Source organism: Enterococcus sp. AMC1086 (assembly GCF_058216575.1).
Genome location: NZ_CM177100.1, coordinates 749,728 through 807,398, shown reverse-complemented (window position 1 = coordinate 807,398; position 57,671 = coordinate 749,728). Strand labels below are relative to the sequence as shown.

Genomic DNA, 57,671 nt, shown 5'->3' with positions numbered 1-57,671 from the left:
GTTGCATTTTCATCAATGCATCTATTCTATCATTTCCATGAACGATTACTTTAGCGATCATCGAATCATAGTAAGGTGGGATCGTATAACCAGAATACATTGCACTGTCTACTCTTAAGCCCATACCACCTGCTGGAAGCAATAAATTCTTGATTTTTCCAGGAGAAGGTGCAAAATTAAAGGCAGGATTTTCAGCATTGATTCGGCATTCGATTGCATGACCTGTGATTGTAATATCTTCTTGTGCGTATGGTAATTCTTCACCTGAAGCAATTTTTAATTGTGACTTAACAAGATCAATCCCTGTAACCATTTCTGTAACCGGATGTTCTACTTGGATTCGAGTATTCATTTCCATAAAATAAAACTCACCTGATTTATCCATTAAAAATTCAATTGTTCCTGCATTCTCATAATGGACAGCTTTTGCTGCACGAACAGCTGTTTCACCTATTAACTGACGTTTCTCAGGAGAAATCGCGATTGATGGTGATTCTTCAAGTACTTTTTGATTATTTCTTTGTAAAGAACAATCACGTTCACCCAAATGAATCACATGACCGAACTGATCACCTAAAATTTGCACTTCGATATGACGAGCTGGATAAATAATTTTTTCTAAGTACATATCATCGTTGCCAAAAGCGGCTTTTGCTTCTTGCTGTGCTGAGGTAAAATGTTGAGGTAGTTCTTCTTTACTGAGCACCTTACGAATCCCTTTACCACCGCCTCCTGCTGCAGCTTTCAACATAACGGGATAACCAATATCATTAGCAATCGTTAGTGCCTCTTCAACAGAGCTTATCACACCTGTACTTCCAGGAATAACCGGAACATTCGCTTTTTGCATCAGCTCACGCGCATTAATTTTATTTCCCATAGCATCAATCGTTTCCGCTTTAGGTCCAATAAAGGTAATATTGCACTCTTCACACATTGCTGCGAATTGACTATTTTCTGATAAAAAACCAAAACCTGGATGAATCGCTTCAGCATTTGTTACAATGGCCGCACTTAATACACTTTGGACATTTAAATAAGAATCAGTCGCTTTAGCCGGACCAATACAAATCGCTTCATCTGCAAGTTGTGTGTGCAGCGCTTCTTTATCCGCTTCGGAATATACTGCAACAGTTTGTACACCTAATTCACGACATGCTCGAATGATCCGAACAGCGATTTCTCCTCTATTTGCAATTAAAACTTTTGAAAACATAGCTCACCTATCCAATCATAAAGGTCAATTCTGCTTCCGCTACTTTTTTTCCATTCACAGTCGCAGTTCCTTTGCCGATACCGGCTATTGATTTTACTTTCATAATTTCTACTTCTAACATCAACGTATCTCCTGGAACAACTTTTTGTCTAAACTTCGCTTTATCTATACCGCCAAAATAAGCTGTTTTACCTTTAAAATCAGGCATAGCCAATAATGCTACAGCACCCGCTTGGGCTAGTGCTTCAAGAATCAAAACACCCGGCATAACAGGTTCATCTGGAAAATGACCTTGAAAGAAAGGTTCATTGATCGTAACATTTTTCTTTGCAATCACTTTTTCGCCTACAATAATTTCTTCGACCGTATCCAACAATAAAAAAGGATAACGATGAGGAATAATTTCTTTGATTTCTTGAATATTCATCATTACACTCCTTTAGATACACGGAAAAGTGGTTGATTAAATTCAACAACATCTTCATTTTGTATCAAGACTTCCGTAATCACACCATCAACTGATGAAGTAATTTCATTCATAAGTTTCATCGCTTCAACAATACACACGACATCACCTTTTTTCACCAAATCACCAACTTGTTTGAAGTTTTCTTTATCAGGTGCCGGTTTTAAGTATACAATACCCACGATTGGTGAGATGATTTCTTCTGTATTTTCTGGTTTTGTTTCTGTTTTTACAGTTTCATTAATTGTTTCTTTTACTTCGATTGTTTGGCTCGTAATTTCTGTTTCGCCTTGGTTTGTATTCCCCTCAGTTACTTGATTTACTTCACCAGATGATGCTTTCTGTGTCACTTTATTTTTATTCATATAAAGACCAAACGATCCTTTTTTAAGATCAAATTCAGTTAGTGTCGATTCGTCAAACTGTGTTAATAATTCTTTCACTTCATTGATGTTCATCTTAATCCTCCCAACGTTTTAAACAAAGTACTGCATTATGACCACCAAAGCCAAAAGAGTTTGTCAATGCATAATCAAATTCATGTTTTTGACTTTCATTTGTGACAATATTTATTTCGATGGCTTCATCAAGTTGATCAATATTGATCGTTGGTGGAATAAATTGATACTGTAAAGCATTCAATGTTGCGATTGCCTCAATACCGCCTGTTGCGCCTAATGCATGGCCAGTCATACTTTTCGTACTGCTAACACGAACATCTTTAGATGCTTCTCCCAATGCAGTTTGAATGGCTTTCGTTTCTGCAACATCATTTGAAGGCGTGCTTGTTCCATGAGCATTGATATATCCGACTTTAGAAGAATCGATGGCTGCTTCGTCGATCGCTAATTTCATCGCTTTAGCCGCACCACTTCCGTCTGGTCTTGGTGAAGTCATATGATATGCATCACAGTTTGAACCGTAGCCCACGATCTCACCTAAAATCTTTGCTCCTCTTTGTTGCGCATGTTCTAAAGATTCCAGAACTAAAATCCCAGCTCCTTCACCCATCACAAATCCACTGCGGTCTTTATCAAAAGGAATCGATCCTCTATTTGGATTTTCCTCAGAAGTAACAGCTGTTAATGAAGCAAAACCTGCAATTCCGATCTCCGTAATTGAGGCTTCAGTTCCTCCTGCTAGTATCACGTCTGAATACCCATGTTTGATATTTCTAAACGCTTCACCGATCGAATTATTCGCAGTAGCACAAGCTGTGACCGTTGCCGTACATGTTCCTCTTGCCCCAACACGTAAAGCAATATTACCAGCAGCCATATTTCCAATTGCCATTGGTATAAATAAAGGCGCCACTCTTTTAGGACCTTTTTCACGCATTCGAATCACTTGATCTTGGATCGTCTGAAGTCCGCCGATACCAGAACCTACCATGACACCAAAACGATCAACATCTATTTGTTCGATATCTAGTTGACTCATTTCCATTGCTTCTAAAGCCGCATAAATACCAAATAGGGAAAATAAATCCATTCGTTTAGCATCTTTCTTTGCAAAATACTTATCAAAAGGAAAGTCATTTACTTCTGCTGCTAACGTAATACCCGTTTCAGTGGCATCAAATTTAGTAATCGGACCAATCCCGTTTTTTCCTGTTTGTAAACTTTCTAAAAAGGTTTCTGCGTCATTCCCGATTGGAGATGCTACGCCATAACCTGTAATAACTACACGATTCATTCAATCGCTCCTTTCAAGCTTGTTCATTAGCCATGCATGACTAATCCACCATCTACATTCAAAACTTGTCCTGTAATATATGGACTTTCTGCTAAAAAGATAGCTGCATTGGCAACATCTTCCACTTGACCAAATGATTGTAATGGAATTTGCTGATTCATTTGTTCTTTTACTTTATCAGATAAAATTTCTGTCATCTCTGTTTCAATAAAACCTGGAGCAATAGCATTACAGGTAATGCCACGTGCAGCAACTTCTCTAGCTACTGATTTAGTCAAACCAATGACTCCGGCTTTACTTGCCGCATAGTTAGCTTGACCAATGTTCCCCATTAATCCGACAACACTAGACATATTGATAATACTTCCACTACGTTGTTTCATCATTTTTTTAATAGCATGTTGCGTCATATTGAATGTTCCAGTTAGATTGATTTGAATACAACGAGTAAAATCTTCTTCTGACATTCTCAATAACAATTTATCATTCGTAATTCCAGCATTATTAACTAAAACATCAATTGATCCTAGGCCATCAACAACTGCTTGAATCATTTCTCCGGCAGAATTGAAATTAGCAATATCTCCAGAGACTCCAATACACTTAACATCAAAAGATTCTACTTCTGAAATCAGTTCAGCGCTAATTTCTCCACGCCCATTAAGTGCAATATTTGCTCCTGCTTTAGCAAAAGCCAACGCAACAGCTTTCCCGATTCCACGTGTGCTACCTGTAACAAACACATTTTTTCCTTTAAGTTCCATTCGTTACCTCCCGTTTAAAAGAGCTTCAGTTTCAGATAATGTTTTTTTATCTTCAACACGAGCTATTTCGATTTCTTTATCGATTTTCTTGATAAAACCAGTCAACGTTTTTCCTGGTCCAACTTCTATAATGGCATCAACATTCATTTTTTTTATTGTTTCAATACTGTCAGCAAAACGAACAGCAGACATTACTTGCTTTTCCAGTAACTCCTTAATATCCCCTTGTTCCATTACTTGTGCTGTCGTATTACTGATCACAGGAATCGTCATTTCTGCAAAATTGACTTTTTCTAATTCAATCGCTAATTTTTCAGAAGCAGGCTTTAGTAGTGCTGTGTGAAAAGGGCCACTGACTTTTAAAGGAATCATCCGCTTTACTCCAGCTTCTGTTAATAATTCTACTGCTCTATCAACTGCTGGTATTTCTCCACCGATCACGATTTGCTGAGGTGTGTTATAATTCGCGGGTGAAACGATGCCTAGTATACTTGCTTCTTGACAACATCTTTCAATCAATGAGCGTTCCGCATTCATCACTGCAACCATCTTACCAGTACCGGTCGGTGCAGCTTCCGCCATGAACTTCCCTCTCTTAGCAACTAATTGAACAGCTTCTTTAAATGAAATAGCACCACTAGAAACAAGCGCGCTATACTCTCCCAAGCTTAGTCCTGCAACAACATCTGGCTGATACCCTTTAGATTGCAGCAAACGATAAAAAGCAATACTAACCGTTAAAATCGCTGGTTGTGTATAAATGGTTTCATTAAGTTTGTCATTTTCAGTAAAACACAGCTCAGCCATATCATAACCTAGAACCTCACTTGCTTCTTGAAAAGTTTCTCGAACAATTTTCTCTTGATCAAATAACTCTTTACCCATACCACTATATTGAGCACCTTGACCACTAAATATAAAAGCTGTTTTCATTCCTTTACTCCTTTACGTTAAAAGCATAGTGCTTGTCCAATAAACCTATATATATTGATAAGTTATTACAACTAGATTTTCTATTTTAACCATCGGCGATATTCAGCCGACATAATTTCTTTTGTTTCACTGATATAAGATTCAATAATTTCTTTTGCTGTTTCTTCTTTTTTTATAAGTCCTGCAATTTGTCCAGCCATAATCGATCCATGATCTACATCACCATCAACAACTGCCTTGCGTAAAGCCCCTTGTCCTAATTCATCAAACTGTACAAGATTTGGTTCAGTTTTTTTCAATTCGATTTTTTCTAGTCGATCATATTCATTGGTCAACTTATTTTTGATTGCCCGCACTGGATGACCAAAATGTTGACAGGTAACTGTCGTATCCACATCTCGTGCTTTGATGATTCTGGTTTTATAATTTTCATGTACTGTACATTCTTTTGCTACTAGAAAGCGTGTGCCGACTTGAACAGCGTCTGCACCCAACATTAAAGCCGCTGCCATTCCACGACCATCACCAATCCCTCCGGCAGCGATCACAGGAATCGTTAGTGCATCTACAACTTGAGGTACAATACTCATTGTTGTTAGTTTACCAATATGTCCCCCAGCTTCCATTCCTTCGACAATTACGGCATCTGCGCCAATTTTCTCCATACGATTACCTAATGCAACAGAAGGAATCACTGGAATTACTTTAATATTATGTTCTTTAAAACGAGTCATATATTTGCTTGGATTTCCTGCACCAGTTGTAACGACAGGTACACTTTCTTCACAAACTAAATCCACGATATCTTGTGCAAATGGCGAAAGCAGCATGATATTTACACCAAATGGTTTATCAGTGATTTCTTTGATCTTTTTGATCTCAGCTTTAACAACTTCTTTTGGGGCATTACCACCTGCGATGATCCCTAGGCCTCCTGCTTTAGAAACTGCCCCAGCTAAGGAAGCATCTGCAATCCAAGCCATACCGCCTTGAAAAATAGGGTATTTAATTCCAATCAGTTCACATATCTTTGACTGCATAATTTACATCCTTCAAACTATAGAATAATTAATCAAAAAAGAGCTGGAACAAAACTCTATAAGTTCAGTACCAGCTATTCTAATTCCAACGAGCGGTGTGAAAAAGCCAGGCTCTTCAGCAATTGTTGAGAATCGCACAGAGCCTTGCTCATCCAACTTTTTAATTGACCTAATCGCTTTGATTATTATGCTTTTTGTTTTTCTACGTATGTTACTAAATCTTGAACAGTAGTGATACCATCTTCAGATTCAATTTTTATATCGAAAGCATCTTCGATTTCATTGATAATTTGGAATAGGTCTAAGCTATCCGCATCTAATTCTTCTTGAATGTTTGTTGTTAATTTTACTTCCTCAGGTTCTTTACCTAATTCTTCTACAATAATTGCTTGAATTTTTTCGAATACCATGTGTATATTCCTCCAATAATTTTCTTTTTTTAGTTTATATAGTCACAGTTTTACAGCGTCAAGAGGATAGAACCCCACGTTAAACCGCCGCCGTAACCTGTCAACACAATTTTTTGTTTGGAGCCTAGTTGAAGTAATCCTTTTTCCACTGATTCATCCAGTAATAACGGAATGCTTGCAGCCGAGGTGTTACCGTTATGTTCCATATTTGTGAGAAATTTTTCTCTTGGAACTTTGAGTTTTTTCGATATTTTTTCGATAATGCGTTTATTTGCTTGATGTAATAGTAAATAATCCACATCTTCTTCCATAATTTCACGAAGGTTGTTTGTTACATCATTCAATGAAAAATCATAAATATCTCTACCTACCATTTGCAGATAACCAGAACTTTCAGATACCCCAGTATAAAAGGGACTCTTATTTTCCAAATAACCAGAAGTTAATGATTTTGCTCTTTGACCATCAGCTTGTAGTTTTTCGTTTAGAAAATGTTCTTCATTACTTGTCTCCAATAATACACCCGCTGCTCCATCACCAAATAATACAGCCGAACTGCGATCGTTCCAATCAAGAACTTTAGATAACGTTTCACCACCGATGACCATACCTAATTTTTTCCCTGTACGAATCAATTTCTCACCCATACTTAATGCATAGACAAAACCAGTACAAGCAGCGCTGATATCAAAAGCAAAAGCCTGAGTAGCTGAAATGCTCCCTTGAACAAGACAAGCAACTGAAGGCGTACCATAATCTGGTGTCATTGTTGCAACAAGAATAAAATCTAAATCTTCTGCTTTTTTTCCAGATTTTTCTAATAGTTTTTCAGCTACTTTAATACATAAATTTGAAGTATTTTCATTCGTGACAATATTTCTTGAATGTATGCCTGTTCGACTAGAAATCCACTCATCAGAAGTATCCATCATCGTTGAAAGTTGATCGTTAGATACTGAATTTTCAGGAACATAGCGGCTGGTACAAGTTATTTTTGCATATTGGTTCATTTTAGTCCTCACTTTTACTTATATTCCTTTAGGAAATCATGAAGATTTTTCAATGCTTTTAATAAAGCTTGTTCTTCTACTTTGTCCATCCCATTCAAAATTTTCTTGACCATTTCTTTATGGAAGTGCTGATGAACACGAAAAAGTAGCTTTCCTTTTTTGGTCAAACCTAACTTGACTACTCGACGATCATCTTCACTTCGTATACGTTCAACATAACCTTTTTTTACAAGATTATTAATCGCTACGGTCAATGTTCCAACAGTGATCGACAATTCTTTTGCAACTTCTGAAGATGTTTTTTTCTTATACATTCCAATTGCTTCGATCGTGTGCATTTCAGTAATGGATAAGTCATTGAATTGCGATTTCTTCAATTCAGATTCTTCAATAGTCAAAATATCGTTAAAGACACTGACAAGATAATCGTTGACTGTTTCTAAATTAGGTTCCATTTGTGTGCACCATCCATATAGTTTGATTATCAAATCATTTGATGTTCAAACTATATCGTAAATAAAAAAGGATTGCAAGTAAAATATTCGATTTTTAATTTTTCTTAATCAAAAAATGCAAAAAATCAGCTATTAAGTATTGAAAAGATAATTTCAATTTAATTGTTTTTATTAATTTTAAATCATTAAATGGTCGTTATTACAGAATTCATTCATACTAAATTTGTTTTGGAAATCAAACTTTTTTATTCTTAATAAAATTAACACGATCACATCTTTGAAAATACTAGTAAAGAATTATTCTACTGCAAAAGTTCTAGGTTGAAATCATATCAGAAATTTGATTATCTATCAACTTATTAAATTTAGTTATATAAGGAATAATAAAATCACAGTACTTATTATTCCAAATAACAAATAAAATTTGAAAAAGAGGCTTAAAGAAAATCTTAGCATTTTTATTAATAGAAAACCAACACACAAGAGAGTTTTAATAGGTCTTACTTCACTTTATGATTACATAAAATCACTAAAAATTAAAATATCTATTAATTTTTGTTGATGCTAATGCACAAAAAATAGAAAGATTAAAATAAATTTTGATTTATTGTCAACTACACAAATAAAAAAATCCTGTGGCGTACAAAATTGTACGCCACAGAATTTTTGATTATTATCATTGATTTTGTTACCTACTCACTGAAATTTACTAATTATTGAATTAAATCATAAATTTCCATCGCAACAATATCAATATTATCAAATTGATAACTTTGTTGAGAATCAGTCTCTGTCAATTCAAATGTTTCAGTTGATTTATCATAGTTTACGATGCATTTTTCTGCACCTTCGCGTTCAAAACGACGTACTTGAATTTCATTGTCTGTTGCTTCAGTCATCGCTTCAAGTCGCTTGATAATCGCCACAAGTTGTGAATGTTTCATAAATGGGCCTCCCTTTAAAAACTAGTTCTGTATCATTGTATCAAAACATTGACTTTCTTGCATGACTTTTCGTCATTTTTTTTAATTTTTTTGCTGTTCTTTAATCTTTGACCACAGGCTTCTTTCCATCCGCCCACCAAAGTTTGATTAATGCTTGGGTTCCATCGTTCTCAAATCCTTTATTAGCAAGCTTTTCATACAATTCTGTAGCTAATTTCGTTGACGGCAGCTCAAGGTCCATTTTCTCAGCTTCATCTAAGGCGATCTTTAAATCTTTTATAAAATGTTTAACAAAAAAACCTGGAGAGTAGTTTTCTTTTAAAATTCTTACACTATAGTTGCTTAATGACCAGTTAGCAGCACTTCCACCGGATAACGTTTCGATGACCTTTTCTAAATTCAATCCAGCTTTATTTGCGTAAACCATCATCTCAGTCATACCCGTCATGGTTCCTGCAATCATAATTTGATTTGCCATTTTTGTATGTTGCCCTTTACCAGAAGTACCATGTAACGTAAAAGTTTTACCGAATGTTTTAAATATAGGCAACACTTTATCATAAGCCGATTGATCTCCACCCACCATGATTGTCAATGTACCATTTTTAGCACCCAGATCACCTCCTGATACAGGCGCATCTAATGCAACTCCGCCTAATTCATTCGCCTTTATAGCTATTTTTTTAGCCAATGTTGGTGTACTTGTCGTTAAATCAACAAGTATCTTATCTTTAATATCTTGTGAAAAAATACCATTTTTATCGAAATAGATTGTCTCAACATCTTTTGGGAAACCTACCATTGTAAAAATAATATCACTACTTGCAGTGATTGCTGCAGGAGTATTTTGCCAAGTCGCTCCTTCATTCACTAAATCATCTGTTTTACTTTTAGTTCGATTATAAACATTTACTTTCAATCCTTGTTTCATCATATTTCTGACAATTGCAGCACCCATGACTCCTGTTCCGATGAATCCAATTTCTGTCATACTCATAATCCCCCTATTGTTTGTAATAAAAAAACTTCTAGTCTTAGTATAAACCAAGACTAGAAGTTTTAACATTTATTTTCTTAACGACGTAAATTTGACTTTGATTCGTTCAATAGAAGCTGCAGCCTCTTTTTCTAAAGTAAGTTGCTCGTAATATTTAATCATGTCCTCATAAAATTCAAGCATTACGTTACCAAAATGAGTTGCTGATATTTCATAAAGCTTTTCTTTTAGAACAACGTCATTAGCTTTGATACCCGATTCAACATACTCAATAAAGGTTGGCGCAAAATCGGCATCCGTTTTAAACGTCCGTCCTAAGCTTTCATGATCAAATAAGTTATTCAAATAAGCATTTCCCTCAACCACACAAGGAACGCCTGACGCCATAGCCTCAGTATACGTCAATCCCTGTGTTTCTGAAGTTGAAGCACTGACAAAGTAATCTGCAGCCTTATAATAAATGGCTACCTGATCATTTGGTACTTCCCCAACAAATTGAATCTTATCGCCTATCTCTAATTCTTCACCTAAACAACGAAGTTTCTCAACATAAGGACCATCACCGACAACGACGAAACGAGCATTCGGAAAACGTTCAAAAATAGCAGGTAAGCCACTTACGATTGCTTGAATATTTTTTTCATAAGAAATACGGCTCAACGATAGCAACATCATATTATCATCCGTCAAACCTAATTCTTCACGAAGTGCACTTTTCATTTCTTCCGTAATATCAGGTCTTTCAAATTTTTCAATGTCGATTCCAGTTGGGATGATTCTCATCGTAGATGTTACGCCATAATCTTTTAATTTATCAATCACTCTTTCACTCGGACAAACCACACCCGTTGTGTGGTTCGCAAAGAAACGAGAAAAATACTTCACATGTGTTGGACGGACAACTTTTCCCTTTGCGATATAATGTAAATAATCCTCGTACATAGTGTGATAGGTATGAATAACAGGTACTTTAAGTTTTTTCCCTACCATTTTACCTAATAAACCTGCACCAAATTCTGTATGTGTATGAATCAAATCTAACTCTAATTCTTTAGCAATCAGGTAAGCATACCACATACCCCGTACAACAATTCTTCGATCCTTGAATGACACAAACGGAACACTGGGCATTCGAATAACATCTTCTTCAAACTCTTTTGCATTTGGATCAGTAGTTGTAAAAATATAAACTTCATGTCCTTTTTGTTCCAATTCATCTTTAAGTGTCTTAATAGATGTTGCAACCCCACTAACTTGGGGAAAATATGTATCTGTAAAGAAACCAAATTTCACTTTGTTCCCCTCCATTAATTCTAATTTTTCAACTTTATTTACTCAGTTTTCTTTAAAAATTAGCTATCTAGAACTTTCTTATACACTTTTTTTAGTTCATGCCCAATCCGTTCAATACTCTTTTCTTTTGCTACAGTATAACCCGCTTGGCATGTATTTTCTATTTTTCTCTCAACAAGTGCGTCTATTAAATAGGCAAAATCTTCATTTGTTTTCCCTTTATAACAATTTACTCGATCTTCAAGCCAACCATTATATACAGGAATATCCCTTACTAAAACTTGTTGTTCACTAGCTAATGCCTCCAAAATTACAATTCCCTCTGTTTCCTCATATGAAGGAAAGAAAAAGAGATCTGCTGCTGAATATGCGCCTTCAATGATGTCCCCTTTAATATAGCCAGGAAACTCAACATTTTTAGGATGTTCTTCTTTAACTATTGCTCTAATCGCTCTTGGGATAGAATACATTGGAGTGTGCCCAAACCAGATAAAACGGTATTCAGGAAATTTTCTAGCTATTTCAACAAAATCAACGATTCCCTTTCTTTCAAAATACAAGCCTACACAAATAATAACTTTTTGGTTTCCTTCTATTTTAAAATACTTTCTAAATTTTTCTTCTTTTTCTTCAGAACGCTCAAACCGATTCAAGTCAATCCCATTTGAAATTGAAGCGATGGGAACAGTTATTCCATATCCTTCTAATAACTCCTTAGAATAAGGTGTGGGTGTAATTAAATAATCTGCCTTAGAATATAAACTGACTAAGTATTTTTTGACTAAAGGAGATAGTTGGTTTGACCCAATGAATGAATTTCTAAAATCTTCTTCAGTCGAATGTGCATGATAAATAACTTTTTTACCCAATTTTTTTGCCTTATTTACCATACTATGGCTGTTGATTCCATAAGTATTAATATGTAAAATGTCATAATCAGTACAATCAGCATCTAGTGTATACTCTATTCCAACTTCAGAGAGCGCTCGTTTCTGATGGTCTAATGCTCGCCCTATTCCAGACTTCGCTAATATTTTTTCGCCTTCAAAATATAATAAAACCTTCACACTGCCCCTCCTAACTTCTTTAAATTATTATAACATAAATTAAATATTCATTACTCAAACTAAAGTCCTAGTTCAATAACACTTACATTTATTATATCAAAGAATAGCTTCATACAGGTGTTTTCCGATAAAATAGATTCTTCACATGACAAAACTGTTAGATGGAGATAATCAATTTTACCTCTTACTATCATTATTTCATCTTTTACTCATTCTATCAAATAATAAAATTTATTTTACTATAAAAGTAAAAAAAAACGAAAACTTATTCAGTTTTCGTTTTTTAACTCCGGCAGTAGGACTCGAACCTACGACATCATGATTAACAGTCATGCGCTACTACCAACTGAGCTATGCCGGAATAATCAGCGTGGCGACGTCCTACTCTCACAAAGGGAAACCCTTCACTACAATCGGCGCTAAGAAGCTTAACTTCTGTGTTCGGCATGGGAACAGGTGTATCCTTCTCGCTATCGCCACCACACTGGGTGTTGTTGCTATTCAATTGAGTGATTATTCACTCAAAACTGGATTGAAGTTGTAATCAAACAGTCCGATATACTTTTTTATTTCGTTTCTTTGGTTAAGTCCTCGACCGATTAGTATTGGTCCGCTCCGTACATCACTGCACTTCCACTTCCAACCTATCTACCTGATCATCTCTCAGGGGTCTTACTTTCTTAAAGAAATGGGAAATCTCATCTTGAGGTGGGCTTCACACTTAGATGCTTTCAGCGTTTATCCCTTCCCTACATAGCTACCCAGCAATGCCCTTGGCAGAACAACTGGTACACCAGCGGTAAGTCCATCCCGGTCCTCTCGTACTAAGGACAGCTCCTCTCAAATTTCCAACGCCCGCGACGGATAGGGACCGAACTGTCTCACGACGTTCTGAACCCAGCTCGCGTGCCGCTTTAATGGGCGAACAGCCCAACCCTTGGGACCGACTACAGCCCCAGGATGCGACGAGCCGACATCGAGGTGCCAAACCTCCCCGTCGATGTGGACTCTTGGGGGAGATAAGCCTGTTATCCCCAGGGTAGCTTTTATCCGTTGAGCGATGGCCCTTCCATGCGGAACCACCGGATCACTAAGCCCGACTTTCGTCCCTGCTCGACTTGTAAGTCTCGCAGTCAAGCTCCCTTCTGCCTTTACACTCTGCGAATGATTTCCAACCATTCTGAGGGAACCTTTGGGCGCCTCCGTTACTCTTTAGGAGGCGACCGCCCCAGTCAAACTGCCCACCTGACACTGTCTCCCACCACGATAAGTGGTGCGGGTTAGAGGGTTCATAACACAAGGGTAGTATCCCACCAGCGCCTCCACCGAAACTAGCGTTCCGGATTCATCGGCTCCTACCTATCCTGTACATGTGGTACAAACACTCAATATCAAGCTACAGTAAAGCTCCATGGGGTCTTTCCGTCCTGTCGCGGGTAACCTGCATCTTCACAGGTACTAAAATTTCACCGAGTCTCTCGTTGAGACAGTGCCCAAATCGTTACGCCTTTCGTGCGGGTCGGAACTTACCCGACAAGGAATTTCGCTACCTTAGGACCGTTATAGTTACGGCCGCCGTTTACTGGGGCTTCAATTCTGAGCTTCGCCGAAGCTAACCCATCCTCTTAACCTTCCAGCACCGGGCAGGCGTCAGCCCCTATACTTCATCTTTCGATTTTGCAGAGACCTGTGTTTTTGATAAACAGTCGCTTGGGCCTATTCACTGCGGCTGACCGAAGTCAGCACCCCTTCTCCCGAAGTTACGGGGTCATTTTGCCGAGTTCCTTAACGAGAGTTCGCTCGCTCACCTTAGGATACTCTCCTCGACTACCTGTGTCGGTTTACGGTACGGGCAGTTGTTTTCTCACTAGAAGCTTTTCTTGACAGTGTGACATCAGGAACTTCGGTACTATTATTTCCCTCCCCATCACAGCTTGTCCGTATAGAGTAAAGCATTTGACTCTACTCAAGACTTACTGCTTGGACATGCACTTCCAGTCGCATGCATTCCTTAGCCTCCTGCGTCCCTCCATTGCTCAAACAAAAACAACTGGTACAGGAATATCAACCTGTTGTCCATCGCCTACGCCTATCGGCCTCGGCTTAGGTCCCGACTAACCCTGGGCGGACGAGCCTTCCCCAGGAAACCTTAGTCATACGGTGGACGGGATTCTCACCCGTCTTTCGCTACTCATACCGGCATTCTCACTTCTAAGCGCTCCAGCCGTCCTCACGATCGACCTTCAACGCCCTTAGAACGCTCTCCTACCATCACACCAGAGGTGTGATCCACAGCTTCGGTAATATGTTTAGCCCCGGTACATTTTCGGCGCAGGGTCACTCGACTAGTGAGCTATTACGCACTCTTTAAATGGTGGCTGCTTCTGAGCCAACATCCTAGTTGTCTGTGCAACCCCACATCCTTTTCCACTTAACATATATTTTGGGACCTTAGCTGGTGGTCTGGGCTGTTTCCCTTTCGACTACGGATCTTATCACTCGCAGTCTGACTGCCGAATATGAATGAATGGCATTCGGAGTTTATCTGAATTCGGTAACCCGAGATGGGCCCCTAGTCCAAACAGTGCTCTACCTCCATCATTCTTAACTTCGACGCTAGCCCTAAAGCTATTTCGGAGAGAACCAGCTATCTCCAAGTTCGTTTGGAATTTCTCCGCTACCCACAGCTCATCCCCGCACTTTTCAACGTACGTGGGTTCGGTCCTCCAGTGCGTTTTACCACACCTTCAACCTGGCCATGGGTAGATCACATGGTTTCGGGTCTACGACTACATACTCATTCGCCCTATTCAGACTCGCTTTCGCTGCGGCTCCGGCTCTTCACCTTAACCTCGCATGCAATCGTAACTCGCCGGTTCATTCTACAAAAGGCACGCCATCACCCATTAACGGGCTTTGACTTGTTGTAGGCACACGGTTTCAGGATCTATTTCACTCCCCTTCCGGGGTGCTTTTCACCTTTCCCTCACGGTACTGGTTCACTATCGGTCATTAGGGAGTATTTAGCCTTGCGGGATGGTCCCCGCGGATTCCGACGGAATTTCTCGTGTTCCGCCGTACTCAGGATCCTCCTAGGTGTTGCCAACATTTCGTCTACGGGGCTATTACCCACTTTGGCGAACCTTTCCAGGTTCTTCGACTATCTTGACAGACTACCACATCGGAGTCCTACAACCCCAACAAGCAAGCTTGTTGGTTTGGGCTTTTCCCGTTTCGCTCGCCGCTACTCAGGGAATCGAATTTTCTTTCTCTTCCTGCAGGTACTTAGATGTTTCAGTTCTCTGCGTCTACCTCTATCCAGCTATGTATTCACTGAATAGTAACATCCTATAAAAGATGCTGGGTTTCCCCATTCGGAAATCTCTGGATCATAGCTCACTTACAGCTCCCCAAAGCATATCGGTGTTAGTCCCGTCCTTCATCGGCTCCTAATGCCAAGGCATCCACCGTGCGCCCTTATTCACTTAACCTTACGATCTTACGATCGGTTTTGTTTGGCTCGTTTCTCTAGCGATAGAGGCGTGACCAATAAAATAAGCTTCGAACTATTTTAATTAAAAAACTCATTCAACGCGGTGTTCTCGGTTTGTTTTGATTACTTTTATACTTCAATATCCAGTTTTCAATGAACAATAATTTAGTAACCCATTGGTTACTAATGGAGCCTAGCGGGATCGAACCGCTGACCTCCTGCGTGCAAAGCAGGCGCTCTCCCATCTGAGCTAAGGCCCCGTGGTACATATTAATTTAAGAGTAAACCTCTCAAAACTGAACAAAGTGTCGACGAATGTATAAGTTTCCGTAATATTCCTTAGAAAGGAGGTGATCCAGCCGCACCTTCCGATACGGCTACCTTGTTACGACTTCACCCCAATCATCTATCCCACCTTAGGCGGCTGGCTCCACAAGGGTTACCTCACCGACTTCGGGTGTTACAAACTTTCGTGGTGTGACGGGCGGTGTGTACAAGGCCCGGGAACGTATTCACCGCGGCGTGCTGATCCGCGATTACTAGCGATTCCGGCTTCATGTAGGCGAGTTGCAGCCTACAATCCGAACTGAGAGAAGCTTTAAGAGATTTGCATGACCTCGCGGCCTAGCGACTCGTTGTACTTCCCATTGTAGCACGTGTGTAGCCCAGGTCATAAGGGGCATGATGATTTGACGTCATCCCCACCTTCCTCCGGTTTGTCACCGGCAGTCTCGCTAGAGTGCCCAACTGAATGATGGCAACTAACAATAAGGGTTGCGCTCGTTGCGGGACTTAACCCAACATCTCACGACACGAGCTGACGACAACCATGCACCACCTGTCACTTTGTCCCCGAAGGGAAAGCTCTATCTCTAGAGTGGTCAAAGGATGTCAAGACCTGGTAAGGTTCTTCGCGTTGCTTCGAATTAAACCACATGCTCCACCGCTTGTGCGGGCCCCCGTCAATTCCTTTGAGTTTCAACCTTGCGGTCGTACTCCCCAGGCGGAGTGCTTAATGCGTTAGCTGCAGCACTGAAGGGCGGAAACCCTCCAACACTTAGCACTCATCGTTTACGGCGTGGACTACCAGGGTATCTAATCCTGTTTGCTCCCCACGCTTTCGAGCCTCAGCGTCAGTTACAGACCAGAGAGTCGCCTTCGCCACTGGTGTTCCTCCATATATCTACGCATTTCACCGCTACACATGGAATTCCACTCTCCTCTTCTGCACTCAAGTCTCCCAGTTTCCAATGACCCTCCCCGGTTGAGCCGGGGGCTTTCACATCAGACTTAAGAAACCGCCTGCGCTCGCTTTACGCCCAATAAATCCGGACAACGCTTGCCACCTACGTATTACCGCGGCTGCTGGCACGTAGTTAGCCGTGGCTTTCTGGTTAGATACCGTCAAGGTAAGAGCAGTTACTCTCCTACTTGTTCTTCTCTAACAACAGAGTTTTACGATCCGAAAACCTTCTTCACTCACGCGGCGTTGCTCGGTCAGACTTTCGTCCATTGCCGAAGATTCCCTACTGCTGCCTCCCGTAGGAGTCTGGGCCGTGTCTCAGTCCCAGTGTGGCCGATCACCCTCTCAGGTCGGCTATGCATCATGGCCTTGGTGAGCCGTTACCTCACCAACTAGCTAATGCACCGCGGGTCCATCCATCAGTGACACCCGAAAGCGTCTTTCAAGTCAGCACCATGCGGTGTCGACTATTATGCGGTATTAGCACCTGTTTCCAAGTGTTATCCCCCTCTGATGGGTAGGTTACCCACGTGTTACTCACCCGTCCGCCACTCCTCTTTTCAAGTGAGTGCAAGCACTCGGTAGAAAAGAAGCGTTCGACTTGCATGTATTAGGCACGCCGCCAGCGTTCGTCCTGAGCCAGGATCAAACTCTCATAATAAAAGTTGAACACAATCCGAAGATTGTTAAGCTCATTTGGTTGCTAGCATATTGCTTCGCTTTGTTAAAAATTGTTGTTTGTTTTTACCGTTGTAAAAACAACCTACACATTTGGTTCGTCTTACTTTGTTCAGTTTTCAAAGGTCTACTGTGTTACCTCGCAGCAACTTTTATATCATATCAAATCTTCGATTCGATGTCAACACTTTTTTTAAAAAAGTTTCAAAGTTTTCTCTGCTTGATGTTATCGAATGTTTCGCGACAACTTCATTAGTTTATCAGGTCGTTTGTTATTTGTCAACAACTTTCTTCCTGATTTTTCAAGTTTTTATAAACTTGAAATGTTATTCTATTTTTATCGTTTGGCGTATTTCATCAGTGCCTTGCGACAAGATATAATATAACAAGTTTTTCTTTATTGGTCAACCATTTTTTTTGAAAAAAACAAAAAATATTTTCCACTTTTTTTCGCTTATAAATCCTATTTTCGCCTTTAAGATGTTAATTCAATTTCACAGCTTTATTTCTGTTAAAATATCGTTTAATCACGATTGTTTTTTATACATGTATGAAAATAGTTCGAATTTATTTCCATTAGAATCTTTAGAACTTCCGACGTTTATGAATTCATTTCCTGTATAGAAGCGTATTAACTTCTGATTACTAGCTAAACAATCTAATCGTAACTCCGATACTTCATTCCTAAATTTTACTTTTAAAGCACTTAATAATTCTTGTCCGTAATCTTTTCCTCTGTATGAAGGACGAATGATTACACGATGAAGATAGCAGGCTATTTGATCGAATCCAATGTTTTCCCAAAGTAGTTTATCCCAATCTGTCGGTTTTACCCAAGCAGCTGTCATTCCTATTAATTGATTCTTATTATAGAAGAAATAGACTTCTCCCTTTGCAACAGCGTCTGCTAATCCATGTCTATCTTCCCCTTGTAAAACGTCCGACCATTGACTGCTACCTGACTCTTTTAGCCACTCAGCACTTTCCTTTAATAAAGACATTGCTAATTGCATTTCTTCTATTGATGCTTGTTTTAATTTCATAGTCATTATCTCCTAATACTATAGTGGAAAAAAGCCTAGCAAAACTAGTATTCAGTTTTGCTAGGCTTTTTAAAGTTGGAATAAAAGGCGCTCACTAGCAAATTCCTTTTATTTTTATGTATCTGTTTCGTTTTAAAACATCGGTACTCCTTCAATATCATAAGAAGCTAATAAGTTTTTTAATTCAGATGGTTTTTCCCATACATATCTATCATCAATCGTTGGGACTGCATGATCTTCATTCATTTCAAACACAAATAAGGGCATATTTTCTGCGTCTGTATGAGCATTTGTTAACTCAACTAAATTAATTGACGTTACATCTAGTTGAATTTCTTCTTTGAAAACTTGCAACATACTTGCTAATCCTGTCATTTCTTCAGAAACTTTTGTTGTAACAAACGCCATTGACTCACCAACTGGATGAACCAGAAACTTCTTAGAACCATCATTTAAGTTCAGCATAATCGTACCAGCGACTTTTTTGTTAGACAAAACATCCACCTCAATTAATTTTTGTTTTCAGAAACTACGGAAATTGTACCATATTTTCTGAAAAAAAACAGAATTATTTCTCAAGCAGTGCATCCATTGCCTCATCAGTCCAGACAGGGAGCTCTTTTTCTAACGATTCAAACCCAATTTTTTTATTTTTATTCGTGAAATACTTTTTACGTCGATGATTCGGTTGTTGCACTTGGGGTTCTAAAGTTCTCAAAGACAGGCTGATTTTTTTTGAATACTCATCGATATCAATTACTTGAACTTGAACTTTTTGTCCAACTGTTAATAGACTATGAATGTTTTTAGTATATCCTGCTTGCACTTCTGAAACGTGTATCAATCCTTGGACAGTATCGCTTAGCGAAACAAAAGCACCATAAGGCTGAAGACCGGTAATTGTTCCATCAAGGATCATCCCTATTTTGTATTCCATATTATTATCCTCTTTTCATTATTCCCAACTCATAAATTTTTCTCATTTAAAATGATATCATGTTCCATTAAAAAGTGCATGAATTTATTTCTACGATTTATATTATTTTAGCTCTTTTTGTTCATATTTCATTCAAACTCCATTATACTATAATTAAGAGTTGTTTAAGTAAAAAGATTTATCAATAGAAAGGAAGAGCTGAATGGTAGAATTTGATACAGTCTATAATCGTCGTAATACGAATTGCTCTAAATGGGATTCCATTAAAGATACTTATGGAGAAGATGACTTGTTACCTTTGTGGATAGCAGACATGGATTTCAAAGCAAACACACCCGTGCTAGATGCATTAAGGAAAACAGCTGAGAAAGGTATTTTGGGTTACTCACCTGCTCCTGATTCATTATATAAAACAATTCAAAATTGGCAGCAGAGACACCATGATTATTCAATCAGTAAAGAAGCAATTCTGTTCAATAGCGGTGTTGTGCCTAGCCTCTCTTTAGCTATTCAAGCTTATACTGAACCTGGTGATGCTATTTTGATTCATGATCCTGTTTATCCTCCGTTTGCCAAAGTTGTTGAACAAAATGATCGCAAACTTGTCCGCAGTCAATTATTAACGGATCACGAGCATTTTATTATGGATCTTGAAGGAATGGAAAAGCAGATTATTGCTGAAAATATTCGCCTTTTTATTCTTTGTAATCCTCACAATCCAGGAGGACGTGTCTGGACAAAAATTGAATTAGAGGCTTTTGGTAAATTATGTGCAAAATACGATATTCTTGTCATTAGTGACGAGATACACCAAGATTTGATCTTCGCACCTCATGTCTTTACAACTTTTATGAATGTTCATCCGACATTCAAAGATTTCTCTATCACTTTAACGGCAGCAACAAAAACATTCAACCTAGCTGGCATTAAAAATTCAATGATTTTTATTGAAAATCCTGATTTGCGGAAACAATTTGTTACGGCACAGGAACGAAATTTCCAGAATGAAATCAATATTTTTGGCTATGTGGGAACAGAAGCTGCTTACCAGTATGGTGATAAGTGGTTGGAAGATTTGCTCGTTTATCTAAAAGGAAACATCGATACGGTTAGTGAATTCTTAAAAGCTGAACTTCCCACTGTCAAAATGATGCACCCGGAAGGAACTTATTTGATTTGGCTAGATTTTTCTGCTTTTAAATTGACTGATGCACAGCTACAAAATCAACTCATACACAAAGGGAAAGTTGTTCTAAATCCAGGAATCAGCTTTGGCCCTAACGGTACACAACATATGCGCTTGAATGTAGCTTGTCCAAAAGAAACACTATTAGAAGGCCTCCTTAGAATAAAACGTTCTTTTGAATAATTATAAAAAGAGCCCGAGACAAAACTAAAAATCAGTTTTGTTTCAGGGCTTCTATCTGAATAAAAGGCGAGACAAAAGCAGCTCCTTCTTATTTTCCGGAGCTAAACGCTTTTGTCTTGGCCTTTTTTAGTCAGTCACAAAATTCTTATTCATTAATTTCTATTTTATCAATGACTACATCAAATGTCGGACGATCTTGAGAATCTCTTTGTACTCCACCGATTTCATCCACTACATCCATACCTTCTACTACATGACCAAAAACCGTATGACGGAAATCTAACCAAGGTGTTCCACCTTTTTTATAAGCTTCGATCACTTCTGTTGGAAAACCAGCACCTTCTAATTGACCAAACATATTGGCTGGTACATTTTGGTTGTTTACGATAAAGAACTGACTTCCATTCGTATTTGGCCCAGCATTTGCCATCGATAGTGCGCCACGTAAATTAAAGACATCTTTAGAAAATTCATCTTCGAATTTCTCACCGTAAATACTTTCACCACCCATACCTGTTCCTGTGGGATCTCCCCCTTGGATCATGAAATCTGGAATTACACGGTGAAAAATTACGCCATCGTAATATCCTTTTTTCGCTAATTGAACAAAGTTTTCAACTGTTTTTGGTGCATGTTCTGGAAAAAGTTGAACCATAATGTCTCCGCGGTTCGTTTTTATCAAGGCTTTAGGACCTTTTGCATTTGCTAAATCTAATTGTGGAAATTCTGACATCGTTATTTCCTCCTCGTTAATTTTTACTTACTTATAATATCATAAACAACTTCACTTGAAAATTCTAATATCTTTGCTACTCTTTAAAGATAAGCTTTTTTCACAAACTCTTACTTGCTTTTTTCTGTTACAAGTGCTATTTTGTGAAAAACGATATACTACATTTTTGGTTTCATTTCATATAGATGAAAACTTTTTTATTATAGAAACTGGAGGAAATTTTGATGTCTGATTCAAAAAACATTTATGATCTAACCATAGTCGGTGCAGGTCCTGTCGGTCTTTTCGCTGCTTTTTATGCAGGGATCCGTAAGGCGAAAACAAAAATTATTGATAGTTTACCCCAACTCGGCGGACAATTATCAACCCTATATCCTGAGAAATATATTTATGATGTTCCCGGTTTTCCTGCAATTAAAGCCAGCGAGCTAATTGAAAATTTAGAAAAGCAAATTGCTCCTTTCGCACATGAAACATGTCTGGAAGAAGAAGTGAAGAATTTAGTTCAAGAAGATGGTTACTTACGTATCGAAACCTCAAAAGGTATTCATTATTCTAAAGCAGTCATCTTCGCTATCGGAAATGGTTCATTTCAGCCTAGACGTCTAACCATTGATGGTGCTGCAGAGCTTGAAGGGAATCACGTTCATTATTATGTTACAGATATGAACAAATTTTCTGGAAAAAAAGTTGCAATAGCAGGCGGCGGCGATTCTGCAATCGATTGGGCTTTGATGTTAGAACCAATTGCTGAAGAAGTTTCGATCATCCATCGTCGTCCCGATTTTCGCGGACATGAACATAGTGTGGATAATTTAAAAAACTCTGAAGTATCTATCTACACACCTTATATTATCGATCAATTATTGGTAGAGGATAATTCATTCAAAGGCATACAATTGAAAGAAACAAAAGCAGATAATTTTGAAAAGCTGACTTTGGATTCTTTGATCATCAATTATGGGTTTACTTCATCTTTGAGTCACTTAAAAGACTGGGGATTAGACGTAAGTCGAAACGCAATCGAAGTCAATTCGGATATGTCTACAAACATTCCCGGTGTTTATGCCGTTGGCGATATTTGTAATTATGACGGAAAAGTAAAACTAATCGCAACAGGATTTGGTGAAGCACCTACAGCCGTCAACAATGCCTTACACTTTATTAAACCAGATACAAGAACTCAGCCGATGCATAGTACTAGTTTATTTGAAGGAAAAGAAGCGAATAAGTTTTAATAGATAGTAGCTAACATCGTTTAGCTAAAAAAGGCTAGGAGCAAAAGCAACTCCTTCGGAAATAAGTTGAAATTCACAAAAATTTCCTCTTATTTCTCGAAGTTAAACGCTTTTTGTTCCTAGCTTTTTTTAGGGATCAGTTTCCCATTTCTTCTTGCCAAAGCAAAATAGCTTTCTTGACATTAACAACTAGATCTTCTGGTGTGGCACCTGTAATTCGTTCTCCTTCAAATAAAACAAAGAATGTTTGCGCACAAAGATCACACTCATTCATACAAGAATAAGAAATCACATCACCATTTTCTTCAATAAACGGATCGCTTAACAACAATTCTCCGCCTTTAGCTAAATTTTGTTCACAACATTCTATTAGTGGATTCATTGATCTTCTCCTTGCATTTTTATCTTTAGATAGTATACCATTGATATATTCTAAATTTAAAAATGACGCATTGGAGGTTTTTTATTTTGGTAATAGAAGGTAAAACGTTAGAGAAAGAGGCTCGTCAATTACTGAAAGATCGTGGTGTTGAAATGAACGATTTAGCAGAACTAGTTTTATTTTTACAAAAGCCATACATGGAGTATCTTGATCTTGCCACTTGTATTGAACACGTTGACAGTGTTTTATCAAAACGTGAGGTTCATAATACGATTATTACGGGTATTCAATTAGATATTTTAGCTGAAGAAAAAAAATTGCTTCATCCTTTACAAGAGATTTTAGAAAAAGATGAGGGACTTTATGGTATTGACGAAGTTTTGGCACTTTCGATCGTAAATGTTTATGGTTCAATCGGTTTTACAAATTACGGCTATATTGATAAAGTAAAACCTGGTATTTTGGCCAGATTGAATTCTCATGAAGGACCGCAAGTTCATACGTTTTTAGATGACATTGTCGGTGCTATCGCAGCAGCTGCAGCTAGTCGTTTAGCTCATTCTCAACCTGAAAAAAGCAGTATCACACAATAATAATAATACGAGAAAAACCTTAGTATACCAAGATGAGTCGGTAAGTATACTAAGGTTTCGGCTTTTTTATATTTTTGACAGCTTTTCAATTGCGTCCGAAGTAACCCTTATATTATAATAAGTTTAAAGTATACGACATACTCATATACTTATGTTTAAAGCTACCACTATAGGCAAAAAAGAGTTTATTCTGATTTAATGAGCACATTTCTTCAATCGTTTGATTTTCTTCCCCAAAAGATAAATCAAAACCTATAGTGGTAAACTTTATTCAATATACCCTAATTCGTTAATTGAGACTTGTCTTAAACGAGTCTACAAAATTGACAAGGATATCTACAATAAGAGATAGAAGTAAAAAAATAAAAAACGGTATCAGAATTACTTCCAATACCGTTGTATCGTTCAATAAGTAAACGCTGGCATGTTCATCCTCTCCTGTATTTTTGGCTCTATACTTTCTGATGTTGGTGAGAAATCACCGGCATCTTTTTTTAATGCAAAATAATAGAAAAGACATCCCGATATCCTTTAGAATTAAGTCGACTAAAACCAATTAAAAGGAGGAAATCAAGATGTCTTACACCAATCTTATCAAAAATACCTTAGATATTCTAGACTTAAACATTACTTTTACTGAAAATTCTTTAGAAAAAGAACGCATTAAGGGACGAATTTGTCAGGTATTTTCTGGTACATTAGACTATTTAGCCCACTCCTGTCTTCATTGTGGAGAGAAAGAAAAAGGAAAGATTATTCGTTGGGGCTATACGACTTGTCTTATTTTAATGAACGATGTGTCTGAGTATCAAACGTATTTACGCTTGAAGAAACGCCGTTTCTTCTGTTATTCCTGTGAAAGAACGTTCGTCGCTGAAACAAGTCTGATCCAAAAAGGGTGTTCGATTTCTAAGAAAGTGAAGCTATCCATTGCCGATCGATTAAGAAAGGTCACGTCTATGAGTGAGATTGCGCGTCAAAAGAAGGTCTCTGTTTCTTCTGTCTATCGCGTCTTGAAACAATTTTATGAACCGAAAAAAATCAATCGCCTGACCTTGCCTGAAGTCCTTTGTTTTGATGAATTTAAATCGGTTAAACAGGTCGCTGCTTCTATGAGTTTTATCATGATGGATGGTCAAACAAAGCAGTTAATTGATGTCATTGAAAACCGTCAATTGTCCTTTTTACAACGTTATTTTTCACGATTCTCTTTGTCTGTTCGTGAACGTGTAAAATATATCGTTTGTGATATGTACGCTCCTTATTTTTCTCTCGTCAAAAAATTGTTTCCTATGGCTCAGATTATTCTCGATCGCTTTCACATTGTCCAACACATTGGACGAACCTTTTTAAAACACCGCATTCAACGAATGAATCTGTTTCTCCAGAAAGGAACTGTAGAGGCAAAAAAATATCGACACTTGAAGAAGTACTGGAAACTTCTTCAAAAGAACCAATCGAAGCTCGATTTTGAAAAACGCCAATGGCGTCCTTCTTTCCGCACCTATTTAACAGAAACAGAACTCGTTGATCGACTCCTTGCATATGATGAGGAGTTAAAATCTGGTTACACCTGTTATCAGAACGTTCTTTATGCGGTACAAACACGAGACTACACAAGATTCCACTCGCTATTAGAACAAGATTGTTCTGGACTTCCCGTCTATTACCAAACAGTTTTTTCTACCTTTAAGAAAGTTCAAAATGAAATTAAGCATGCTCTAGAATTATCCTATTCCAATGGCCCATTGGAATGCTTGAACAACCATATCAAAGTGTTAAAGAGAAATGCGTATGGGTTTCGTAACTTTTATAACTTTAAATTGAGAATTGCTTTATGCTTTGGTAACGTTCTTTTTCAGCCAAATAGAAAAACCTAGAGGTATTTTCCTCTAGGCCTTACAATAATTGATTTAATTCTTTGGATTTTCTTCACCAACATTAGTTGACAAAGAGCCGTATTTTTAGGGGTAGATATTTTCCTAAAAATTGAGTACAATAAATCATGTCAGTGCTTTTGCATTGACGAGGGCAACTTGATTGGTCAGTCTCTTGACTCATCAGGGCTTCGTAGTTTGGCGGCCACCAAACTGTGAAGTGCCTTTTTTTATTTTATTATTTCACTTCTATCCTGTACTTATTGTACAAGATGAGTGAATGTTTCGTCAATGCTGATTGTGCTTTATTTTTTCATTATAAATCGATTATTCTTTAAAGAAATCGTAGGTAAAAGACTTTCATTCTACTTTTTTGTCAGTAGACATTCTTATTAACTAGCTTGAATTTACTTTCGTTTCCTTTTAAAACAATTATTCAAATCATCAATTTGTTGATACCGTCATTTTAAGTGCTTGTAGTGCATCGAAATGTTGAATCGTGTATACTGTTGTTCCTCTTTGCCAAACAACTGAATTATTTTGATAACTATCACTTGTAGTTGTTGTTAAAGATAGTTGGCCAACATTTTGAGGTGCTGGGAGCATCGCTGTTTCTAAATAAGCTACAGCTTCTTTAGCTAAAGGTTCAGCTTTTTCTCCCCCAACATTTGAAGCTCTAACGACCATACTCCAATTTCCTTCTTGCCATGATAAGAAACTAGAACCTGCAGCTCCTTGTTGATACCCCGTAATACCGTAACCTAAATCAACCTGTCTTCCACCGTTATCAATGATTTGATTGACCGCATTAGCTGCTGCAGTAGTTGAATCATAAGATTTTTTTTCGAAAGAAGCGATTGGTTGCAAGTCGTTGACGGCAAGATCATTGACCGCGATCGCACGATTTTCAGCATAATATAAGAGTCTAAAATTCCCTTGATCAGCTGTACTTGTCGTTGCTGCAGTCAAATACTCCGGAGTTTGGCTTGTTAAGATTGCTTGTGGTAGTTGATCGTTTGGAAACTCTTTATTTAACTGATTTAAAACCGCCTCTGCTTGTTTTGCTGGTGTATTTTTTTCTGATTTAATAGTAGATTGGCTTTCACTTGTCTTTGTTTCTGACGAGGATGATTTTGTTGCGCTTTGGCTACTAGATATTGTAGTCGTTTGACTAGTTTTTTCAGTTTCCTTAGTTGAAGTTGAACTTTCAGTGGTCTTATCTTTTCCGCCACAGGCAGCCAAGGATAAGCTTGCAAGTAATATAAATGAATAAATAAATTTCTTTTTCATAATTTTTCCCCCTAGGTATTTCCTTACTACAGTTTATCATTAAATAATGGAATACTCACTTCATATGACTACTCTCTTTATTGGGCTATTTACGAATGAATAAATAAAAAAGAAAACACCTATTTCATGTTTGAAGCATCTAGTGTATAAAATACCATTTTCATGGACCCTGAATGCTTACCTATTTCTTTTTTGCCAATAGATACATATCGTTCTAAACGATTTCAGTTTTTATCTTCTAAGTTTTTAGATAAATTTTCAACTAATTTCGTCAATTCATCCACTTTGTTATTTAACTGTTTTATATCTTCATTCTCTGGTTTGTCTTTCTTTTTATTCGTCTTTTTACCTCTAAAATAGTTCGTTATTGTTGAGGTCAGCATACCAATGAAGCCGATACCAAATAACATTGTTATCGCAGCTATAATTTTTCCCCATCCCGTTTTTGGTACTATATCTCCGTAGCCCACTGTAGTCATAGTTACAATGCTCCACCAAATACTATCTTCATAACTAATATTTTCAACTACACTAAAAAAACCACTACCTACAAACACAATACAGGCACTAGCATACAATGCATATATAAACCCATTTCTATATAAGATACTGTTCTTATTATGACCTAACTTTGCCAACAAATTTACGATTCTAAATATTCTATTTGATTTTGCTAAAATGCCGATATTTAAAAGACTTAAAGGAATGATTGCGAATAAATCAAATATATTCTCTGTAAAGTACTTTCTCTTATTTGTTGCTAGTAAAAATCTTACTAAATAACTAATAGTGAATAATATTAGTATAGAAGTGTCTATTAGATTATAGGGAAAGCTACTAATACTAATTACACCGGCTAAACTTAATATAAAGAGCAATATCCAAAAAAAGGTTAGGATAAAATCACTTACAACGTATAATTTATGTATCGTCTTTTGGCTCAAATCAGTTCATCTCCTCTAAAGCTATATCACTATTTGGTAGTATAAAAAATCTCACAATTTCATTTTACCATCTTCTTTATGTATATGGTTAATTTAAAAATGTGACTGCTGTCAATTTCGTTTACTGAGAGCTAATTTCAACTATGTAAAAAATACCATGTACCTTCTTTTTGAAACGGTTCTCAATATTAAAAAATTTGTAATCATATAGAATAATAATCAAAGGAGGTATCTGCAAAAGCCATCTTCTTATAGTCTTCAAAACTTACATCGTCGATTTGTTGCTTCATCTGATTATATTCTACATGAAGATAGTTCGGTAATGGCGTTTAATTTTATAAAAATCATAAGAGTATTTTCACTAAATACATGTTCATTCATTTAGTAACTTTCTCTATGAACCTAAAAATCATAGCCAACTAGTTTCAGCGGTCAATACTAAATTAGTCGGTTTGGAGGACGAAACATTAGAACATATTCTAGCGATTTTAAAATCTTTGAATGATAAATAATATAAGCCACTAGTAATTGACTTGAATGAGTCAGTGCTAATGGCTTTTTGATTTATCAAAAATGTGATCAATTTTTGTTCACGAGATTAAAATAGACAAAAAAGAGAACGCCTATTCCATCTTCTAAACGTCTAAAGACGCCGACAGAATACCGTTCTCGTGGGTTTGGCACTCAATTGGTCGTAAGGGAATCCATCCCTCTTTTCAATGTGATTCAATATGCTATATTCAGCAGTAAATAGTAGTTTTTTCTGTAATTCAAATTAAATAGGTTGTAATAACTTTAAACGAGTTTGTATTCAAATTCGTATTCAAAATTTCGATATGGAGATGGTGAGAAGTATATTTGTATAAAGTTTGGTAAAACTTAATGATAATATGGAGCATAGAACTCTACTAGTATCTAAAGTATCCTTTTTTATGTCATACTTGCTGACACAAGAAGGGATACTTTAAATTTATTTTTGTATTTCAAATAGCTAGAAATTTTACAATACTAAATCTCCTATTATAAAATTTCTTTTAATGAGCTGAATGTCTTTCCCAGAAACAACAATAGACTTAAACTCTAATCCTTTATACATTCCATATCTTGCTACTTAATACTTAAGTTACAGTTAAATCTTTACTTTTAACCAGCTAATTATCTTATATATCAAGAAACACTACGCTATAATTTTTTAATTATCCTTACAACTTGATTACGTAATTCATTAATTAACAATTAAATACGCTAAAACTACTTTTTTATCCTAAATTTTTGTTACTGCATTACATAGTTGATTCATTTATGAGATTAAAATATTAACAGCATTCCAGTCACATGATATAGTTTTTCAGTACATAGATATTTTTTAACTGAAATTGTTGCTTGCTCTTTTTTTAAACATGTAGTGTTAATATTTATTTCCTAATCATAAAACCATTATTATTATTCGAACAGATAACTTAATTAATTCATTTCTTTAATTTCTACACTTTCTGCTAACACCCATCCATTCAATCCATAAGAAGAATATAATACTTGATAGGTCATGTGCTCTTTCCTTATTTCCTCTTCCAACTCTTCTAATGAATTATACCTCATTGGCCATACATTTTTTTTCCCTTGAATCAATAATTCTTTATTCTCTATAAAAAATTTATCTAAAACTCTTTCTTCTAGGTCTAAGATAATACTATAGGGCATTTCATCATAAAATTTGTAGCATAGAAAGTTATGGAATATAATTTGTTTTTCTTTCTCATCATCAGATATATTCATAACTATATCCTTACTTTCAAAATTTACAAAATAGCTTTTTATTTCATAGTCATGTACCATATTCATTTCTACCATTCTCCTTTTTGTCTGGGTATTTTTTTATTCCAATCCCACTTATGTCTATGAGGGAATTCATGTGTTCCATCGTCAGGGTGATTGTAGTCTATATCTTCAATCGGTAGACCATCTGGTCCATAGTATCTTCTTTGTTTTACTGAACCGTCATCATTTAATAAGTCAGCGGATGAGTTTGGTTCGCCCTCTTTATCCAGATTTCTTTTCTCTGAATCAAAGACTTTATGTTTCTTAGCAGGTTTTCCTTCTTCACAACTTTTATCTAGTTCAGCAGTCTCATCAATCGCATTGATGGTGGGTACATTATTTATTTTATCCAAAATAGATTGTCCTACTTTAATAGTTCCTGCACCTTTTCTAATTATATCAATACCTTTACCTATTTTACCAATGTTTCCTAATATCCCACCAAAAGCGGGTGACAATGGCATTTCATTTCTCATTACTTTTACTTCTTCAACTTTATATTGGTCTTTTCCTAGATAATTTTTGCATTTTTCTAGTTGATTATAGAGATTAGGATGAGCATTTGGTGATACAATTTTTCCATCTTTCATTAAATACCAATTTTTTTTAGTTCCTAAGGTACTACAAATAATAGTATAACCATTTAAACTTGCAATTGTTTGTTTCATTTCTCGATTCTTCGCTTCTTGTTTCATTTTCTCTCGTTGTTGCCATCGTGCATTTATAGGGCTTGCCCATGTCATGTTTAACCGACCGATGTCAAAAGTTCCAGAAGCTGAATTCCATGCTTTGCAATCCTTAACCTGTGCTAAACCATTATTAAATTCTTGCTGACAAGCTTCATATTCCGCAAAAATACTGGCTGAACGAGCATTATACGCATGGAATTTCTCCAATTGTTCTCTCTTCTTGGAAATAACATCACAAGCATTCATGTATCGTCGTTCCAAATCTGGTCGCATGGTTTTAGCCACATGCATTTGTCTTTCTAATTCTCGTTTTAATTGTTCAAACCGCTGAATTTGGCTTTGAATTTGGTCTTCATCTGTATCTATACTACTAACCATTCCTTGGTACTCACTTAACAATCGTTTATGGGCACTTTCAAGAGCTTCACCAGTTAAAATAGCAGACCGACAAATTGGTGTATAAACTGTCCCAAAATAACTTTTTGCTGAATCATAAGCTTTTCCTGATAAAGGTGCAGATAAAAATTGTGAAATACTGCTTTGTAATGAAGAAATGGCCTGACTCGCTTGCTTATTCATTCGAGAGGCTTCATTTCCCTGTTGCTGTATCTCTCCTACATAAAATTTTAACCCCATCCTACTGCTCCTTTTCTTTCACTTGCTCTTTTCTTTGTTGAATGTACAATTCTTCTTCTTTATCAATCAGTTGTCTTCTAGTATTTTTCAGTTTATCTTCTTGTTCTTCCAATTGCCGTTGTGCTTTTTTGGCTAAAGAGAAACTATCTTCTCCTTTATTTTTGAAATACTGACGCTCTTCTGGAGGACTTGTTTCTACCACTTCTGCGTAAAGACGCTGTTCCTTTTGTTGTAAAGCGAAGAACTCTTCTTGTTGCTGTTCAACTGAACGAATTTCCACTCTAATCCTATCTTGTTCATCTTGAACTTGACGGATTTTTGTTTGATAGTTTATCTCCATTATTTGAACCAGCTCCCTAATGAATTGGATTGAAATTGTTGAGAAGCTTGTTGGTCAATCACAGCAAAGTCTTTTGCAACAGAATGAATCGCATTGCCTGCCGAAACAATACTTGTAGATAGTTGTTTTAATCCTTTTCCGTAATTTATTGTGGACGTTTTTGCTAGTTCATTTCCAGCAACATTGGTTCTAGATGCTACACTAGTAGAAGCATTGATACTATTTAAGGCACTAGCAGATTTGCTAAATGAAGCGGATACACTGCCTGCAACAGTTGTACTACTTTTAACACCCATTCTAATTCCTCTTTATCTTTATAAACATCACTTATTATCTTATTTAATATCTAATTATATCAAATTTCCTATTTTTATGTTTTATTTTTTTATCATTTTTCGTAAATTATTATTTTTATTTATAATAGCTATCTACTACCTTATAAAATGTTATATAACTGATTGTCATTCATTACCAAAACTACTCATAATGGTATTTACAACCTTTTGTAATCTAGATAAAAAAGAGATAATAAGTATTTATACTTACTACCTCTAATTTGTCGTTGTTAAACTAAGTTATTTATCGATTGCTGTAATGCAATAGTGGCATTATCAATATCTAATTGATTAGCATCTAGGTTATCATATACATATTTGCATCTGCAAGTTTAATCATTAATACCGACCAGCCATGCACACTATAATTTGATTCCTCTAATGTTAATGCTAGATTGTAAGCTTCTTTTAGTTTTTCTTTATCAACTGTTGATTCTTCTTCTGTTTTATTTCTGACACATATACATTTTCTAATTTTTCATCATTGATAAAGTAATTAAGATATTTTTTGTATTCATTCAAAGTTTTTGGTTTATTATGATTTAACCGTTCCTTATGCCACTTATCCAATAAATCATCAAATGTCCCTAATATTATTACATTTTTTTCTATTGCTCCATATTTATTTTTTTCTTTTTCTAATTCTTCTTTAGTTCTTTTTTCGCCCCATATATGACTTCTTTGGTCTTTTCTAGGTAGATTCCTATTTTTCGGGTCTCTATATGATATTTTGGCTCTCCATAGACCATTTTTTAATACTGCTTTAGACATACTTGCCATTTTTAAATCCCCTCCTTTTAGACCATACTACCATCATTTTCTTACTCTTTAAATAGGTTTATTATCAGGTTTTCAAAATGGGAATTGCTCCAAATGTGCTCCAAAAGCACAAAAAAAGATACCACGCACACTCTTTTCGAAACGTCTTTCAACGCCAAGAATGCACTGGTATCTAGGGTTTGGCACCCAATGGGTCGTAAGGGGCTCGAACCCATGACCCGCTGATTAAGAGTCAGCTGCTCTACCAACTGAGCTAACGACCCGAATAATTTAATACTTAAGTATTGTAGCACTTGAAAGGCGTTTATTCAAGAGGAAACATCAGACACAGTGAAATAAATTACAAGTATTTTATCTCACTGTATCGGACTCTTTTCACTTTTCTGCTTCTTTCTTCACAGGACATGTGGTGTGGCAATCATCACAGCTCTTTCCTTTACGGATTCGAGAAAAGACGACATACCCCGCACCGCCAAAAATCAAGACTGCTAAAACAAACGTCGACATGTTCTTACCCTCTTTCTATAGTTGCCATTGTGATTACTATCTCTTCTTTTTCTTTTGGTTTTCTAGCTAAATAATAGCCTATAATGATCAGCAGTAATGACGCAATAAATATACCTAAACCAATTTGCCCTTGCTCAAAGAAAACATGCCCAAATTGATAAATAATAAAGCTGAAAACGTATGCTAGACCACATTGGTAACCAATCGCACCCCAAGTCCACCTCCAGTCACCCATCTCTCTACGAATCGCTCCAATAGCCGCAAAACAGGGTGCACATAACAAATTAAAGACCAAAAATGAATACGCTGCGACCGGTGTAAACGCACCTTGTAATGCAGACCAAACCTCTACACCATCTTCAGAGACTTCGCCTAAATGACCAAACAAAATCCCAAATGTACCAATCACATTTTCCTTTGCCACTAAACCTGTAATCGTAGCAACCGCGCCTTGCCAAGTTCCCCAGCCAAGTGGTGCAAACAACGGTGCAATTACCTTGCCTAAGTTTGCCAAAATACTTTGGTCTTCGGCAGCTTCTTGTAGTGTGAATGTATACGTTGACGTAAACCAAATAATGATACTCATCACAAAAATAATTGTTCCTGCTTTTTTTACAAACGATTTACTACGATCGTATGCATGACGGAGAACGCCACGTAATTGTGGCATATGATACGCTGGTAATTCCATAATAAAGGGTGCTGGATCTCCTGAAAATGAACGTGTCTTTTTCAATGCGATTCCAGATAATACAATAGCTGCGATCCCGATAAAATAAGCAGATGGTGATACCCAGCTACTTTTCGGAAAAAAAGCGCCAGCAATTAATGCAATAATTGGTAATTTTGCTGAACACGGCATAAACGTAGTAACCATGATCGTCATTTTACGATCCTTTTCATTTTCGATCGTACGACTTGCCATGACCCCAGGTACACCACAGCCTGTTGCAATCAGCATAGGGATAAAGGATTTACCCGACAAGCCAAATTTTCTAAACAAACGATCCATGACAAAAGCGATTCTCGACATATAACCACAATCTTCTAAGAAGCCTAGACACAAGAACAAAACTGCTAATTGAGGCAAGAAACCTAATACAGCTCCAACCCCTGCGATGATCCCATCTAAAATCAAACTTTGCATCCATGGTGCGACATGCCAGCTAGCTAACAAACCTCCCACAGTATTTGGCACAATGTTTCCAAATAATTCATCATTGATCCAGTCGGTTCCCATTGTTCCTACCGTTTGAATCGCTAAATAATAAACAAACCACATGATTGCTGCAAATATCGGTAAAGCCAACCAACGATTAGTCACGATTCGATCGATCTTATCGCTTGTGTTAAATGTGATTTCATTTCTTTCAATCGCACAAAAAGCTGTTAGACGAGTGATAAATTCGTATCGTTCATTAATAATGATTGCTTCACTATCATCACCAAAAATTTGTTCTGCAATCCTAATTATTTCTTCTATTTCTTTTTGCTGCAATGTGCTCAATTCTAATTCTGCCTGGATCCTAGTATCTCTTTCAAATAATTTGATACTATACCAACGTGCTTGTTTTTCTAATACACTATTCCCTAAAACGTCTATGATTTCGTTTAATGCTGCTTCTAAACGATTATTATACGTTGGATAATTCAATTCTGAAGGAAAAACGTCAGTTGCTTTTATTGCTTTTTTTACTAAGTCATTCAATCCACGATTTTTTAAGGCACTGACACCTAATACATCTACTCCTAATCCGTAGGAGAGCTTCTCAATATTAATTTTTCTTTCGGTTTTATCTAAAATATCCATCATATTCAAACCAATAACAACGGGGATTCCCGTCTCCATCAATTGAGTTGTTAAATATAGGTTTCGTTCTAAGTTTGTGGCATCGACAATATTGACAATAACATCTGGACTACCACTGAGCAAATAATCTCTGGCAACCACTTCTTCCGGCGTGTAAGGGGAAAGAGAATAAATACCTGGTAAATCTTGAATCGTTACTTGCTTGTTTCTTTTCAGCTTTCCCTCTTTTCGTTCAACCGTCACACCTGGCCAATTTCCTACATATTGATTTGCACCTGTCAATGCATTAAATGCTGTTGTTTTCCCACTATTCGGATTTCCTGTCAGTGCGATATGCTGTTCTTTCATTGCTTACCCCTCCTTTTGTACCAAGACTAATTCGGCTTCATTTTTTCTTAGCGTCAGTTCATATCCTCGAAGATTGATTTCGATCGGGTCTCCTAAAGGCGCCATTTTTCGTACAAGGATATCTACACCCTTTGTCAGTCCCATATCCATTAACCTTCTTTTAACAGCACCTTGCCCATGAATACCTACTACTTGCGCTTTTTCTCCTACTTTTAATTGATCTAGAGATAACCAGTTTTCTTCATTGATACTTTTTTCTACTATTATAATCTGTTTTAGCACAGATAAATTGATCGCAATACGGCTATTGTGCAATAAAAAAATGCCATTTTCACCGGAATAATTCACCAGCACAACTTTTCCACCTGGCAAAAGTCCAAGATTACTTAAGTGTTTCTTCGCAAAACCTTCTGCCTGAATCTTTTCAATTATATAAACCTTATTCAATTTTGCCTGTGCCAACGTCAGCATTGCGTTATCCTCCTTAATTTAAAAACTGAACGAGCTTACTTATCACGACCTAGGTAAAGTACAAAAGAGGAGACTTAAGCATTGTGAAAAAGTTTCATCTATTATTCTATTGATATTGAGAATCGTTCTCATTAAGTATACTTGTTTGTGATGTTTAAATCAATCTTCTTTCTACTTCATGATAAGAAAATATTTTCAATCAAAAAAGAGCTTGATTCATTAGTGTGTCCTATTTCTACTACCCCCTACATCTTGTGTTCAATCGATTAGAATTTTCAAGATAAAATTTAATAAATTTCTTTTTTTACGGCTAAAACAATCATAACAGTCGTTTAAATATTGAGACTACGCGTTTTCATATTTCTTTCAAAAACACAAAACTTGGTATTGAATCAAAATGCAACCACAATATATAGTGCCTAAGTGTTGACTTTTTTTCTAAGAGATTTATACTAGTAAAGTAAACTAATTTAGGGGGAATTAAAAATGAACGTAAAAATCTTTTCTAAAAATAATTGTATCCAATGTAAGATGGCAAAACGCTTTTTGAGCGAGAATAATATAGCATTTGAAGAAGTAAACATCGATATCCAACCAGATGCAATCGACTGGTTAAAAGAACAAGGTTTCCAAAGTGTTCCGGTTATCACTTCTGATGCTGCTACAGTTGTAGGATTTCGTCCTGATCAATTAAAACAATTGGCTAGCTAAATGAAAATTGTCTATTTTACAGTTACCGGACAAACCAGACGCTTCATTAAAAAATTGGATTTAGCAGCTTATGAAATTGAGCCTGCAAATCCTTTTTTTGAGATAAATGAGCCTTTTGTTTTAGTCGTTCCTACTTATGACAAAGAAATCACTGAAGTAGTGAACGATTTTCTTGATTTTAAAAGTAATCGAGTAAACTTGCAAGGTGTTGCTGGAGGCGGCAACTTAAATTTTGCAGAATTATTTGTTTATACAGCCAAAGACATAGCACGTGATTACAACGTTCCAATGCTTTTTGCCTTTGAATTTAGCGGAACAAACGAAGACGTGGAATCCTTTAAGAAAGTAGTGAATGAACTTGAGTCTAAAAGAAATTAAAGATGTTAGCTATTTTAAGCTGAATAATGAGATCAATCGTCCTGTTGACGGACAAATTCCTTTACATAAGGATAAAGAAGCGCTGGAAGCTTTCTTTAAAGAAAATGTTCTTCCTAATACAAGAACCTTCAATAGTATAGAAGAAAAAATCAAATACTTGATCGACAATGATTATTTAGAAACTGCATTTATTGAAAAATACTCTATGGCTTTTATTGAACAATTATATACATTTCTTGATGAGCAACAGTTTGAATTCAAATCATTCATGGCAGCTTACAAGTTTTATTCACAATATGCACTTAAAAACAATGAAGGAACTGAATACTTAGAAAGCTATGAAGATCGTGTCGCTTTTAATGCATTATATTTTGCTGACGGTAACGAAGAATTGGCTTTAACTTTAGCAGATGAAATGATCCATCAACGTTATCAACCTGCAACACCGTCTTTCTTAAACGCTGGACGTAAACGTCGTGGTGAGCTTGTTTCTTGTTTCTTGATCCAAGTGACAGATGATATGAACAGCATCGGCCGTTCAATCAACTCAGCATTGCAATTATCACGTATTGGTGGCGGAGTGGGGATCACATTAGCAAACTTACGTGAAGCAGGAGCTCCAATCAAAGGCTACGAAGGAGCTGCCAGCGGCGTGGTTCCTGTTATGAAATTGTTCGAAGATAGCTTTAGCTATTCTAATCAATTAGGTCAGCGTCAAGGAGCTGGGGTAGTTTATCTAAACGTTTTCCATCCAGATATCGAAATGTTCCTTTCAACGAAAAAAGAAAATGCGGATGAAAAAGTTCGTGTAAAAACTTTATCTTTAGGCGTTGTAGTTCCTGATAAATTTTATGAGTTAGCTCGCAACAATGAAGATATGTATTTATTCAGCCCATATAGTGTAGAACGTGAATATGGCGTTCCTTTCTCTTATGTTGATATTACAAAAGAATATGATAATCTAGTGGCTAATCCTAAAATTCGTAAACGTAAAATCAAAGCGCGTGACCTAGAAAATGAAATTTCTAAGTTACAACAAGAATCTGGCTACCCATACATTATCAATATCGATACAGCTAATAGAAGCAATCCAGCTTATGGCAAAATCATCATGAGTAACTTATGTTCTGAAATTTTACAAGTCCAAACACCCTCTGTTTTAAATGGTAAACAAGAATATGAAACACTTGGTACAGATATCAGCTGTAACTTAGGCTCAACGAACATCGTCAATTTGATGGACAGTCCTGACTTTGGTAAGTCTGTTCGTGCTATGACACGTGCCTTAACATTTGTTACTGATGCTTCTGATATCGATGTGGTTCCTTCTATTCAAAACGGAAATAGATTAAGTCACACAATCGGACTTGGTGCGATGGGTCTGCATACATTCTTTGCTAAAAACCATATGGAGTATGGTTCAAAAGAATCACTTGATTTCACCAACGTTTACTTTACTTTATTAAATTACTGGACTTTAGTCGAAAGTAATAATATAGCAAAACAATACAACGAAACATTCCATAATTTTGAAAAGTCCGATTATGCTAATGGTTCCTATTTCGATAAGTATATTGAAGGAGATTTCACTCCACAATCAGATAAAGTCAAAGACATTTTTAAAGATATTTTTGTTCCAACTGCTTCCGATTGGGCAAATTTACGTGATGCAGTGAAAAAAGACGGCTTATATCACCAAAATCGTTTAGCTGTCGCACCTAATGGTTCTATTTCATATATCAATGATACGAGTGCTAGTATCCATCCCATCACTCGCATGATCGAAGAGCGTCAAGAAAAGAAAATCGGTAAAATTTATTACCCTGCTCCTCATTTAGCAAATGATACGATTCCATATTACACGTCTGCTTATGACATGGATATGCGTAAAGTGATCGATGTTTATGCAACGGCACAACAACACGTAGATCAAGGAATGAGTTTAACATTGTTTATGCGTTCTGAAATGCCGGAAGGTTTATACGAATGGAAAGATTCTCCAAAGCAAACAACTCGTGATTTAAATATTTTACGCCATTATGCTTTCCATAAAGGTGTTAAATCGATTTATTATGTACGAACATTTACGGATGATGCTGAAGAGATCGGTAGTAACCAATGCGAAAGCTGTGTGATCTAAAAAAAGCGAAACAACAAACAAGGCGCCCTCTGGTCGCCTTGTTCTATGACTTATTGTATTTTAACGTACAGGTAATGAGGAGGAAAATACATGGCAACATATTATGAAGCGATCAACTGGAACGCCATCGAAGACGTGATCGATAAATCAACTTGGGAGAAATTGACAGAACAATTTTGGTTAGATACTCGTATCCCTTTATCAAATGATCTAGATGACTGGAGAACTCTTTCAGAGCTAGAAAAAACAACTGTAGGCTACGTTTTTGGCGGTTTGACACTGCTAGACACTGTTCAGTCTGAAAGTGGTATGGAGCAACTAAGAAATGATGTTCGTACTCCCCATGAAGAAGCTGTCTTAAATAATATCCAATTTATGGAATCCGTTCATGCTAAAAGTTATTCATCGATCTTTAGTACATTAAACACTAAAAAAGAAATCGATGATATCTTCGAATGGACAAATACTAACATTTATCTACAAAATAAAGCGGAAAAAATCAATGAAATATATAAAAATGGTACGCCTTTAGAAAAAAAAGTTGCCAGTGTCTATTTAGAAACATTCTTATTCTATTCTGGTTTTTATACGCCTCTTTATTATTTAGGGAATAACAAATTAGCAAACGTTGCTGAAATTATCAAATTGATCATTCGTGATGAGTCTGTTCATGGCACTTATATCGGGTACAAATTCCAATTAGGGTTTAATGAATTGACTGAAGCAGAACAAAATGATATGAAAGATTGGATGTATAATCTTCTTTATGAACTTTATGAAAATGAAGAACGTTACACAGAAGAATTATACGACGATTTAGGTTGGACCGAAGAAGTGAAGACCTTCTTACGTTATAATGCTAATAAAGCATTGATGAACCTGGGAATGGACCCATTGTTTGCTGACACAGCGAATGATGTCAATCCAATTGTTATGAATGGGATTTCTACTGGTACAAGTAATCATGATTTCTTCTCACAAGTTGGTAATGGTTACTTGTTAGGAACTGTTGAAGCCATGAAAGATGATGATTATTTGATTGGTATGGAGTAACTCTTTTTCTAAAAAACAAAATAAGTCTAAGATAAAACTGCTTGAGTTTTTATCTTAGACTTATTTTTTACTTAGATAGTTAGAATTTTTCTCTCTAATGATAATAACTATTCCATGATATACTTATTCTAATATCACGATTTTACTAAAGTAACTATTTTACGAGGTGCATCATGACTATTTTATTCTATAAATTACTTCTGGGAATCATCGTAGGAAGTCTAATTGGTCTCTTTTCCTATATCGCTCATTTCCTTACAAAATCTGGCGCGTTTACCGTAATCTTTATCGCTACAATTGTCTGCGGCTTTGGAATATGGCCGACTTGGGGATTACTTATTCTCTTTTTTGCAAGCTCAGGATGTATACATTTGACAAAAAAAGCTATAAAAATGACGAAAATCGAATCTATCGTTGAAAAGGGACATACAAGAGATGCTTGGCAAGTACTGGCTAACAGTCTTCCAGCGATTATTTCTTTGATTCTTTTCTATTTTACAGAAAATCAATTATTCTTGATTGGTTATATTAGTGGCATCGCAGGCGCAACGGCAGACACATGGAGCTCTGAGATTGGGATCTTAAGTAAAAATCTTCCTCGTTCAATTCTCACATTTAAACCGATTGAACCTGGACTTTCTGGAGGTATTTCTGTGCTTGGCAGTGTTGCTTCTTTCTTTGGAAGTCTATTAATTACACTTGCTTTTTGTCTGATGTATAGTTGGTATCCTGTTTCTCAACTCTCAACGCATCTATTCATTATTGTCCCTCTGACTTGTGGTATTTTTAATTCTCTTGTGGATAGTTTTTTAGGCGCAACACTTCAAACAAAATACCGCTGTCTTATCTGTGGACAGATAACTGAACAACCGTTGCATCATCAAAAACAAACAAAAAAAATTAGTGGAATTTTTTGGCTGACAAATGACTGGGTCAATTTTTTTAGCGGCTGCTTAACCGTCTTAGTCAGTTGGATCCTCATTTTTTATTTACAATAATGGATATGAAAAAGTAACGAGGTTAGGATAGAAGTTTTTAACTCTGAGAAATAAGAGAGATTTGCTTCTGTTCCAATCGCTTATGCGAATTACTTAAGGCTAGGGTATAACTCTGTGAGTTATACCCTAGCCTCTTTATTTTTTACGATAGCCAAGACAATTTAAATACTAACCAATCGTAATTTGGTTATATTTTTATAAATCGACAAGTCCTCTATGACCTCAGCGTACGTCATTCCTTTTGGCAAATCAATCGTATAAATATTTGTGTTAATCTGCATATCTTCAACTGTTATCACATTAAAATTTACATCTTCAATTTCAATTTTATGGTCTTCAAAATACTGATTGATAAATTCTTTGGTTTCTTGTTTGTGTATATAACGAATCTCTAATTTTTTTGTTGTCGGCACGTGAATTACTTTTTTCACTAGGGTTAGCGCAATAAATACACCAATAGAACTAGTGATAGCAATTGCGTAATACCCCATACCGATCGCAATTCCTAATCCTGCGATAGCCCATAATGAAGCTGCAGTCGTCAAACCTGTTACAGATTGTTTTGTCACAATGATTGTTCCAGCACCTAAAAAACCAATTCCACTGACTACTTGAGCAATCAAACGTGCCTGGTCTGAACGGATTACGCCACTCAATTCAGGATGATTAAGCGCATCTTGTAGAGCATTTGCAGCAATTTCAACTTGAATCAACGCGATAATTGTAGCACCCATGCAAACTAAAATATGAGTCCGCATACCAGCTGGTCTATTTTTATATTGACGTTCAAAACCAATCACTCCGCCAATCAACATGGCTAAACATAATCTTATAATAATTTCAGGAATCGTTAAATCTATATCCATCATACTCATTCCTCCTAGTACTTTTCTATTTTATTATAGCACTAATTTGGATAAAGAGACTAACATTCATTTATATGAAAAATAGAGAAGATGATCCAAAACTAAAAAATAGCTTTGGATCATCTTCTAAAATCATATATATGTCTTTTATTCTTATAATTTACTTGCTGCAGCCTCATCAATGATAACAACAACATCTGAATGATTTTTTAAAAGACTCGCTGGTAACTCAATAGAAACAGGTCCATCAATCATTCCTTTAATCGCATCAGCTTTTTCTTCGCCAAACGCCATTAAAATCATTTTTTTACCTTTCATGATTGAACCGATTCCCATTGAAACAGCTCTTGTTGGTACATCTTCCACTTTTTCAAAATTACGTTTGTTGGCATTGATTGTAGATTCTGTTAGTTCAACTACATGAGTGAAACTATCTACAGGTGTTCCTGGTTCATTAAAACCGATGTGTCCATTTTGACCAATCCCTAAGATTTGAATATCAATTGGATTGCTGTCAATGATACTTTCATAATGTTTGCATTCTGCAGCTAAATCTTCTGCTTTGCCGTTTGGTACATATGTGTTTTTAAATGGCTTTTTATTGAATAATTGATCATTCATGAAGTAACGGTAACTTTGGTTATCTTCCCCACCTAAACCAACATATTCATCCAAATTTACAGAAGTCATATCTGTAAAGTCTATGTCGCTTGCAGTCATTTCTTTATATAATGTTTCTGGCGTACTTCCTGTTGCAAGCCCTAATACTTTTGCACCATTGTTCATGCCTTCTTTGATCAGTTCAAATGCTTTCTTTCCGCCTTCTTCAGCGTTTGCTACTTTGATAATATCCATTAGCTCTTTCTCCCTTGTATTCATATTTGGTATAGTCCAATTATAACACCCTATAAAAAAGATTTCTAGTCTAAATTGGATAGAAATTAAAAAAACTTCTATTCTCAATCGAGAATAGAAGTCTACTCATTAATAACCACCTGAATATTGTCCATCATCTACTACATTTTGATCAGTGTAAGTATTTGGGTCGACATTAGTTGTGTCTTGAGCGTATCCATAACCATTAGTAGCATCAGATGTACCGGTATAATCCCCCGTCTCATTACCACTAATATAATTATTATAGTTAGTATTATCTTTTGCCTGCATCTCTTTATTTTCGGGTAGTCCTAATTGAGAGCGCAAATTTGTTTGTACATCATATAGTTTTGTTGGGTCTAAAATTTGGTAATAGATACCACCGATTTCCGTACCTTCCCCCTCTAACTGTAAAGAGTCAATATCTTTGAAGGCTGGCATATACTTTTTCTGAATATCTACCATATTATCCCAAGTTAAATCCGTTCTTACATTATCTTTTACTGCATCCAAAATTTTTCTGTATTTTGAAATACCATCTAAACTGATGATCTTATTCACAATTTTTTCAACAACTTCTCGCTGTCTTCTTTGACGTCCTATATCGCCTTCTGGATCTTCTTCACGCATCCTTGCATATGCTAATCCAGTCTCACTATCAAGCTTTATGTGTCCCTTAGGAACAGTAATACCATCTAACGTAAACTCAAATGGATTATCAACTTCAATGCCACCTACAGCATCAATTAAATCTTTTAAGCCTCTCATGTTTATTGATACATAGTTATCAATTGGAATATCCAATAAATTCTCTACTGTATCAATCGCCATTTTGGCCCCACCTTTAGCTCCACCAAAAGCATACGCATGGTTCAATTTATCTTCTGTACCATACCCAACAATCTCAGTCAAAATATCTCTATCTAAACTAATCATTGTAGATTTTTTTTCTTTAGGATTAATAGTAACCACCATTGTAGTATCAGAACGCCCTTGCTCTGTCCGTCCCAAATCCCCAGTATCAATCCCCATCAATAACACTGAAAAAGGTTCTTGTGCATCAATATTTACAGCCATATCTCTTTTTTTAGAGGTACGATCGATTGATTCATATACACCTTCTACTGTCCCCGATGCATCTGAATACATTTTAATCCCGTATGCACAGAAACCTGCAACTGAAACAAGAACTAATCCTAAAGCAGTTAATATTACTTTTTTCCATAGTTTCATAAGACACTTCCTCATTTTTGCAAGAATAATTCATGAAATCTATTTTCTCACAATTTGAATCAAGCCGCAACTTTTTTGAGAAATTGGCATGATATCTTAATGTATTTGTAAAATAATAGTTTTTAGGGAAAGTTATCAAACTTTACAAAATAAATTTCTTGTATAAATATTATCTTTATCATCCCTCTAATTCATTTTCAAGTTGATTTTTAATCGATAATACCAGACCTAGTAACTGCTCATTAAGGAATAATAATAACTCGTTCGTAAAATCAACATCATCTAAACCAAAAATTGAAAATCTGATAGCTCTTCTTCTTTGTACAGCAAAATAACTTTTCAATTATCCAAAATTTCTAATAATCGTTGAAAATGAGCTGTTACTAACTTAATTAATCTATCTCTTGATTTGATAATATCCGCAACTTGTACACTGTCACTCCTGACTAATTCATCATAAATATGAAAAATATTATCCGCATATGGATAAGATTCAATATAATATTCTTCTAAAAAATATTTCAATTTTTTAACTCTACTATCTAATCCCACGGCCTTTACTCCATAAGAAATGGCTGTTATATTGCCATGCAAACTAGTACCTAAAAAGAGTTCAGCATTTGCAATATAAAACATAGTGTCAAATATTGTGTTATTCTCTGGCAAAAAAACTTCTATTTCATTTTTACAATATTCATAAATTTTTCTCAATGGAATCGGGTCTTCATGCATACCAGCCCTTCCTATTGGCAATAAAATTAACGATAATTTTCTTTGGTGGCAATAACTACATATTTGCTCGGCAATCTTTTTTTCATTAGTAGCATATTTTTTACCTATTTGAAAAACTAAATATTTTTTTAAATTATTTTTCTTTTCAAAAATTCGATATTCTTTACTAACCATTCCTTTCAACTTATCTTTAGGAAAGATATCCGACATGATAACAGCTGAGTCCGGTATCATATGAATTTTTTCAATATTTAAATTTTGCAAGTTTTTCTTTGTTAATGGATCTCGAACTGACAAATAATCAGCTTGAGCTAAATAGTTTGCTATTCTCTGCTGCTCTTTTTTATTAAAATAAGAAAAGTCAGTGCCACTTACAGTATTATAGATCAATTGGCAATTACCTAGATTATATTCTTGTTTTGAAAATATCCAAGGGTATCTAGTATATCCTTGCAAGATTTTAGAAGAAAGCATTTCTGCATTTCTTTTTCCTATTATTTTATATAGTATTCTATAATATAAAATTTTTTTATCGTTTTCCAATAAATGTAAATGAGTAAACTTCCATGCAGAATTTAAAGTAGCCCCACCTACAACAATCAGTGCATCGGGACTATAAAACTCAATATCAGAAATTTTATTACTTGGCAGTGCACCAATTTTTGATAAATCTGATGATACTACTCCGTAATTTTTAAAATCTAAATTTTTATTTCTTGAGGATAACCATTCTTTTAAAATAATTGGAAATAGTAAGTCTCCATAATTATTTCTGTCCACAGCTCCAACTAAAGCAATTTTCTTCATACTTCACTCCTATTTTCTACTAAATATTTTCTCTACTAAAGGTTTAAATGTATTGAAATTAACTATAATCATTGCTATAACTAGTATCAATTGTATTAATAATGATAATATTTCATTGAAATTAATAAATAAAATGATAGTTTGCAGCGAATAAATAAACATACTCATTGCTATAACAAACCAATTATACTCAATTCTAACTAAATTTTTTGTATCAAATACTCTCAAGAAGAACATAATCAATGAGCTACCTAAAACTGCTAATCCCGAGCCCATATAACCTAGTGTAGGAATGAAAAACAAGCTTAGAAGAATACTTACAATCCCACCAATTACGGAAGTTCTAAATGCTCCTTTAGTTTTCATTGCTGCCATATAATTCGTCCCTAAAAAAGTCGCTAAATTAGTAAAAATAACTCCTAGTAATAAAAACGGAACAATATTCCATGAAGAATAGTACTCAGTAGCAACAAAAAATTTATAAATGTATTTTAAAGCAAGCATTATTAATGCAGCTACAATAATTAGCAAAGAAAAATACACCTGAAAAACGTTACTATAAAAAGCATGTTTCTTTTTATTATTATATTCTTCTATTGCTGAAATCTGCCAAGCTTGATTAAACACTTGACTGACAATTTGTAAAATAGAGGGGATTTTATTGGCAACTGCAAACAGACCATTTGCTGTAACACCAACAAATGCAAAAATAAAGTAGCGATTTGATGCATTCATAATCCACCACATTAATGCATTTGGAATCATAGGAATACTATATGAAAGCATATTTCGAGCTAAATTTTTATCAATACCAATCACAAATAGGTTAATCTTACAAAATATACAAAGATGAAGTATGGAAAATAAATTAGATATAACAATTGATAAAATGTACCCTTTAATTCCCACAGAAAAAAAAATAAGAAAAATAATATTTAATAAACAAAGTAATACAGTTTGAAAAATACCATTCAGCGCAAATAGTTTTATTCTGTTATCTGCTCTAGCATAGTTAGAGAATAGTTTTTGAATTCCCATAACAATTAAAACAACAGTGACATCGATGACTATCATTACACGCTTATAACCAATCAAAATTAAGAATAATACCAGAAAGCAGAGTAACAATGAACCAATATAAGAAATTGTTAATCCATTCTTTAAGACATCTTGTTTGTTCTCATCTTCCCTCATTACAAAACGTAATACGGAATCATAAATACTTAGAAATATTATTGGTAAAAATAAATTAGATGTGTTTACAATTAAGTCTACCGTTCCATACTCAGCCACTGATAAATAATATGTATATATCGGTACTAATAAAATAGTAACTACTTTACTTCCCATCGTTCCTATGGCGAAAATAATTGAATTACTAAATAACTTCTTGTATGAATTCATGATTATCCTTCTTATATATTTTTTTATTAGATAGTAGTCCTATAAACAAGAAATAAAATACTGTAATTTCCATATCATAAATATGATTTGAAAAAATAAACATTACAAGTATATAAATTGTTAAACAGACTCCCGTAAAATTAATATTTTTGAAAAGTAATGATTTGCTTTTTTTCATTCGGTTATAAAAACTCAGTAAAATACTACCTATCATACCGTAATAACCAATAAAGCCCTGTATACCAGTATCTAGAAGTACAGCTAAATAAGACGATTCTCCCATAATCCGATCATATCCAGTAGAAACAACATCAGAAACAGTCCCAACACGACCTAAGCCAATCCCAAAAGGATTATCTAAAAAATAAGAGAATGCTTCTAACCAAATTCCTTTTCTTCCAGCCGCAGAGTTATCTTCTAAAGTAATCGTTGATTCAATATATTTAATTAAAATATCGAACATATTAATATTAAATAGAGCACTCACTACTATTAATGAAAGTACAACTCCTACTACTAAAATACTAGCTTTAGATAGAATTCCTCTTTTCTTAGTCATTACTAAAATGATAACAAAGCTTAATGACAGCCAATTACTTCTAGAAAAAGTCAATAATAATGTTAAACAGTAGATTCCAAATAAAACATTATAATATTTAACATTAATATATTCTCTATTAATTAATACTACAACCAAAATTAAACCTAGAGTAGCCCCAAAAACGTTGGTATTTGAAAATGTAGAAACTACTCGTTGCAATGAACCGAATCCTCCAAAATAAAAAGAATCTTTTAATCTTCCCGCATATTTAATTGGGTAACCTAAATTAATTAGAAATTGATCTCCTAAAACATATGCTTGAAAAATTCCCCAAATACAAATTAGACTAAAAAATTTAAAAATATAACTAAAAAATTTAAATACATCCTTAGTATCAATTGAAAGATTTCTAGCAATTATAAATATAAGAACTGGTAAAACATATCTACGAATAACAAAAAAAGCAGTAGATATACTTTGCGTGAACAACACAGTAGAAATAACTAAAGAAATAAGAAATAAAAAATAAAATAAACTCCATATACCTAGTTTTACATCAAGTATAGCGGTATTACTTTTTTTTAATTCAAATATTTTGGGAATTAACAATAATAAATATACAACTACAATCAGTTCCTTCCAATATTTTACTAATGGATTGTCATGTAAAGTTATTGAAAAAAATATATATTGTAAGGCAATACCAATTGGTATAAAATATAACATTAACTTTTCAGTTTTACTCATCAATATTTATTTCCCTACTTTTTATTATTTTGACAGGATTACCTACAGCAACACTGTTAGAAGGAATATCTTTATTCACTAATGTATTTGCACCAATCACACAATTATTTCCAATTTTTACATCATCTAATATTACTACTCCACTACCAATCCAATTATTATTCCCTACTTTTATTCCTTTTGAAGTTACTCCTTGTTTCCTAATTAAAACATTTAAATTTTTAAAGTTATGTGATTGCGAATGGAAGCGAACATTTTGTCCGATTATAACATCATTGCCTATAATAATACCTCCCGAACAACCAAAAAAACAATTGTCGGCACAACTAGAATTATTCCCAAAAGTTATTCCCATTCCTAAAACCGCCAAACCACCAGTTCCTCTAATTATAGAGTATTTTCCAATTGAACAATTGTTACCAAATGAAAGACCTTCTTTGGATAAACCATCAAGTTCAACATAATCACCTATTCTAACTAAAGTTCCCATAGAAATATGTTTTTTATTTCGAATAGTAACCTTTTTACCGATAAAAATTTTTTTCTTACTCCCTTTTATTCCTAAACATTTATAGATACCTCTGTAGTATTGAGTAAATTTATTTATCAATATAAAAAGTAGCTCTCTATCAGAAATATTATCATCAATATTAAACGCGTCTCCTTTAACTCTTTCCAGAGTTTTTTTTAACATTCTATTCTTCATAATCACTCACTCTCTCTCATAAGATCAATGAGGACCTGAGATGAGTGGATACTATGCTTATAAAAAAAGCGTCTTTTTTGTATATTGCTCTTTAAATACGCATTCGTTGAACTATCTTCTTTATGAAAAATACTTATATCGTTCAAATAACTCATAACTAACAAGTCTCTTTCTGCAATATATTTTAAAATAAACTCTTCCATGTACATGAAAGTATTAACATTAAGTCCATTGTATTTTTTAATGTAGTCTTTTGAAAAAATTAGGCATGCACCGTGCAACTGAAATTCTTCGTATTCTAGATTTTCCATATCTTTCTTATTGTTCCTATTCAAAAATTTTTTTAACCATAAATCAACATGAAAAAGGCTTAGAATATGATATATTTTGAATTTCAGTTGCATTTTTTTTACATCTTGAATCCTAAAAAAAAGCTTTGGAGTTGGGTTTTGATTAATTCCATTTACAGTAGAAATAATTTTTGGTCCAGAAATATCAAATTTTTTTGATTCATAATTTTTAATTAATCTAATAAAGAAATCATTTTGTTTGATAAAGATATCGTTGTTTACTAATAAAATAAAATCAGGATTCAAATATTCTTTTGCATAACTAAAGCCCATATTGTTCCCTTTAGCAAATCCTAAATTTTCTTTTGATAATAAAACTTTCACATTTTGATTATTTTTAAAGTAATCAAATAATCTGTTTCCACTATCATTTGGGGAACCATTATCAACAATAATAATTTGTAAATTTATCATACCTTGATTTAACTCGCATATTGAATGAACACATTCTATAGTATCCGCTATAGTTATGTAATGAAGTACTACAACGGCTATATTTTTCTTAGTTATTACTTTCATCTAGCACTCCTTGAATTTTCTGAATATATTCATCTATAGAAAACACTTCTTGTTGCATTTTTTGACCATTTTTAGCAATTATCTTTCTTTTTTCTGAATCATTTATTAGATACTTTATTTTATTCGCTAGTTCCGAAGCATTTTGAGGTTCCACTAAAATACCTGTGACATCATTTTGAATAATCTCTGATGGTCCACCAAAATTAGTAGCAATAACTGGTATTTCTCTAGCCATCGCTTCTAAAATAACTAACCCGAAAGGTTCTGGTTTTATTGATGGTAAAACAAAAATATTTAAAGAATGATAAAATTTTTCCATATTTGAAACTAAACCTAATAATTTTATTTTTTCAGAATGTCCAGACTCTGATATTTTCTTTTCTAAGTTTCTTTTTAAGTAATCTTCATCTTCGAAAACATCACCAGCAATTAGAAAGATTACATCTGGATAATCTTCAAGAACTTTAAGAGCTGCATCAATAAAATAATCTTGTCCTTTCCATCGATTGATTCGCCCAGCCATACCGATTGTAAATGGTTTATTATTTACTTCATCACCAAGAAAATCACTTTTTACATCTACTACATTGTAAACAACCATACCTTTTTTCTTATCAATAATAATAGAGTCCAATGTGGCTTTACTATTCCCAATAATAACATCTGCATACTTATTCACAATTTTTTTAACAAAAAAATTCTCATATTTATTTGAAATAATTTCTCTAACATGCCAAACAGATTTTTTATTTAACGATTTCGCTGCTATTCCACCAGGAAAAACTACAGAAGTATTAGTATACACAATATCTATATTTTGTTCTCTGATAAATTTTTTTAAGTATTTTATTGAACTGAAAAATTGACAAAAATAATCAAAAAATCCTTTAAAGGTCAAATTTTTACGACGTAATACAGCTATTGATTTTATTATAACTTTACAATTATTTGTTTCTTCAAGTTTTTTTACTAATGCTCCTTGAGAAGGTAGCATCACGTATATCTGATATTTTGTTCTATCTAACTTATTAATCAAATTTAGCAATGACTTATCAGAACCGTATAACTCAGAACTTGAATGCAAAAACAGAATTTTTTTTTTCATTTATCTATCACCAAAAACTTCTTCATACATATCTATTATTTTCTCCCAAGAGTACTCATTCTCTATTCGACTAGACAATTTTTCATCATTTACCGATATTGTCACATCATTTTTAGATATATTATTTAATAAATACTTTAAATTATCTGAACTTTTATTCCAATACATTGCACCATCGCCAGCTACTTCTCGATTAAAATCTACGTCAAATAATAAATTTAATTTTGTACTCGCCAAAGCTTCTAATAGAGACGGATTAGTTCCTCCAACTTCATGGCCATGAATGTAAGCAAATGCATTTTCACGAATATACTTTAAAAGTTCTTGATCATACATAGTTCCTACAAATTTTATGCGAGAATCTTCATTAAAGTACGTTTTCTTTTTCAGCTTAGTATAAAATTTGTTTTTTTCAATATTAGTAATTAATACAAGATTTTTTTTAGTGGATGTCTTCATAAATTCTTGAATCATTATTTGATAATTATTTTCAGGCACAAATCTGCCAACTACTAGAAAATAATCTTTTTCTAATAATTCATTTTTAGAAAACCACTCTCGAACAACTAGATCATTAATAGATAATTGTGACTCTTCTATATCTGTTCCATAAGAAATATAAATCGTTTTTGGACTATATCTCTTGTAATCATTTTTTATATATTCTTCAATACTCAAACTATCACAAATCAATAAATCCGCATGTTTGACCATTAGCTTTTCAGAATATTTCCAGTATTTCCGAACAGGATAGCTCCATTTAGCTCTAAGCCATTCATGACCATCTGGATTTACGTATAATTTTCCACCTATTTTTTGAATTTTTTTCCTATAATGATTTATAAACGGACCGATCCGGCAAGCTAAGATATAAAAAATAGGAGCAGAATCATTGTTCGTTTTTGCTAATGCTATTGAATAATCTAATGCTTTCATATCATAATAGATTGCTTTTGCAGGTCCAATATTAGGTACAGCAATATTGAAACAATCTGCTTGGTTATGGATAAAATGCTTTTGGCCATTGCCATATAGATTATCTCCAGTATTCATACAAGCGACATGATAATGTATTCTATCACTTTTCTTGTACTGAGTCAGTTTTTCAACGAATGTTTCAAATCCACCATATTTGGCCGGAATTCCTTTGGAACCGATAATATAAATATGCCGATTAGACTCACTCATCAATAGGCTCCTCTAGATAAAAACATGACTTTTATCGTTTGAAAGATGATCTTACAATCATTTCCAATCGATTGATTTTCAATGTATTCTAAGTCAAAATCAACCATATCATCAAAATGAACGTCGTTTCTACCTCTAATCTGCCATAATCCTGTACAGCCTGGTTTGACACTTAAACGTTGCATATCACGCTGACTGTATTCAGCAACTTCTCTTTGTAGTGGCGGTCTAGGTCCTACTAAAGACATTTCTCCTTTTAAAACATTCAAAAATTGGGGTAACTCATCGACACTTGTTTTGCGAATTTTTTTTCCAATTTTGGTCACTCTGGGATCGTCTTTTATTTTAAACATAGCCCCTTTGATCTCATTTAGTTCAACTAACTCATGTAATTGATCTTCTGCGTCTGTGCACATAGAGCGAAATTTATACATGGTAAATAAACGCCCTTTTTTCCCAACTCTTTTTTGTGAAAAAATAACTGGGCCTTGTGGATCCTCTAATCTTATCAAAAAAGTAACGATCAAAAATACTGGACTTAATACTATCAAACCAAATAGACTACCTATAATATCTATAACTCTTTTAAACAGTCTAAAAAATAAAGATTGTCGCCCAAAATCATTTTTTATTGTTGACTCATAAATTTCATTTTTTTTCTCTACACTTCTACCAACATCCATAAATTTCCACTCCAAATTTAACACTCCTTTTAAATTTAACACTCCTTTTAAATACAATGAATGCCTACCAACTATTTTTTACATGTTTAGGTTTAATTAAACAACCACTATGTATCAGTCTATACTAATAACTTTCTACTTAGTTTTTTAAAATAAACCAAATCTTTTAGGCTTTATTTCCTTAAAATCTGGTCTTTGTACCTCATCTCCATTTAAGACATCTTTAGCCATTTGCTGCATCGCTTGGACATGTTCTACGCCCATATCTTTTCCAATCGCATCGTATGCTTTTTTCATAAAAAAACCGCGTTTCTTGATATTATGTGCATCGGATGCCATCATATAAACCATATTATGTGAAACCATCTGTTTTGCTATTCGTTCGATTTGTTTGCCAAAAACGCCAACATAGCTGGGTGCTGTCAATTGAGTCAAGACCCCCATCTCTAAAAATGGGACTAATTTATTGGGATCTTGAATAAATTTGCTATTTCTTTCTGGATGAACAATTATTGGTGTATGACCTGCTTTTAACAACTCGAAAAACAGTTGCTCCGCATAGGCAGGAATATCATTAGTAGGAAATTCAATCAAAATATAACGATTACTAAGATCTGTAAATAAAATATCTTCTGACTGAATTTGTTCCATTAAATTCCCGCCAATCCTTACTTCTTGTCCTTCAAATAACATAAGCGGTATGCTTCTAAGATCTAATTCTTTTTGTAAAGATGCCACGTTAGTAATTACTTGTTTAGCAGGATTATCATATTTGCCATTGTTATGATGAGGAGTACAAAGTATGTGGGTAATTCCCTGTTTTACAGCCATCCTAGCCATGTCAAGTGAATCATCAATTGTTTTAGCTCCATCATCAATCCCAGGTAATATATGGCAATGTAAATCAATCATCGGCTTCCTGCCTCCCTATGGTTTATGACCCGTAATAATAACCTTGATCTAATATATTCTTAGATCCGTTGTATACAACACCCAAAATATTCGCCTCTACTAACTCTAATAAACTCTTAGCTTTCAATAAAGAGTCTCTTTTTGAAACGTTCTCCCGAACTACCAAAATTGTTCCATCTGATTGTGAAGCTAAAATTTGTGCATCAGTCACAGCTACCACTGGTGGCATGTCAAAAATCACTAAATCATACTTTTGTCTCAGTTCCAACATCAATTCTTTCATTCTTCTAGAATCTAGTAATTCTGATGGATTCGGGGGCTTAGGACCACTCGTCATCAAAAATAAATTATCAACACTAGAATTTTGAACAACTTGATGCAGTACAGTTTCACGACTTCCCAGCAACGTACTTAGACCACGCGCATTATCTAAAGAAAATGTTTTTGCTACTGTCGGTTTACGCATATCTGCATCTACCAGTAATACACGCTTACCTGAATTAGCAAATACAATAGCTAAATTTGCTGAGCTTGTGGATTTCCCTTCACTGGGTCCAGAAGATGTAATAACCAATGTTTTTAGATCTCTATCTACCATAGCATATTGGATATTCGTTCGAATCGTTCGATATTGCTCTGAAATTGGTGAAGTTTTATCCGTTAAAGTGATTAAACTTACGGCTTTGGTTTTCTGTTTTTTTTGAGTTCTTATTTTATTTGTCATTCTATACTCCTTTAAACTCGTGGGCGACTTCTACGTACGGTCGCAGAATCATCTGGTTTATCGTGCTCTTTTGGCAGTGTTTTTGGTATATCTCTATTAGGGTTTCTTGGCTCAGTAGACTGCATTGCTATTTTTGAAGGCGTACGACTCACTTTTGCATTTAGTTCCTTTGCCGTCATATTTGGGACAATACCTAATATCGTAAAGCCAAGCTCATCTTCTACAAAACTATCATCTTTAATCGTTTTATCAAATAATTCTAAAATGAAGGAAACAGCGATTCCAAATATAACACCTAATGCTAAACCGATCATCAAATTAATTTTATCATTGGGTGAAACTGGTTTTAAGTTGGCCGTTGCTGAGGATATGATCGTAATTTTATCAACACTCAACATATCTTTGGCTTGCTCCTGAAAAACTAAAGCCGTCTGATTGGCTATGTTTTGGGCTACAATCGGATCTGTTACTTTAGATACTATTGAAAACATTTGTGAATTTTGTGATTGATTTACTGAGATACTTGCACCTATTGCGTCAACAGACAGATCATTTTCATACTCTGTTTTCATTCGTTGCTGTACTTCTGTCATTACAGTATCGCTTTTGATCAAATCTTTATAGGTGTTGATCATTTGTAGATTTCCATTGATATCGTTGACATTCGTTGTTTCATTCTGTGGTAATCGGACGATTAGCTGCGCCTGAGAGCTGTATTTAGGGGTAATGACAAAATAGGTCAATATTCCAGCAACACCCAATCCTAAAAACATAAAAACAATAATTAAACCGATACGTTTTTTTAATACACCCATTAATTCCTGTAAACTGATTGTCTCTTCCATTTTTTCCTCCAATTAACTACATACAAATAATTATAAATTCTGGCTAGACCAAGTACAAGTCTATTTGTAAAGAATACACTATCAATTATTACAGCAATTACTGAAATAATTGATAGATTGCAATTCATCATTATGAAAAATACTTTGCTGCCTTATTTATTCACTTGGTAGACCTTCTTCTTCCTTTACAGAATCAACAGTTTCTTGTTTTTTTAACAGCTCATCGATTCTATCAAATTTATCGGATAAGTCTTTTTTCAATGATTCATTTTTCACCTGATCAAGCTGATCAAAGAGATGGATGAAGTTATCTGGGCTGGCGTCATCCGTCAACCTACCCTCTTTTTCCATTTTATCGACCGCTTGCTTCAGGTCTTCGTATTGTTTGACCTGTGCATCCATTTCATTTAAAAACGTAGTAATCGATTGGCTCCACAGATTTTTAGTTTTAGAAATATTATCGCGTATCATTGAAATCTGGTTCATAGTTGTTTTTTCATTTATAACAATAACTTCATTAGGAGATGACCAGTTAGTTGGGGCTTCAACAAGTAATTCAGTTACTTGTTTTTGAATATCACTTTTATTTTTTATATCTTCTATTTGAAGCAAAAGTTCTTTTTTCCCCTGTGCTACTTCCGAAGTATCTGCAGAGAAATCCTTATTCTCCAAATCAAAATCGCTTGCTTCTGTTTTCAACGTAATGATTGCTCGTTCAGTGTCTCTTAATTTTTCTCTCTCTAGTGGTTCTACTAGAAATTCTTTATTATCCACTTGATAAAATTGACTGATTTGGTTATTAAGCCGTTGAATTTTTATGGCTTCATTTTTTATCGTTGTTTTCGCATACTCAACTTTTCTCTTTTGTTCCTGATTAGCATTTGACCTAATTCCTAAAAAACAGATACCAATTGAAACAGCGATAACACCTATGTATATCCCTTTACCCAACCATTTATTTTTTGCCACTATTACACTCCTTTTAAACATACCTTCATTACTCATTTTTTTAATTGACTATTTTAGGACTACCAACCTTTTGTATCTACTGACTTTTTATTTTATAGCTTCTAAAAATGCTGTGTAATTTGCTTGCTCTGATGTTTCTTTGATCATTAATTTTTCAAAGTGACCTTCTGTAAAATCAGATAAAGCTCCAGAAATCAAATGTGTAACCGTTGCGTTTCCAATCAGTTCCATCCAGTAACCATCTGAATCATCTTCATGTACTATGGTTTTTACCATACCACCAGCATTTTTAACTGTGATCGTTTCATTAAATTCACCATTGTTTAATAGTACATACATTAAACTGCTGGCACACATCGCAGTGCCACACGCATTAGTAAAGCCTACACCGCGCTCAAAGGTTCGAACAAAGAGTTCATTTTCTCCTAATATTTCTACAAAACTTACATTGACACCATCGGGAAAAATAGGATTATTTCCGTTTACATAAGTCGCAATTTGTTCAAACTCTTTTCCCATAAGTGTTTGATGATCAACGAAGCTAATCAAATGAGGATTAGGAACTGCTACAGCTGAAAATTTTAACTCACTTGATAATTCTGGGATCACTTCATTAATTATCGTGTTATTTTTAGTCTCCATCGGGATTGCAGCAGCCTCAAAACGAACTGGTGAAATCTCCACTTGGTAAGTCGCTACTTGTTCAGCAAATGGGGATGCTTGTCTTACTTTAAGATCTGCAAACATAGTTTCTACAGTGAATGATTTTTTGTCATATTTTTCTGCTAAGTATCTTGCAACTGTGCGTAAACCATTACCGCACATGCTTGCTTCGCTACCATCATTATTAATTACACGCATTTTAGCTAGTGATGTGCCCTTATCTACTTTTTCTACAAGTAACAGACCATCTGATCCATTAAGTAATCCCGTCTTTCTATTACTCAAATAAGTGCGTAAATCGTTGATTTCCTTCTCAGTAAAGGGACGTTCTAATTTTGTTTCATCTATTAAAAAGAAATCATTTTCTGATCCATGAACTTTTTGCATCGTTACATTCATTATAAAACCCCTCTACTCTTTTATATTTTAATATTCCTAACTATTAGTATGCCACAAACAAAAAGAGGAAAACAGTGTAATTTACTGTTTTCCTCAAAAAAGTTTCTAAATATTGTTTTTTTTATCTTATTTAGCTGCTGCGAAGCGTTTATTTACTTCATCCCAGTTTACAAGATTCCAAAAAGCATCAATATAATCTGGACGTACATTTTTGTAGTTTAGGTAATAAGCATGTTCCCAAACGTCTAATCCTAAAACAGGTGTCTTACCATCCATTA

General features: G+C 35.0%; 55 protein-coding genes, 3 tRNA genes and 3 rRNA genes (2 of these 61 only partly in view). 9 read left to right on the top strand and 52 right to left on the bottom strand.

Translation table 11 applies throughout. From position 1 onward, the window contains the following. From AC4BC4_RS03850 to AC4BC4_RS03745, 22 genes are all read right to left on the bottom strand, one after another. A protein-coding gene (locus AC4BC4_RS03850) for an acetyl-CoA carboxylase biotin carboxylase subunit (RefSeq protein ID WP_490476827.1) crosses the window boundary here: on the bottom strand, window positions 1-1,216 show its 5' portion. The gene continues 155 nt to the left of window position 1, outside the view; only the first 1,216 of its 1,371 coding nucleotides appear in the window; it begins with the start codon at window positions 1,214-1,216; its stop codon lies beyond the left edge, outside the window. 7 nt (window positions 1,217-1,223) lie between these two features. Beyond that, window positions 1,224-1,643: a 3-hydroxyacyl-ACP dehydratase FabZ gene (gene fabZ, locus AC4BC4_RS03845; protein WP_438757125.1), complete on the bottom strand. Its 420-nt coding sequence runs from the start codon at window positions 1,641-1,643 to the stop codon at window positions 1,224-1,226. A gap of 2 nt (window positions 1,644-1,645) precedes the next feature. Then, the gene (gene accB / locus AC4BC4_RS03840) at window positions 1,646-2,140 is read right to left on the bottom strand and encodes an acetyl-CoA carboxylase biotin carboxyl carrier protein (protein WP_438757126.1); all 495 of its coding nucleotides are present in this window, start codon (window positions 2,138-2,140) and stop codon (window positions 1,646-1,648) included. Between the two features lies 1 nt (window position 2,141). After that, the gene (fabF, locus tag AC4BC4_RS03835) at window positions 2,142-3,377 is read right to left on the bottom strand and encodes a beta-ketoacyl-ACP synthase II (RefSeq protein WP_490476826.1); all 1,236 of its coding nucleotides are present in this window, start codon (window positions 3,375-3,377) and stop codon (window positions 2,142-2,144) included. Window positions 3,378-3,403: 26 nt separating this feature from the next. After that, window positions 3,404-4,141 carry a 3-oxoacyl-[acyl-carrier-protein] reductase gene (gene fabG, locus AC4BC4_RS03830; protein WP_438757128.1) on the bottom strand — a complete coding sequence of 246 codons (738 nt, stop codon included), beginning with the start codon at window positions 4,139-4,141 and terminating at the stop codon, window positions 3,404-3,406. Window positions 4,142-4,144: 3 nt separating this feature from the next. Continuing rightward, window positions 4,145-5,074 carry an ACP S-malonyltransferase gene (gene fabD, locus AC4BC4_RS03825; RefSeq protein ID WP_490476825.1) on the bottom strand — a complete coding sequence of 310 codons (930 nt, stop codon included), beginning with the start codon at window positions 5,072-5,074 and terminating at the stop codon, window positions 4,145-4,147. Window positions 5,075-5,154: 80 nt separating this feature from the next. Then, window positions 5,155-6,114, bottom strand: a complete 960-nt coding sequence (gene fabK, locus AC4BC4_RS03820) for an enoyl-[acyl-carrier-protein] reductase FabK (RefSeq protein WP_490476824.1) — start codon at window positions 6,112-6,114, stop codon at window positions 5,155-5,157. A 185-nt stretch (window positions 6,115-6,299) separates the two neighbouring features. Further along, window positions 6,300-6,524, bottom strand: coding sequence for an acyl carrier protein (locus AC4BC4_RS03815; RefSeq protein WP_010760445.1), 225 nt, complete (start codon window positions 6,522-6,524; stop codon window positions 6,300-6,302). Between the two features lie 50 nt (window positions 6,525-6,574). Further along, entirely contained in the window at window positions 6,575-7,534 is a 960-nt protein-coding gene (locus tag AC4BC4_RS03810) for a beta-ketoacyl-ACP synthase III (RefSeq protein WP_490476823.1), read from the bottom strand. A 14-nt stretch (window positions 7,535-7,548) separates the two neighbouring features. After that, complete coding sequence (gene fabT / locus AC4BC4_RS03805; protein WP_490476822.1) at window positions 7,549-7,989, bottom strand: fatty acid biosynthesis transcriptional regulator FabT; 441 nt, start codon at window positions 7,987-7,989, stop codon at window positions 7,549-7,551. Between the two features lie 713 nt (window positions 7,990-8,702). Beyond that, window positions 8,703-8,933, bottom strand: a complete 231-nt coding sequence (locus tag AC4BC4_RS03800; protein WP_010773374.1) for a YkuJ family protein — start codon at window positions 8,931-8,933, stop codon at window positions 8,703-8,705. A 100-nt stretch (window positions 8,934-9,033) separates the two neighbouring features. Then, on the bottom strand, window positions 9,034-9,924 hold the full coding sequence (locus tag AC4BC4_RS03795; protein WP_438757133.1) for an NAD(P)-dependent oxidoreductase: 891 nt from the start codon (window positions 9,922-9,924) through the stop codon (window positions 9,034-9,036). 75 nt (window positions 9,925-9,999) lie between these two features. Continuing rightward, complete coding sequence (locus AC4BC4_RS03790; protein ID WP_490476821.1) at window positions 10,000-11,223, bottom strand: glycosyltransferase family 4 protein; 1,224 nt, start codon at window positions 11,221-11,223, stop codon at window positions 10,000-10,002. A gap of 59 nt (window positions 11,224-11,282) precedes the next feature. After that, a complete protein-coding gene (locus AC4BC4_RS03785; protein WP_490476820.1) occupies window positions 11,283-12,290 on the bottom strand; it encodes an LTA glycolipid anchor biosynthesis glycosyltransferase, IagA/BgsA family in 1,008 nt (335 codons plus the stop codon). A gap of 287 nt (window positions 12,291-12,577) precedes the next feature. Further along, window positions 12,578-12,651 (bottom strand) — tRNA-Asn (locus AC4BC4_RS03780). A gap of 7 nt (window positions 12,652-12,658) precedes the next feature. After that, a 5S ribosomal RNA gene (rrf, locus tag AC4BC4_RS03775) occupies window positions 12,659-12,774 on the bottom strand. Window positions 12,775-12,869: 95 nt separating this feature from the next. Continuing rightward, window positions 12,870-15,781, bottom strand: a 23S ribosomal RNA gene (locus tag AC4BC4_RS03770). 189 nt (window positions 15,782-15,970) lie between these two features. After that, window positions 15,971-16,043 (bottom strand) — tRNA-Ala (locus tag AC4BC4_RS03765). 83 nt (window positions 16,044-16,126) lie between these two features. Beyond that, a 16S ribosomal RNA gene (locus AC4BC4_RS03760) occupies window positions 16,127-17,687 on the bottom strand. Together the 16S, 23S and 5S rRNA genes with 2 tRNA genes alongside form the textbook arrangement of a ribosomal RNA operon. Before the next feature lie 544 nt (window positions 17,688-18,231). Next, window positions 18,232-18,747, bottom strand: coding sequence for a GNAT family N-acetyltransferase (locus AC4BC4_RS03755; RefSeq protein WP_490476819.1), 516 nt, complete (start codon window positions 18,745-18,747; stop codon window positions 18,232-18,234). Between the two features lie 132 nt (window positions 18,748-18,879). After that, entirely contained in the window at window positions 18,880-19,251 is a 372-nt protein-coding gene (locus AC4BC4_RS03750) for a hypothetical protein (protein WP_438757137.1), read from the bottom strand. Window positions 19,252-19,315: 64 nt separating this feature from the next. After that, window positions 19,316-19,684, bottom strand: a complete 369-nt coding sequence (locus AC4BC4_RS03745) for a CvfD/Ygs/GSP13 family RNA-binding post-transcriptional regulator (RefSeq protein WP_438757138.1) — start codon at window positions 19,682-19,684, stop codon at window positions 19,316-19,318. A 202-nt stretch (window positions 19,685-19,886) separates the two neighbouring features. Here AC4BC4_RS03745 and AC4BC4_RS03740 point away from each other — a divergent pair, with 202 nt between their 5' ends. Then, on the top strand, window positions 19,887-21,053 hold the full coding sequence (locus AC4BC4_RS03740) for a MalY/PatB family protein (protein WP_490476818.1): 1,167 nt from the start codon (window positions 19,887-19,889) through the stop codon (window positions 21,051-21,053). A 145-nt stretch (window positions 21,054-21,198) separates the two neighbouring features. Here AC4BC4_RS03740 and AC4BC4_RS03735 read toward each other — a convergent pair whose 3' ends face one another. Further along, window positions 21,199-21,786 (bottom strand): peptidylprolyl isomerase, encoded by a 588-nt coding sequence (locus tag AC4BC4_RS03735; RefSeq protein ID WP_438757140.1) that lies wholly within the window; start codon window positions 21,784-21,786, stop codon window positions 21,199-21,201. 224 nt (window positions 21,787-22,010) lie between these two features. Between AC4BC4_RS03735 and AC4BC4_RS03730 the strand changes: the two genes are divergently transcribed. Continuing rightward, a complete protein-coding gene (locus AC4BC4_RS03730; RefSeq protein ID WP_438757141.1) occupies window positions 22,011-23,024 on the top strand; it encodes an NAD(P)/FAD-dependent oxidoreductase in 1,014 nt (337 codons plus the stop codon). A gap of 136 nt (window positions 23,025-23,160) precedes the next feature. On the opposite strand, the gene AC4BC4_RS03725 is transcribed toward AC4BC4_RS03730, so the two are convergent. After that, the gene (locus AC4BC4_RS03725; RefSeq protein WP_490476817.1) at window positions 23,161-23,406 is read right to left on the bottom strand and encodes a DUF1450 domain-containing protein; all 246 of its coding nucleotides are present in this window, start codon (window positions 23,404-23,406) and stop codon (window positions 23,161-23,163) included. 86 nt (window positions 23,407-23,492) lie between these two features. Here AC4BC4_RS03725 and AC4BC4_RS03720 point away from each other — a divergent pair, with 86 nt between their 5' ends. Together AC4BC4_RS03720 and AC4BC4_RS03715 are read left to right on the top strand one after the other, a co-directional pair. Then, window positions 23,493-23,999, top strand: coding sequence for a phosphatidylglycerophosphatase A family protein (locus AC4BC4_RS03720; RefSeq protein WP_490476816.1), 507 nt, complete (start codon window positions 23,493-23,495; stop codon window positions 23,997-23,999). A 575-nt stretch (window positions 24,000-24,574) separates the two neighbouring features. After that, window positions 24,575-25,879, top strand: coding sequence for an ISL3 family transposase (locus tag AC4BC4_RS03715; RefSeq protein WP_438755906.1), 1,305 nt, complete (start codon window positions 24,575-24,577; stop codon window positions 25,877-25,879). 441 nt (window positions 25,880-26,320) lie between these two features. On the opposite strand, the gene AC4BC4_RS03710 is transcribed toward AC4BC4_RS03715, so the two are convergent. From AC4BC4_RS03710 to AC4BC4_RS03660, 11 genes are all read right to left on the bottom strand, one after another. Next, window positions 26,321-27,166, bottom strand: a complete 846-nt coding sequence (locus AC4BC4_RS03710; RefSeq protein ID WP_490476815.1) for a hypothetical protein — start codon at window positions 27,164-27,166, stop codon at window positions 26,321-26,323. 224 nt (window positions 27,167-27,390) lie between these two features. Continuing rightward, complete coding sequence (locus AC4BC4_RS03705) at window positions 27,391-28,110, bottom strand: potassium channel family protein (protein WP_490476814.1); 720 nt, start codon at window positions 28,108-28,110, stop codon at window positions 27,391-27,393. A gap of 1,464 nt (window positions 28,111-29,574) precedes the next feature. Beyond that, window positions 29,575-29,952 carry a hypothetical protein gene (locus tag AC4BC4_RS03700; protein WP_479998274.1) on the bottom strand — a complete coding sequence of 126 codons (378 nt, stop codon included), beginning with the start codon at window positions 29,950-29,952 and terminating at the stop codon, window positions 29,575-29,577. A gap of 2 nt (window positions 29,953-29,954) precedes the next feature. Beyond that, window positions 29,955-31,253, bottom strand: a complete 1,299-nt coding sequence (locus tag AC4BC4_RS03695; RefSeq protein ID WP_490476813.1) for a T7SS effector LXG polymorphic toxin — start codon at window positions 31,251-31,253, stop codon at window positions 29,955-29,957. Window position 31,254: 1 nt separating this feature from the next. Continuing rightward, window positions 31,255-31,593 (bottom strand): DUF3958 family protein, encoded by a 339-nt coding sequence (locus AC4BC4_RS03690; protein WP_490476812.1) that lies wholly within the window; start codon window positions 31,591-31,593, stop codon window positions 31,255-31,257. Continuing rightward, on the bottom strand, window positions 31,593-31,889 hold the full coding sequence (locus tag AC4BC4_RS03685; protein WP_490476811.1) for a TIGR04197 family type VII secretion effector: 297 nt from the start codon (window positions 31,887-31,889) through the stop codon (window positions 31,593-31,595). The genes AC4BC4_RS03690 and AC4BC4_RS03685 overlap by 1 nt, the downstream gene beginning before the upstream one ends. A gap of 447 nt (window positions 31,890-32,336) precedes the next feature. Beyond that, window positions 32,337-32,708 carry a hypothetical protein gene (locus AC4BC4_RS03680; RefSeq protein WP_490476810.1) on the bottom strand — a complete coding sequence of 124 codons (372 nt, stop codon included), beginning with the start codon at window positions 32,706-32,708 and terminating at the stop codon, window positions 32,337-32,339. Window positions 32,709-32,898: 190 nt separating this feature from the next. Continuing rightward, window positions 32,899-32,971 (bottom strand) — tRNA-Lys (locus AC4BC4_RS03675). Window positions 32,972-33,083: 112 nt separating this feature from the next. After that, window positions 33,084-33,215 (bottom strand): FeoB-associated Cys-rich membrane protein, encoded by a 132-nt coding sequence (locus AC4BC4_RS03670; protein WP_438757146.1) that lies wholly within the window; start codon window positions 33,213-33,215, stop codon window positions 33,084-33,086. 4 nt (window positions 33,216-33,219) lie between these two features. Then, window positions 33,220-35,373 (bottom strand): ferrous iron transport protein B, encoded by a 2,154-nt coding sequence (gene feoB, locus AC4BC4_RS03665; protein ID WP_490476809.1) that lies wholly within the window; start codon window positions 35,371-35,373, stop codon window positions 33,220-33,222. A 3-nt stretch (window positions 35,374-35,376) separates the two neighbouring features. Further along, a complete protein-coding gene (locus AC4BC4_RS03660) occupies window positions 35,377-35,844 on the bottom strand; it encodes a FeoA family protein (protein ID WP_490476808.1) in 468 nt (155 codons plus the stop codon). A 486-nt stretch (window positions 35,845-36,330) separates the two neighbouring features. On the opposite strand from AC4BC4_RS03660, the gene nrdH reads away from it, so the two are divergent. The 5 genes from nrdH to AC4BC4_RS03635 all read left to right on the top strand — a co-directional run bounded on the left by nrdH (window position 36,331) and on the right by AC4BC4_RS03635 (window position 41,124). Then, the gene (gene nrdH, locus AC4BC4_RS03655) at window positions 36,331-36,555 is read left to right on the top strand and encodes a glutaredoxin-like protein NrdH (protein ID WP_207121171.1); all 225 of its coding nucleotides are present in this window, start codon (window positions 36,331-36,333) and stop codon (window positions 36,553-36,555) included. Further along, on the top strand, window positions 36,556-36,933 hold the full coding sequence (nrdI, locus tag AC4BC4_RS03650; protein ID WP_438757149.1) for a class Ib ribonucleoside-diphosphate reductase assembly flavoprotein NrdI: 378 nt from the start codon (window positions 36,556-36,558) through the stop codon (window positions 36,931-36,933). It abuts the gene before it with no gap. After that, window positions 36,914-39,073, top strand: coding sequence for a class 1b ribonucleoside-diphosphate reductase subunit alpha (nrdE, locus tag AC4BC4_RS03645; RefSeq protein WP_490477343.1), 2,160 nt, complete (start codon window positions 36,914-36,916; stop codon window positions 39,071-39,073). The genes nrdI and nrdE overlap by 20 nt, the downstream gene beginning before the upstream one ends. A gap of 90 nt (window positions 39,074-39,163) precedes the next feature. Continuing rightward, window positions 39,164-40,126: a class 1b ribonucleoside-diphosphate reductase subunit beta gene (gene nrdF, locus AC4BC4_RS03640; protein WP_438757151.1), complete on the top strand. Its 963-nt coding sequence runs from the start codon at window positions 39,164-39,166 to the stop codon at window positions 40,124-40,126. Window positions 40,127-40,299: 173 nt separating this feature from the next. After that, window positions 40,300-41,124 (top strand): DUF92 domain-containing protein, encoded by an 825-nt coding sequence (locus AC4BC4_RS03635; RefSeq protein WP_490476807.1) that lies wholly within the window; start codon window positions 40,300-40,302, stop codon window positions 41,122-41,124. A gap of 161 nt (window positions 41,125-41,285) precedes the next feature. On the opposite strand, the gene AC4BC4_RS03630 is transcribed toward AC4BC4_RS03635, so the two are convergent. The 17 genes from AC4BC4_RS03630 to AC4BC4_RS03550 all read right to left on the bottom strand — a co-directional run. After that, window positions 41,286-41,993 (bottom strand): MgtC/SapB family protein, encoded by a 708-nt coding sequence (locus AC4BC4_RS03630; RefSeq protein WP_438757153.1) that lies wholly within the window; start codon window positions 41,991-41,993, stop codon window positions 41,286-41,288. Window positions 41,994-42,143: 150 nt separating this feature from the next. Then, complete coding sequence (gene nagB / locus AC4BC4_RS03625; RefSeq protein WP_490476806.1) at window positions 42,144-42,845, bottom strand: glucosamine-6-phosphate deaminase; 702 nt, start codon at window positions 42,843-42,845, stop codon at window positions 42,144-42,146. A 129-nt stretch (window positions 42,846-42,974) separates the two neighbouring features. Beyond that, complete coding sequence (locus AC4BC4_RS03620) at window positions 42,975-44,099, bottom strand: LCP family glycopolymer transferase (RefSeq protein ID WP_438757155.1); 1,125 nt, start codon at window positions 44,097-44,099, stop codon at window positions 42,975-42,977. A gap of 339 nt (window positions 44,100-44,438) precedes the next feature. Beyond that, entirely contained in the window at window positions 44,439-45,638 is a 1,200-nt protein-coding gene (locus AC4BC4_RS03615) for a polysaccharide pyruvyl transferase family protein (protein WP_490476805.1), read from the bottom strand. 9 nt (window positions 45,639-45,647) lie between these two features. Beyond that, the gene (locus AC4BC4_RS03610) at window positions 45,648-47,042 is read right to left on the bottom strand and encodes a lipopolysaccharide biosynthesis protein (protein ID WP_490476804.1); all 1,395 of its coding nucleotides are present in this window, start codon (window positions 47,040-47,042) and stop codon (window positions 45,648-45,650) included. Beyond that, window positions 47,017-48,330 carry an O-antigen ligase family protein gene (locus tag AC4BC4_RS03605; RefSeq protein WP_438757158.1) on the bottom strand — a complete coding sequence of 438 codons (1,314 nt, stop codon included), beginning with the start codon at window positions 48,328-48,330 and terminating at the stop codon, window positions 47,017-47,019. The genes AC4BC4_RS03610 and AC4BC4_RS03605 overlap by 26 nt, the downstream gene beginning before the upstream one ends. Beyond that, entirely contained in the window at window positions 48,323-49,036 is a 714-nt protein-coding gene (locus AC4BC4_RS03600) for an acyltransferase (protein WP_490476803.1), read from the bottom strand. Before AC4BC4_RS03600 ends, AC4BC4_RS03605 begins: the two co-directional genes overlap by 8 nt. Before the next feature lie 2 nt (window positions 49,037-49,038). Next, entirely contained in the window at window positions 49,039-49,905 is an 867-nt protein-coding gene (locus AC4BC4_RS03595; RefSeq protein ID WP_438757160.1) for a glycosyltransferase, read from the bottom strand. Then, window positions 49,889-51,010 carry a glycosyltransferase family 4 protein gene (locus AC4BC4_RS03590; RefSeq protein WP_438757161.1) on the bottom strand — a complete coding sequence of 374 codons (1,122 nt, stop codon included), beginning with the start codon at window positions 51,008-51,010 and terminating at the stop codon, window positions 49,889-49,891. The genes AC4BC4_RS03595 and AC4BC4_RS03590 overlap by 17 nt, the downstream gene beginning before the upstream one ends. Continuing rightward, the gene (gene cps2T, locus AC4BC4_RS03585) at window positions 51,011-52,198 is read right to left on the bottom strand and encodes a beta 1-4 rhamnosyltransferase Cps2T (RefSeq protein WP_438757162.1); all 1,188 of its coding nucleotides are present in this window, start codon (window positions 52,196-52,198) and stop codon (window positions 51,011-51,013) included. Continuing rightward, window positions 52,198-52,881, bottom strand: coding sequence for a sugar transferase (locus AC4BC4_RS03580; protein ID WP_490477342.1), 684 nt, complete (start codon window positions 52,879-52,881; stop codon window positions 52,198-52,200). Before AC4BC4_RS03580 ends, cps2T begins: the two co-directional genes overlap by 1 nt. Window positions 52,882-53,028: 147 nt before the next feature. Further along, window positions 53,029-53,793 (bottom strand): tyrosine-protein phosphatase, encoded by a 765-nt coding sequence (locus AC4BC4_RS03575; RefSeq protein WP_438757163.1) that lies wholly within the window; start codon window positions 53,791-53,793, stop codon window positions 53,029-53,031. A gap of 22 nt (window positions 53,794-53,815) precedes the next feature. Further along, the gene (locus AC4BC4_RS03570) at window positions 53,816-54,517 is read right to left on the bottom strand and encodes a CpsD/CapB family tyrosine-protein kinase (RefSeq protein WP_438757164.1); all 702 of its coding nucleotides are present in this window, start codon (window positions 54,515-54,517) and stop codon (window positions 53,816-53,818) included. 11 nt (window positions 54,518-54,528) lie between these two features. Then, window positions 54,529-55,362 carry a YveK family protein gene (locus tag AC4BC4_RS03565; protein WP_438757165.1) on the bottom strand — a complete coding sequence of 278 codons (834 nt, stop codon included), beginning with the start codon at window positions 55,360-55,362 and terminating at the stop codon, window positions 54,529-54,531. A gap of 156 nt (window positions 55,363-55,518) precedes the next feature. Further along, on the bottom strand, window positions 55,519-56,331 hold the full coding sequence (locus AC4BC4_RS03560) for a hypothetical protein (RefSeq protein ID WP_490476802.1): 813 nt from the start codon (window positions 56,329-56,331) through the stop codon (window positions 55,519-55,521). A gap of 87 nt (window positions 56,332-56,418) precedes the next feature. After that, on the bottom strand, window positions 56,419-57,393 hold the full coding sequence (dapF, locus tag AC4BC4_RS03555) for a diaminopimelate epimerase (RefSeq protein WP_490476801.1): 975 nt from the start codon (window positions 57,391-57,393) through the stop codon (window positions 56,419-56,421). A gap of 126 nt (window positions 57,394-57,519) precedes the next feature. Then, a protein-coding gene (locus AC4BC4_RS03550) for a superoxide dismutase (RefSeq protein ID WP_438757168.1) crosses the window boundary here: on the bottom strand, window positions 57,520-57,671 show its 3' end. It continues 457 nt past the right edge of the window; 152 of the gene's 609 nt are visible here — the last part of the coding sequence; its start codon lies off the right edge, out of view; it ends in the stop codon at window positions 57,520-57,522.

Bases quoted from the DNA above. Each gene is read 5' to 3' on its own strand.
- fabZ (WP_438757125.1), bottom strand. From the start codon at position 1,643: ATGAATATTCAAGAAATCAAAGAAATTATTCCTCATCGTTATCCTTTT.
- accB (WP_438757126.1), bottom strand. From the start codon at position 2,140: ATGAACATCAATGAAGTGAAAGAATTATTAACACAGTTTGACGAATCG.
- fabF (WP_490476826.1), bottom strand. From the start codon at position 3,377: ATGAATCGTGTAGTTATTACAGGTTATGGCGTAGCATCTCCAATCGGG.
- fabG (WP_438757128.1), bottom strand. From the start codon at position 4,141: ATGGAACTTAAAGGAAAAAATGTGTTTGTTACAGGTAGCACACGTGGA.
- fabD (WP_490476825.1), bottom strand. From the start codon at position 5,074: ATGAAAACAGCTTTTATATTTAGTGGTCAAGGTGCTCAATATAGTGGT.
- fabK (WP_490476824.1), bottom strand. From the start codon at position 6,114: ATGCAGTCAAAGATATGTGAACTGATTGGAATTAAATACCCTATTTTT.
- AC4BC4_RS03815 (WP_010760445.1), bottom strand. From the start codon at position 6,524: ATGGTATTCGAAAAAATTCAAGCAATTATTGTAGAAGAATTAGGTAAA.
- AC4BC4_RS03810 (WP_490476823.1), bottom strand. From the start codon at position 7,534: ATGAACCAATATGCAAAAATAACTTGTACCAGCCGCTATGTTCCTGAA.
- fabT (WP_490476822.1), bottom strand. From the start codon at position 7,989: ATGGAACCTAATTTAGAAACAGTCAACGATTATCTTGTCAGTGTCTTT.
- AC4BC4_RS03800 (WP_010773374.1), bottom strand. From the start codon at position 8,933: ATGAAACATTCACAACTTGTGGCGATTATCAAGCGACTTGAAGCGATG.
- AC4BC4_RS03795 (WP_438757133.1), bottom strand. From the start codon at position 9,924: ATGACAGAAATTGGATTCATCGGAACAGGAGTCATGGGTGCTGCAATT.
- AC4BC4_RS03755 (WP_490476819.1), bottom strand. From the start codon at position 18,747: ATGAAATTAAAACAAGCATCAATAGAAGAAATGCAATTAGCAATGTCT.
- AC4BC4_RS03745 (WP_438757138.1), bottom strand. From the start codon at position 19,684: ATGGAATACAAAATAGGGATGATCCTTGATGGAACAATTACCGGTCTT.
- AC4BC4_RS03740 (WP_490476818.1), top strand. From the start codon at position 19,887: ATGGTAGAATTTGATACAGTCTATAATCGTCGTAATACGAATTGCTCT.
- AC4BC4_RS03735 (WP_438757140.1), bottom strand. From the start codon at position 21,786: ATGTCAGAATTTCCACAATTAGATTTAGCAAATGCAAAAGGTCCTAAA.
- AC4BC4_RS03730 (WP_438757141.1), top strand. From the start codon at position 22,011: ATGTCTGATTCAAAAAACATTTATGATCTAACCATAGTCGGTGCAGGT.
- AC4BC4_RS03725 (WP_490476817.1), bottom strand. From the start codon at position 23,406: ATGAATCCACTAATAGAATGTTGTGAACAAAATTTAGCTAAAGGCGGA.
- AC4BC4_RS03715 (WP_438755906.1), top strand. From the start codon at position 24,575: ATGTCTTACACCAATCTTATCAAAAATACCTTAGATATTCTAGACTTA.
- AC4BC4_RS03710 (WP_490476815.1), bottom strand. From the start codon at position 27,166: ATGAAAAAGAAATTTATTTATTCATTTATATTACTTGCAAGCTTATCC.
- AC4BC4_RS03700 (WP_479998274.1), bottom strand. From the start codon at position 29,952: ATGAATATGGTACATGACTATGAAATAAAAAGCTATTTTGTAAATTTT.
- AC4BC4_RS03695 (WP_490476813.1), bottom strand. From the start codon at position 31,253: ATGGGGTTAAAATTTTATGTAGGAGAGATACAGCAACAGGGAAATGAA.
- AC4BC4_RS03690 (WP_490476812.1), bottom strand. From the start codon at position 31,593: ATGGAGATAAACTATCAAACAAAAATCCGTCAAGTTCAAGATGAACAA.
- AC4BC4_RS03685 (WP_490476811.1), bottom strand. From the start codon at position 31,889: ATGGGTGTTAAAAGTAGTACAACTGTTGCAGGCAGTGTATCCGCTTCA.
- AC4BC4_RS03680 (WP_490476810.1), bottom strand. From the start codon at position 32,708: ATGGCAAGTATGTCTAAAGCAGTATTAAAAAATGGTCTATGGAGAGCC.
- AC4BC4_RS03670 (WP_438757146.1), bottom strand. From the start codon at position 33,215: ATGTCGACGTTTGTTTTAGCAGTCTTGATTTTTGGCGGTGCGGGGTAT.
- feoB (WP_490476809.1), bottom strand. From the start codon at position 35,373: ATGAAAGAACAGCATATCGCACTGACAGGAAATCCGAATAGTGGGAAA.
- AC4BC4_RS03660 (WP_490476808.1), bottom strand. From the start codon at position 35,844: ATGCTGACGTTGGCACAGGCAAAATTGAATAAGGTTTATATAATTGAA.
- nrdH (WP_207121171.1), top strand. From the start codon at position 36,331: ATGAACGTAAAAATCTTTTCTAAAAATAATTGTATCCAATGTAAGATG.
- nrdI (WP_438757149.1), top strand. From the start codon at position 36,556: ATGAAAATTGTCTATTTTACAGTTACCGGACAAACCAGACGCTTCATT.
- nrdF (WP_438757151.1), top strand. From the start codon at position 39,164: ATGGCAACATATTATGAAGCGATCAACTGGAACGCCATCGAAGACGTG.
- AC4BC4_RS03635 (WP_490476807.1), top strand. From the start codon at position 40,300: ATGACTATTTTATTCTATAAATTACTTCTGGGAATCATCGTAGGAAGT.
- AC4BC4_RS03630 (WP_438757153.1), bottom strand. From the start codon at position 41,993: ATGATGGATATAGATTTAACGATTCCTGAAATTATTATAAGATTATGT.
- nagB (WP_490476806.1), bottom strand. From the start codon at position 42,845: ATGGATATTATCAAAGTAGCAAACGCTGAAGAAGGCGGAAAGAAAGCA.
- AC4BC4_RS03620 (WP_438757155.1), bottom strand. From the start codon at position 44,099: ATGAAACTATGGAAAAAAGTAATATTAACTGCTTTAGGATTAGTTCTT.
- AC4BC4_RS03615 (WP_490476805.1), bottom strand. From the start codon at position 45,638: ATGAAGAAAATTGCTTTAGTTGGAGCTGTGGACAGAAATAATTATGGA.
- AC4BC4_RS03610 (WP_490476804.1), bottom strand. From the start codon at position 47,042: ATGAATTCATACAAGAAGTTATTTAGTAATTCAATTATTTTCGCCATA.
- AC4BC4_RS03605 (WP_438757158.1), bottom strand. From the start codon at position 48,330: ATGAGTAAAACTGAAAAGTTAATGTTATATTTTATACCAATTGGTATT.
- AC4BC4_RS03600 (WP_490476803.1), bottom strand. From the start codon at position 49,036: ATGAAGAATAGAATGTTAAAAAAAACTCTGGAAAGAGTTAAAGGAGAC.
- AC4BC4_RS03595 (WP_438757160.1), bottom strand. From the start codon at position 49,905: ATGAAAGTAATAACTAAGAAAAATATAGCCGTTGTAGTACTTCATTAC.
- AC4BC4_RS03590 (WP_438757161.1), bottom strand. From the start codon at position 51,010: ATGAAAAAAAAAATTCTGTTTTTGCATTCAAGTTCTGAGTTATACGGT.
- cps2T (WP_438757162.1), bottom strand. From the start codon at position 52,198: ATGAGTGAGTCTAATCGGCATATTTATATTATCGGTTCCAAAGGAATT.
- AC4BC4_RS03580 (WP_490477342.1), bottom strand. From the start codon at position 52,881: ATGGATGTTGGTAGAAGTGTAGAGAAAAAAAATGAAATTTATGAGTCA.
- AC4BC4_RS03575 (WP_438757163.1), bottom strand. From the start codon at position 53,793: ATGATTGATTTACATTGCCATATATTACCTGGGATTGATGATGGAGCT.
- AC4BC4_RS03570 (WP_438757164.1), bottom strand. From the start codon at position 54,517: ATGACAAATAAAATAAGAACTCAAAAAAAACAGAAAACCAAAGCCGTA.
- AC4BC4_RS03565 (WP_438757165.1), bottom strand. From the start codon at position 55,362: ATGGAAGAGACAATCAGTTTACAGGAATTAATGGGTGTATTAAAAAAA.
- dapF (WP_490476801.1), bottom strand. From the start codon at position 57,393: ATGAATGTAACGATGCAAAAAGTTCATGGATCAGAAAATGATTTCTTT.